At 72.6% G+C, this 56864-nt stretch carries 53 protein-coding genes; 35 read left to right on the top strand and 18 right to left on the bottom strand.

The window, feature by feature from the left end; genetic code table 11:
* Positions 1 to 106: 106 nt before the first annotated feature.
* Complete coding sequence (locus ACNAVT_RS22990) at positions 107 to 784, bottom strand: hypothetical protein (protein WP_416299219.1); 678 nt, start codon at positions 782 to 784, stop codon at positions 107 to 109.
* A 70-nt stretch (positions 785 to 854) separates the two neighbouring features.
* Between ACNAVT_RS22990 and ACNAVT_RS22995 the strand changes: the two genes are divergently transcribed.
* The 3 genes from ACNAVT_RS22995 to ACNAVT_RS23005 are packed head-to-tail and all read left to right on the top strand — an operon-like array spanning position 855 to position 5265.
* Positions 855 to 3473 carry a valine--tRNA ligase gene (locus ACNAVT_RS22995; RefSeq protein WP_416299220.1) on the top strand — a complete coding sequence of 873 codons (2619 nt, stop codon included), beginning with the start codon at positions 855 to 857 and terminating at the stop codon, positions 3471 to 3473.
* Positions 3470 to 4804 (top strand): bifunctional folylpolyglutamate synthase/dihydrofolate synthase, encoded by a 1335-nt coding sequence (locus tag ACNAVT_RS23000; RefSeq protein ID WP_416299221.1) that lies wholly within the window; start codon positions 3470 to 3472, stop codon positions 4802 to 4804. Before ACNAVT_RS22995 ends, ACNAVT_RS23000 begins: the two co-directional genes overlap by 4 nt.
* Complete coding sequence (locus tag ACNAVT_RS23005; protein ID WP_416299222.1) at positions 4801 to 5265, top strand: DUF4233 domain-containing protein; 465 nt, start codon at positions 4801 to 4803, stop codon at positions 5263 to 5265. Before ACNAVT_RS23000 ends, ACNAVT_RS23005 begins: the two co-directional genes overlap by 4 nt.
* A 24-nt stretch (positions 5266 to 5289) precedes the next feature.
* Here ACNAVT_RS23005 and ACNAVT_RS23010 read toward each other — a convergent pair whose 3' ends face one another.
* On the bottom strand, positions 5290 to 6531 hold the full coding sequence (locus tag ACNAVT_RS23010) for a VOC family protein (RefSeq protein ID WP_416299223.1): 1242 nt from the start codon (positions 6529 to 6531) through the stop codon (positions 5290 to 5292).
* Positions 6532 to 6674: 143 nt separating this feature from the next.
* Between ACNAVT_RS23010 and ndk the strand changes: the two genes are divergently transcribed.
* Positions 6675 to 7100 carry a nucleoside-diphosphate kinase gene (gene ndk / locus ACNAVT_RS23015; protein WP_416299224.1) on the top strand — a complete coding sequence of 142 codons (426 nt, stop codon included), beginning with the start codon at positions 6675 to 6677 and terminating at the stop codon, positions 7098 to 7100.
* 67 nt (positions 7101 to 7167) lie between these two features.
* Here the strand turns inward: ndk and ACNAVT_RS23020 are convergent, their stop codons facing one another.
* The 6 genes from ACNAVT_RS23020 to ACNAVT_RS23045 form a co-directional block, all read right to left on the bottom strand.
* A complete protein-coding gene (locus ACNAVT_RS23020; protein ID WP_416299225.1) occupies positions 7168 to 7608 on the bottom strand; it encodes a carboxymuconolactone decarboxylase family protein in 441 nt (146 codons plus the stop codon).
* A gap of 138 nt (positions 7609 to 7746) precedes the next feature.
* Complete coding sequence (locus ACNAVT_RS23025) at positions 7747 to 8535, bottom strand: ABC transporter permease (protein WP_416299226.1); 789 nt, start codon at positions 8533 to 8535, stop codon at positions 7747 to 7749.
* Between the two features lie 10 nt (positions 8536 to 8545).
* Positions 8546 to 9316: an ABC transporter permease gene (locus ACNAVT_RS23030; RefSeq protein ID WP_416299227.1), complete on the bottom strand. Its 771-nt coding sequence runs from the start codon at positions 9314 to 9316 to the stop codon at positions 8546 to 8548.
* Complete coding sequence (locus ACNAVT_RS23035; protein ID WP_416299228.1) at positions 9313 to 10323, bottom strand: ABC transporter ATP-binding protein; 1011 nt, start codon at positions 10321 to 10323, stop codon at positions 9313 to 9315. The genes ACNAVT_RS23030 and ACNAVT_RS23035 overlap by 4 nt, the downstream gene beginning before the upstream one ends.
* 60 nt (positions 10324 to 10383) lie before the next feature.
* Positions 10384 to 10599 carry a helix-turn-helix domain-containing protein gene (locus tag ACNAVT_RS23040; RefSeq protein ID WP_416299229.1) on the bottom strand — a complete coding sequence of 72 codons (216 nt, stop codon included), beginning with the start codon at positions 10597 to 10599 and terminating at the stop codon, positions 10384 to 10386.
* Positions 10600 to 10769: 170 nt separating this feature from the next.
* Positions 10770 to 10913 carry a hypothetical protein gene (locus tag ACNAVT_RS23045; protein WP_416299230.1) on the bottom strand — a complete coding sequence of 48 codons (144 nt, stop codon included), beginning with the start codon at positions 10911 to 10913 and terminating at the stop codon, positions 10770 to 10772.
* A 333-nt stretch (positions 10914 to 11246) separates the two neighbouring features.
* Here ACNAVT_RS23045 and ileS point away from each other — a divergent pair, with 333 nt between their 5' ends.
* Complete coding sequence (ileS, locus tag ACNAVT_RS23050; RefSeq protein WP_416299231.1) at positions 11247 to 14393, top strand: isoleucine--tRNA ligase; 3147 nt, start codon at positions 11247 to 11249, stop codon at positions 14391 to 14393.
* Between the two features lie 161 nt (positions 14394 to 14554).
* Positions 14555 to 15244 (top strand): lysophospholipid acyltransferase family protein, encoded by a 690-nt coding sequence (locus ACNAVT_RS23055; RefSeq protein ID WP_416299232.1) that lies wholly within the window; start codon positions 14555 to 14557, stop codon positions 15242 to 15244.
* A gap of 4 nt (positions 15245 to 15248) precedes the next feature.
* Here the strand turns inward: ACNAVT_RS23055 and ACNAVT_RS23060 are convergent, their stop codons facing one another.
* Together ACNAVT_RS23060 and ACNAVT_RS23065 are read right to left on the bottom strand one after the other, a co-directional pair.
* Positions 15249 to 16718: a cryptochrome/photolyase family protein gene (locus ACNAVT_RS23060; RefSeq protein ID WP_416299233.1), complete on the bottom strand. Its 1470-nt coding sequence runs from the start codon at positions 16716 to 16718 to the stop codon at positions 15249 to 15251.
* Between the two features lie 113 nt (positions 16719 to 16831).
* Positions 16832 to 18448 (bottom strand): hypothetical protein, encoded by a 1617-nt coding sequence (locus ACNAVT_RS23065; RefSeq protein ID WP_416299234.1) that lies wholly within the window; start codon positions 18446 to 18448, stop codon positions 16832 to 16834.
* A gap of 201 nt (positions 18449 to 18649) precedes the next feature.
* Between ACNAVT_RS23065 and ACNAVT_RS23070 the strand changes: the two genes are divergently transcribed.
* From ACNAVT_RS23070 to ACNAVT_RS23115, 10 genes are all read left to right on the top strand, one after another.
* Positions 18650 to 20635 (top strand): TIGR03960 family B12-binding radical SAM protein, encoded by a 1986-nt coding sequence (locus ACNAVT_RS23070; protein ID WP_416299235.1) that lies wholly within the window; start codon positions 18650 to 18652, stop codon positions 20633 to 20635.
* Between the two features lie 181 nt (positions 20636 to 20816).
* Positions 20817 to 21257 carry a hypothetical protein gene (locus tag ACNAVT_RS23075; RefSeq protein ID WP_416299236.1) on the top strand — a complete coding sequence of 147 codons (441 nt, stop codon included), beginning with the start codon at positions 20817 to 20819 and terminating at the stop codon, positions 21255 to 21257.
* A 13-nt stretch (positions 21258 to 21270) separates the two neighbouring features.
* Positions 21271 to 22695, top strand: a complete 1425-nt coding sequence (locus ACNAVT_RS23080) for a hypothetical protein (RefSeq protein ID WP_416299237.1) — start codon at positions 21271 to 21273, stop codon at positions 22693 to 22695.
* Positions 22696 to 22705: 10 nt separating this feature from the next.
* Complete coding sequence (mycP, locus tag ACNAVT_RS23085) at positions 22706 to 24094, top strand: type VII secretion-associated serine protease mycosin (protein ID WP_416299238.1); 1389 nt, start codon at positions 22706 to 22708, stop codon at positions 24092 to 24094.
* 136 nt (positions 24095 to 24230) lie between these two features.
* Entirely contained in the window at positions 24231 to 25058 is an 828-nt protein-coding gene (locus ACNAVT_RS23090; RefSeq protein WP_416299239.1) for a TIGR03936 family radical SAM-associated protein, read from the top strand.
* Between the two features lie 131 nt (positions 25059 to 25189).
* The gene (locus ACNAVT_RS23095; RefSeq protein WP_416299240.1) at positions 25190 to 28258 is read left to right on the top strand and encodes an Rne/Rng family ribonuclease; all 3069 of its coding nucleotides are present in this window, start codon (positions 25190 to 25192) and stop codon (positions 28256 to 28258) included.
* Between the two features lie 307 nt (positions 28259 to 28565).
* Positions 28566 to 28880 carry a 50S ribosomal protein L21 gene (gene rplU / locus ACNAVT_RS23100; protein WP_402862385.1) on the top strand — a complete coding sequence of 105 codons (315 nt, stop codon included), beginning with the start codon at positions 28566 to 28568 and terminating at the stop codon, positions 28878 to 28880.
* 11 nt (positions 28881 to 28891) lie between these two features.
* On the top strand, positions 28892 to 29146 hold the full coding sequence (gene rpmA / locus ACNAVT_RS23105) for a 50S ribosomal protein L27 (RefSeq protein ID WP_073838295.1): 255 nt from the start codon (positions 28892 to 28894) through the stop codon (positions 29144 to 29146).
* Positions 29147 to 29235: 89 nt separating this feature from the next.
* A complete protein-coding gene (gene obgE, locus ACNAVT_RS23110) occupies positions 29236 to 30696 on the top strand; it encodes a GTPase ObgE (protein ID WP_416299241.1) in 1461 nt (486 codons plus the stop codon).
* Positions 30697 to 30766: 70 nt separating this feature from the next.
* Positions 30767 to 31216, top strand: a complete 450-nt coding sequence (locus ACNAVT_RS23115) for a GNAT family N-acetyltransferase (protein ID WP_416299242.1) — start codon at positions 30767 to 30769, stop codon at positions 31214 to 31216.
* Between the two features lie 31 nt (positions 31217 to 31247).
* Here the strand turns inward: ACNAVT_RS23115 and ACNAVT_RS23120 are convergent, their stop codons facing one another.
* Positions 31248 to 31676: a DUF4383 domain-containing protein gene (locus ACNAVT_RS23120; protein WP_416299307.1), complete on the bottom strand. Its 429-nt coding sequence runs from the start codon at positions 31674 to 31676 to the stop codon at positions 31248 to 31250.
* 403 nt (positions 31677 to 32079) lie between these two features.
* Here ACNAVT_RS23120 and ACNAVT_RS23125 point away from each other — a divergent pair, with 403 nt between their 5' ends.
* The 3 genes from ACNAVT_RS23125 (at position 32080) to ACNAVT_RS23135 (ending at position 34494) form a co-directional block, all read left to right on the top strand.
* Positions 32080 to 32718, top strand: a complete 639-nt coding sequence (locus ACNAVT_RS23125; protein WP_416299243.1) for a cyclase — start codon at positions 32080 to 32082, stop codon at positions 32716 to 32718.
* Positions 32715 to 33893, top strand: coding sequence for a zinc-dependent alcohol dehydrogenase (locus ACNAVT_RS23130; RefSeq protein WP_416299244.1), 1179 nt, complete (start codon positions 32715 to 32717; stop codon positions 33891 to 33893). Before ACNAVT_RS23125 ends, ACNAVT_RS23130 begins: the two co-directional genes overlap by 4 nt.
* 208 nt (positions 33894 to 34101) lie before the next feature.
* Positions 34102 to 34494 (top strand): hypothetical protein, encoded by a 393-nt coding sequence (locus ACNAVT_RS23135; RefSeq protein ID WP_416299245.1) that lies wholly within the window; start codon positions 34102 to 34104, stop codon positions 34492 to 34494.
* 10 nt (positions 34495 to 34504) lie between these two features.
* On the opposite strand, the gene ACNAVT_RS23140 is transcribed toward ACNAVT_RS23135, so the two are convergent.
* The gene (locus tag ACNAVT_RS23140; RefSeq protein ID WP_416299246.1) at positions 34505 to 34723 is read right to left on the bottom strand and encodes a DUF397 domain-containing protein; all 219 of its coding nucleotides are present in this window, start codon (positions 34721 to 34723) and stop codon (positions 34505 to 34507) included.
* Positions 34724 to 34788: 65 nt separating this feature from the next.
* Here ACNAVT_RS23140 and pepN point away from each other — a divergent pair, with 65 nt between their 5' ends.
* Entirely contained in the window at positions 34789 to 37305 is a 2517-nt protein-coding gene (gene pepN / locus ACNAVT_RS23145) for an aminopeptidase N (protein WP_416299247.1), read from the top strand.
* An 81-nt stretch (positions 37306 to 37386) separates the two neighbouring features.
* Here the strand turns inward: pepN and ACNAVT_RS23150 are convergent, their stop codons facing one another.
* Positions 37387 to 38592 carry an FAD-dependent oxidoreductase gene (locus ACNAVT_RS23150; RefSeq protein ID WP_416299248.1) on the bottom strand — a complete coding sequence of 402 codons (1206 nt, stop codon included), beginning with the start codon at positions 38590 to 38592 and terminating at the stop codon, positions 37387 to 37389.
* A 157-nt stretch (positions 38593 to 38749) separates the two neighbouring features.
* The gene (locus ACNAVT_RS23155; protein ID WP_416299249.1) at positions 38750 to 39397 is read right to left on the bottom strand and encodes a PadR family transcriptional regulator; all 648 of its coding nucleotides are present in this window, start codon (positions 39395 to 39397) and stop codon (positions 38750 to 38752) included.
* Between the two features lie 154 nt (positions 39398 to 39551).
* Between ACNAVT_RS23155 and nadD the strand changes: the two genes are divergently transcribed.
* The 8 genes from nadD to ACNAVT_RS23195 all read left to right on the top strand — a co-directional run bounded on the left by nadD (position 39552) and on the right by ACNAVT_RS23195 (position 47261).
* Entirely contained in the window at positions 39552 to 40148 is a 597-nt protein-coding gene (gene nadD, locus ACNAVT_RS23160) for a nicotinate-nucleotide adenylyltransferase (RefSeq protein ID WP_416299250.1), read from the top strand.
* Positions 40149 to 40259: 111 nt separating this feature from the next.
* Positions 40260 to 40664, top strand: a complete 405-nt coding sequence (gene rsfS, locus ACNAVT_RS23165) for a ribosome silencing factor (RefSeq protein WP_416299251.1) — start codon at positions 40260 to 40262, stop codon at positions 40662 to 40664.
* A complete protein-coding gene (locus tag ACNAVT_RS23170) occupies positions 40661 to 41290 on the top strand; it encodes a histidine phosphatase family protein (RefSeq protein WP_416299252.1) in 630 nt (209 codons plus the stop codon). The genes rsfS and ACNAVT_RS23170 overlap by 4 nt, the downstream gene beginning before the upstream one ends.
* Positions 41291 to 41339: 49 nt before the next feature.
* Positions 41340 to 42200, top strand: a complete 861-nt coding sequence (locus tag ACNAVT_RS23175) for a DegV family protein (protein ID WP_416299253.1) — start codon at positions 41340 to 41342, stop codon at positions 42198 to 42200.
* Positions 42201 to 42304: 104 nt separating this feature from the next.
* The gene (locus ACNAVT_RS23180) at positions 42305 to 43207 is read left to right on the top strand and encodes a helix-hairpin-helix domain-containing protein (protein WP_416299254.1); all 903 of its coding nucleotides are present in this window, start codon (positions 42305 to 42307) and stop codon (positions 43205 to 43207) included.
* A gap of 32 nt (positions 43208 to 43239) precedes the next feature.
* Positions 43240 to 45612, top strand: a complete 2373-nt coding sequence (locus tag ACNAVT_RS23185; protein WP_416299308.1) for a ComEC/Rec2 family competence protein — start codon at positions 43240 to 43242, stop codon at positions 45610 to 45612.
* A 198-nt stretch (positions 45613 to 45810) separates the two neighbouring features.
* Positions 45811 to 46788, top strand: a complete 978-nt coding sequence (holA, locus tag ACNAVT_RS23190; RefSeq protein ID WP_416299255.1) for a DNA polymerase III subunit delta — start codon at positions 45811 to 45813, stop codon at positions 46786 to 46788.
* Positions 46785 to 47261: a hypothetical protein gene (locus ACNAVT_RS23195; protein ID WP_416299256.1), complete on the top strand. Its 477-nt coding sequence runs from the start codon at positions 46785 to 46787 to the stop codon at positions 47259 to 47261. Before holA ends, ACNAVT_RS23195 begins: the two co-directional genes overlap by 4 nt.
* Before the next feature lie 95 nt (positions 47262 to 47356).
* Here the strand turns inward: ACNAVT_RS23195 and rpsT are convergent, their stop codons facing one another.
* Together rpsT and ACNAVT_RS23205 are read right to left on the bottom strand one after the other, a co-directional pair.
* A complete protein-coding gene (gene rpsT, locus ACNAVT_RS23200; RefSeq protein WP_416299257.1) occupies positions 47357 to 47623 on the bottom strand; it encodes a 30S ribosomal protein S20 in 267 nt (88 codons plus the stop codon).
* A 113-nt stretch (positions 47624 to 47736) separates the two neighbouring features.
* A complete protein-coding gene (locus ACNAVT_RS23205) occupies positions 47737 to 48741 on the bottom strand; it encodes a phosphotransferase family protein (protein WP_416299258.1) in 1005 nt (334 codons plus the stop codon).
* A gap of 51 nt (positions 48742 to 48792) precedes the next feature.
* On the opposite strand from ACNAVT_RS23205, the gene ACNAVT_RS23210 reads away from it, so the two are divergent.
* From ACNAVT_RS23210 to ACNAVT_RS23235, 6 genes are all read left to right on the top strand, one after another.
* Positions 48793 to 49326: a DUF4240 domain-containing protein gene (locus tag ACNAVT_RS23210; protein ID WP_416299259.1), complete on the top strand. Its 534-nt coding sequence runs from the start codon at positions 48793 to 48795 to the stop codon at positions 49324 to 49326.
* 93 nt (positions 49327 to 49419) lie between these two features.
* Positions 49420 to 51297, top strand: coding sequence for a translation elongation factor 4 (lepA, locus tag ACNAVT_RS23215; RefSeq protein WP_416299260.1), 1878 nt, complete (start codon positions 49420 to 49422; stop codon positions 51295 to 51297).
* Between the two features lie 304 nt (positions 51298 to 51601).
* On the top strand, positions 51602 to 51883 hold the full coding sequence (locus ACNAVT_RS23220) for a GlsB/YeaQ/YmgE family stress response membrane protein (RefSeq protein ID WP_416299261.1): 282 nt from the start codon (positions 51602 to 51604) through the stop codon (positions 51881 to 51883).
* Positions 51884 to 52116: 233 nt separating this feature from the next.
* Positions 52117 to 53409, top strand: coding sequence for a sugar ABC transporter substrate-binding protein (locus tag ACNAVT_RS23225; RefSeq protein ID WP_416299262.1), 1293 nt, complete (start codon positions 52117 to 52119; stop codon positions 53407 to 53409).
* Positions 53406 to 54392: a carbohydrate ABC transporter permease gene (locus tag ACNAVT_RS23230; protein WP_416299263.1), complete on the top strand. Its 987-nt coding sequence runs from the start codon at positions 53406 to 53408 to the stop codon at positions 54390 to 54392. The genes ACNAVT_RS23225 and ACNAVT_RS23230 overlap by 4 nt, the downstream gene beginning before the upstream one ends.
* 17 nt (positions 54393 to 54409) lie before the next feature.
* Positions 54410 to 55240: a carbohydrate ABC transporter permease gene (locus tag ACNAVT_RS23235; protein ID WP_416299309.1), complete on the top strand. Its 831-nt coding sequence runs from the start codon at positions 54410 to 54412 to the stop codon at positions 55238 to 55240.
* 57 nt (positions 55241 to 55297) lie between these two features.
* Here ACNAVT_RS23235 and ACNAVT_RS23240 read toward each other — a convergent pair whose 3' ends face one another.
* Both ACNAVT_RS23240 and ACNAVT_RS23245 read right to left on the bottom strand, forming a co-directional pair.
* A complete protein-coding gene (locus tag ACNAVT_RS23240) occupies positions 55298 to 55612 on the bottom strand; it encodes a winged helix-turn-helix domain-containing protein (RefSeq protein WP_416299264.1) in 315 nt (104 codons plus the stop codon).
* Entirely contained in the window at positions 55609 to 56088 is a 480-nt protein-coding gene (locus ACNAVT_RS23245) for a hypothetical protein (RefSeq protein ID WP_416299265.1), read from the bottom strand. Before ACNAVT_RS23245 ends, ACNAVT_RS23240 begins: the two co-directional genes overlap by 4 nt.
* Positions 56089 to 56209: 121 nt before the next feature.
* On the opposite strand from ACNAVT_RS23245, the gene ACNAVT_RS23250 reads away from it, so the two are divergent.
* Positions 56210 to 56854 carry an MOSC domain-containing protein gene (locus tag ACNAVT_RS23250; protein WP_416299266.1) on the top strand — a complete coding sequence of 215 codons (645 nt, stop codon included), beginning with the start codon at positions 56210 to 56212 and terminating at the stop codon, positions 56852 to 56854.
* The last annotated feature ends 10 nt before the right edge of the window (positions 56855 to 56864 follow it).

The following is a 56864-nucleotide window of genomic DNA, read 5'->3' on the forward strand; positions in this document are numbered from 1 at the left end:
GGGTCACCCTTCGGGGTGACCCTGACTGCGTTTCAGGACCCCTTTCCGCGGGTCGTCCTGCGGCCTGCGGGCACCGCCAACAAGGGTGCCCGCGAACCGGAACAGGTCAGCGACTCTGGATGCCCTCGCGGAGCTGACGGAACAGCGCGGCGGAGTCGTCCACCGAGCGCCCCGCGAACATTGCCATCACCACGCTGCCGTGGTCTGCCCAGCCACAGACCGCGAAGTCACCGCCGTCGCCGCTGGTCGTACCGCACTTCATCACGCCGCCCAGGCTGCCGGCGTTCACCTTGTGCAGGCCGGCCACCTTGCCGGTCTCGTCGGCCATCAGGCCGAAGAGAGTGTCCAGGTCCCGCTCGGGCTGCCAGAGCAGGGTGGTGCCGCCGAACATCAGAACGGACCGCCTCGCGTCCGCCGGGTCGCTGTAGACGGCGCCGAAGCTTCCGTCCAGGTCGATGTCGGCCGCGAAGCCGTCGCGAAGGTAGTCGGCGGTGTTCCGGGCCCGGTCGCTGTCGTCGCGGGTCAGCCCGGCGATCTGCACCGGCGGGTTCAGGTGCGCGTCCTTCTGCGCCCACACCCGCCAGCCGGCGGCGCCGAGCGCCCCCAGCCCGGCCAACCCGACGACCAGCGTGGCGGCCAGGGCGATCCGTCGCCGGCGCGAGACCGGGCGCCGCTCGGGCTCCAGTGCCGGGTCACGGCGGCTCAGCTGGATCGGCTCGTCGGTCAGGTCGACCGGCTCGGGCTCGTCGTCGAGCGGGCGCTCGGTGAGGTGCGCGTCGGACATGTCCGCCACCGTACGCGAACAGGAGGTGGCGCACGTGAGGTCTCCGGAAGCCCTCCGTAGACTTTCTCAGGTGACCGAGAGACTGGATGCCCGACGCCCCGACGCCCCGACCCTCGCCGGCCAGTACCAGCCGGGCGAGGTAGAGCAGCGACGGTACGAGCAGTGGGTAGCCGCCGGCCACTTCCGGGCGTCGGCGGGGAGCGACAAGCCCCCCTTCACGATCGTCATCCCGCCGCCGAACGTCACCGGCTCGCTGCACATGGGGCACGCCTTCGAGCACACCCTGATGGACGCGTTGAACCGGCGCAAGCGGATGCAGGGCTATGAGGCGCTCTGGCTGCCCGGCATGGACCACGCCGGCATCGCCACCCAGAACCTGGTCGAGCGGCAGCTCGCCGGCGAGGGGCTGTCCCGCCACGACCTGGGTCGGGAGAAGTTCGTCGAGCGGGTCTGGCAGTGGAAGGCGGAGTCCGGCGGCGCGATCCTCGGCCAGATGCGGCGCCTCGGCGACGCCGTCGACTGGGACCGCGAGCGCTTCACCATGGACGAGGGGCTGTCCCGGGCCGTCCAGACCATGTTCAAGAAGCTCTTCGACGACGGGCTGATCTACCGGGCGAACCGGATCATCAACTGGTGCCCGCGTTGCCTCACCGCGCTGTCGGACATCGAGGTGGAGCACACCGACGACGAGGGTGAGCTGGTCTCGATCCGCTACGGCGACGAGGTCGTGGTGGCCACCACCCGGGCGGAGACGATGCTCGGCGACACCGCGGTCGCGGTGCACCCGGACGACGAGCGCTACCAGCACCTGATCGGCACCGAGGTGGCCGTCCCGCTCACCGACCGGCGGATCCCGATCGTCGCCGACGAGCACGTCGACCCGAGCTTCGGCACGGGCATGGTCAAGGTGACGCCGGCGCACGACCCGAACGACTTCGAGATCGGCCAGCGGCACGACCTGCCGTCCCTGACGATCATGGACGAGCGGGGCATCATCACCGCGCCCGGCCCGTTCGAGGGCCTGGACCGGTACGAGGCCCGCCCGGCCATCGTCGCCGCGCTGCGCGAGCAGGGGCTGATCGTCGCCGAGAAGCGGCCGTACGTGCACGCCGTGGGGCACTGCTCGCGGTGCAAGACCACAGTCGAGCCGCGGCTGTCGCTGCAGTGGTTCGTCAACACCGCCCCGCTGGCCAAGGCCGCCGGCGACGCGGTCCGCGACGGTCGGGTGAAGATCGAGCCGGCCGAGCTGGCCAAGCGCTACTTCGCCTGGGTCGACAACATGCACGACTGGTGCATCTCCCGGCAGCTCTGGTGGGGCCACCGCATCCCCGTCTGGTACGGCCCGGACGGCGAGATCGTCTGTGTCGGCCCCGACGAGGAGCCACCGACCGGCGAGGGCTGGCGGCAGGACGAGGACGTGCTGGACACCTGGTTCTCCAGCGGCCTGTGGCCGTTCTCCACGCTCGGCTGGCCGGAGCAGACCCCGGACCTGGCGAAGTTCTATCCGACCAGCGTGCTGGTCACCGGGTACGACATCCTCTTCTTCTGGGTCGCCCGGATGATGATGTTCGGCCTGTACGCGATGGACGGCCGGCAGCCGTTCGACGTGGTCGCCCTGCACGGCATGGTCCGCGACGAGCACGGCAAGAAGATGTCGAAGTCGTTCGGCAACGTGGTCGACCCGCTGGACTGGATCGACCGGTTCGGCGCCGACGCCACGCGGTTCACCCTGGCCCGCGGCGCCAACCCCGGCCAGGACGTGCCGGTCAGCGAGGAGTGGTGCCAGGGCTCCCGGAACTTCTGCAACAAGCTCTGGAACGCCACCCGGTTCGCCCTGATGAACGGCGCGCACACCGACGGGCCGCTGCCCGAGGCCGGCACGCTGTCGACCGTCGACCGGTGGATCCTGTCCCGGCTGGCGCAGGTCACCGCCGAGGTGGACGAGCAGTTCGAGGCGTACGAGTTCGCCAAGGTCTGCGACCTGCTGTACCACTTCGCCTGGGACGACGTCTGCGACTGGTACGTGGAGCTGAGCAAGCCGGTGCTCGCCGAGGGCGGGCCGGCGGCCGAGGCCACCCGCCAGGTGCTCGGGCACGTGCTGGACCAGCTGCTGCGGCTGCTGCACCCGGTCATCCCGTTCGTCACCGACGAACTGTGGACCGCGCTGACCGGCGGGGAGAGTGTGATGACCGCCGCCTGGCCGGCGTCCGACCGTACCCTCGTCGACGACGCCGCGGAGGGCGAGGTCGGCACCCTGCAGCGGGTGGTGACCGAGATCCGGCGGTTCCGCTCGGACCAGGGGCTGCGGCCGACGCAGCGGGTCACGGCCCGGCTCGACGGCCTCGGGCCCGCGGGCATCGGCGCGCACGAGCCGCTGATCCGGTCGCTCGTCCGTCTCGACGCGCCCGGCGACGACTTCCAGGCCAGTGCCACCCTCGCCATGCCGGGCGAGGTCAGCGTGGCGCTGGACACCCGGGGCTCGATCGACGTGGCCGCCGAACGGGCCCGGCTCAGCAAGGACCGGGCGGCCGCCGAGAAGGAGGCCGCGCAGGCGCGGGCGAAGCTGGACAACCCGGCGTTCGTCGGCAAGGCGCCCGAGCACGTGGTCGCCAAGATCCGGGAGCGGCTCGCGGTGGCCGAGACGGACCTGGTCCGGATCGACGCCGCACTGGAGGCGCTGCCCTCGTGACCGACCGCACCGAATTCGCCGCGGTGGACGCCGCGCTCGCCGAGCGCGGCTTCACCCGCATGCACTTCGAGCTGGACCGGATCGAGACCCTGCTCGACCTGCTCGGCAGCCCGCAGCGCGCGTACCCGTCGATCCATCTGACGGGCACGAACGGCAAGACCTCGACGGCCCGGATGATCGACTCGCTGCTGCGGGCCTTCGGGCTGCACACCGGCCGCTACACCAGCCCGCACCTGGAGACCGTCCGGGAGCGGATCAGCCTGGACGGGGAGCCGGTCAGCGAGGAGCGCTTCGTCGCCATGTACCAGGAGGTGGCGCCGCTGGCCGAGCTGGTCGACCAGCGCTCCGCCGAGCCGCTGACGTACTTCGACATGACCACCGCGCTGGCGTTCGCCACGTTCGCCGACGCGCCGGTCGACGTCGCGGTGGTGGAGGTGGGGCTCGGCGGCGCCGAGGACGCGACCAACGTGATCCAGGCCGGGGTCGCGGTGATCACCCCGATCGGGCTGGACCACACCGAGTGGCTCGGCGACACCATCGAGGACATCGCGCTGCACAAGGCGGGCATCATCCACAAGGGCGCCACGGTGATCGCGGCGGCGCAGGAGGAGGAGGCCGCCCGGCCGATCCTGGAGCGGTGCGCCGAGGTCGGCGCGACCGTCGCCCGGGAGGGCTCCGAGTTCGGCGTGCTGCGCCGGGCGGTCGCCGTCGGCGGCCAGGTGCTCACCATCCAGGGCCTCGGCGGGGTGTACGAGGAGATCTTCATCCCGCTGCACGGCGCCCACCAGGCGCAGAACGCGGCCGTGGCGCTCGCCGCGGTCGAGGCGTTCCTCGGTGCGGGGGCGCGCCGGCAGCTCGACGTCGAGGCGGTCCGGGAGGGCTTCGCCGCGGCCACCTCGCCGGGGCGGCTGGAGAAGGTGCGCAACGCCCCGACGATCCTGCTCGACGGCGCGCACAACCCGCACGGGATGACCGCCACGGTCACCGCGTTGCAGGAGGAGTTCGCGTTCAGCAAGCTGGTCGGGGTGCTGGCCGTGCTCGGCGACAAGGACGCGGCCAGCCTGCTGGAGCTGTTGGAGCCGGTGCTCGACTCGATCGTGGTCACCGGGAACAGCTCGCCCCGGGCGATGCCCGCTGACGAGCTGGCCGCGCTGGCCAGGGAGATCTTCGGGTCGGACCGGGTGCAGGTCGCCGAGGAGATGCCGGACGCCATCGAGGCGGCCGTCGCCGAGGCCGAGTCCGACGTACCGGGCGAGCTGGCCGGGGTCGGTGTGCTGATCACAGGATCGGTGGTGACCGTGGCCGACGCCCGACGGCTGCTCAAGCGATGAGCGGGCCGGTGGAGGAGCGCCCCGGCGCCGAGAACCGGCCGGACGGGGGTGCCGCGCCGTCGTCGGGTGCTCCGGCGCCCGTCGACGGGGTCCGGACCGAGGCTGGTGGGCCGGCGGAGCAGCGGCGGTCGGGGCTGCGTAACCCGGAGAAGGCCGTCCGCGGGCTCGGCGCCGGGACGCTGGCGCTCGAGGCGTTGGTGCTGCTGCTGGCCATCCAGCCGATCCGGTTGGTCGGCGGGCACCTCGGCGGCGTCGCCATCGCGGCGATCGTGACGCTGGCGGTGGCCTGCGTGGTGCTCGCCGGCCGGATGGGACGGCCGTGGGCCTGGCACGCCGGGACCGTGGTCCAGGGGCTCCTGCTGCTCTCCGGGCTGCTGCACTGGTCCCTGTTCGCGCTGGGCGTCATGTTCGCCCTGGTCTGGGCGTACGCCCTGCACGTCCGGCGGGTCATCCTCGGCTGAGCGGTGCCCGCCGACGCGAGGCTGTCAGGCGTCGGCGAGGGTGCGCCACTGAGTGAGGGCGACACCGTGCCCGTCCGGGTCCCGGAAGGCCGCCGCCCACACCTCCAGCTTGCTGCCCCGGTTCACCACCCGGGGGGCGTACGTGAAGCGAACGCCGGACCCGCGCAGCCGCTCGTACGCCGCGTGGATGTCGTCGACCTCAAGGTTGACGTGGACCAGCCGGCGGCTGATCGGGGCGGCCCCGGTCACCTGGCGCAGCACCAGCCGGGTCGCCCCGGAGCCGAGGACGGCGTTGCCGGCGCCCCGGTCGAGCTCCGCGAAGCCGAGCTCCCGGTAGAAGTCGAGGGACCTGCCCAGGTCGGCGACGAGCAGGGTGAACCCGACGCCGCTGATCGGGTTGGCCATCTCGGCCGGCTCGTCTCCGGCCGGCCCGAAGATCGCCTCGTCCAGCTCCTCCGGGGTGGGCGGTGCCTCGGCGGCCGGCTCGTCCAGCGGGAGGTCGATGGGGTCGAGCGGATCGAACTGCTCGTCGGCGGGCGGGCGCGGTGCCGGGGTGGCTCGGCGGGGGAGCGGGCCGGCGCTCGCCGGCTCGACGACCTGGCCCTCCAGCACCACCGGGCCGCCAGGACGCTGGTGCATCACCACCGGCTTGCGCTCGTCCGGCAGCACGGTGAGGTCGTCGAGGAGCGGGTCCGGCACGGGCGGGAAGTCGTCGCGGAAGTCGTCCTCCGGGGCGCGGTCCGCCCACGGCGGCGCCTCCTGCGCGATCAGCACCTCGTCGACGGGATCAGGATCGGCGTACTCGGGCGGGAGGTCGGCGAGCGCGGCGGCGGTCTCGGCGTGGGTGGGCACCTCGTCCCAGAGGACCCGGACGTGCCGCTGGTCGTCGAGGGCGACCCGGACGGGCAGGGCCTGGCCGAGGGACGGCCACTTGGCGACCGGGACCCGCGGCTCGATGATCTTCTTGGATCGGGGCGGCAGCCCGGGCGCGTCGATCACGAGCTGGAGTTCACAGCGGCCGAAGGCGTACTGGGTGGGTGGCTCGGAGGCGCTGTGCACGTGGCCCAGCCCGACGACCCAGGTACGCCCGCCGCCGCGGACCGTGGCCAGGGCGATAGCCAACACGAGCAGCGCGCCGCCGAGCGCCACGATCGCCCAGCTCGTCATGCCCAGCCCGAACAGCACGATGAACGTCGCCACGGTGCCCAGCACCGCGGCGATCAGCTTGCGGACCGGCGCGATGGGTCGGTTCCCGCCATTCGCCACAGTGGACCTCCCGGGGGTCTAAGGGCCAGGCTAGGCCGGACCGGCGACCGGGGGAAGGCGCAGCCGCCGCGTCGGCGCCGGGGCCGGGTCGCTACGCTGACCGTACCCAGCCCGATCCCCTTGCGCGCACAGGAGGAACCAGCGTGTCCAGCAGCAGCCCGGACGAGCGCACGCTCGTACTGATCAAGCCCGACGCGGTCCGCCGTGGTCTGGTGGGTGAGATCCTTGGCCGGTTCGAGCGCAAGGGCCTGCGGATCGACGCGCTGGTGTCCCGGACCATGGACGGCGACTTCGCCGACCAGCACTACGCCGAACACGTGGACAAGCCGTTCTACCCGCCGCTGAAGGTGTTCATGACCGGCGGCCCGCTGGTGGCCCTGGTGCTCGGCGGCGACCAGGTGATCGAGGTGGTGCGCGGGATGATCGGCAGCACCGACGGCCGCAAGGCCGCCGCCGGCACCATCCGGGGCGACTTGTCCCTGTCCAACCGGGAGAACCTGGTGCACGCCTCCGACTCGGTGGACAGCGCCAAGCGGGAGATCGCCCTCTGGTTCCCCGAGCTGGGCTGACGTCCTCGCCGCCGGCCCCGGTCCGCGTGTAGGGCCGGGGCCGGCGCCTGCGTCGCCGCGGCAGAGGTCACGCCTGCGCCGGCGGCTCGGTCCGGGTGGTCACCGCGATCCGGTTCCACACGTTGATCGTGGCGATCGCGACGAGCAGGTCGGCCAGTTCCCGCTCCGACCAGACCTTCGCCGCCGCGTCCCACACCTCGTCCGGCACGCCGTGCTCGCCGAGCCGGGTGACCGCGTCGGTCAGCGCCAGCGCGGTCCGCTCCCGCTCGTCGAAGAAGGGCGCCTCCCGCCAGGCGGCCACCGCGAACAGCCGCCGGCTGGACTCGCCGGCCGCGAGCGCCTCCCGGCTGTGCATGTCGACGCAGAACGCGCAGCCGTTGAGCATCGACGCCCGCAGCTTCACCAGCTCCAGCACCGTGTGGTCCAGGTTCTGCCGGACGTACTTCTCCAGCCCGAGCACCGCCTGGTACGCCTCCGGCGCCACCGCCGCCAAGTTGATCCGGCTCATCGCCGCCTCCCTCGTGTTGTCGGTACGCGGACCTGACGGACCGGTGGGCACCTGACGTGACAGGTGACGCCTGTGACGGTGGTCATGTCCGGCGTCGTCGACGAGTGGTCACCCACCCACCCGCCCGAAGGGAGGGCGTCACAGGGTGTCGAGGGAGGCGCGGCGGCGGGATTCGGCCTCGAAGAGCTTGAGCAGGAGCGCGGCCAGCAGCGCGTACCCGAATCCGACGGCGGCCTCGGCGGCGAGCGCCGGTGCGGCCGCGCCGAAGCCCTCGCCGGCCACCAGTTGGCGGGCGGCCCGGGCTGCGTGGGTGATCGGCAGCGCCTCGCCGACCGCCCGCATCCAGCCGGGCAGCCCGGCGGCGGGGACGTTGACCCCGGTGAGCAGGAGCAGCAGCGCCACCGAGACGTTGGAGACCACCCAGACGTCGCGGAACCGCAGCCCCAGCGCGCCCAGGGTGAGGCCGAAGAAACCACAGGCCAGCGAGGCCACCGCCAGGGTCACCAGCAGGGCCGGCAGGGCACCGAGGGGCATCCGCAGGCCGAGCAGGAGCGAGCCGACGGTCAGCGTGGTCACCGCGATGAGCAGGCCGTTCCCGGCGTACGGGAGGACCCGGCCGAGGAAGACCGCGGTGCGGCTGCGTGGCGAGAGCAGCACGTGCCCGAGGGTGCCGAAGCGCCGCTCGTTGGCGACGGCCATGGTGCCGCCGAAGACGCAGGAGAGCGAGGCGGCGAGCACCGCGTTGCCGACGATGTAGAAGCGGTCGTCGGCGACCCCGAGCTGGCGCCCCAGGTAGGCGAAGAAGAGCAGCTGGAAGATCGGCCCGACGAGTAGCGAGCCGATGAACATCGATGGGGTGGTCCAGTTGAACAGGGCCCGGTAGGCGATCACGCCGCCGGTGCCGATCAGCCGGAAAAGTCCCGTCATCGTCGCCCCCTCAAACCAGTGCGAGGGTCGCCGCGGCGCGGGCCCGTCGCTCGACATAGGTCATCATCAGCGCGCCGACGGCCAGGCAGCCGAGGCTGATCGCCAGGCAGACGCCGAGCGAAGGCCAGACCGGGCCGCCGCTGGCCGCCTCCTGCACCGCCCGGGCGCCCCAGGTGGTGGGCAGCACGGCGGCGATCGGGCCGGTCCAGCCGGGCAGCACGGTGAGCGGCACCAGCATCCCGGAGACCAGCCAGATCGGGTACTCCAGCGTGTTGGTCAGCGCGTTGGCGTTGCGGAGCAGGACGAAGGTGGAGGCGAGCAGCAGACCGAACATGCCCAGCCCGAGGATGCAGCCGGGGACCGCGACCAGGAAGAGCAGCGGGTGGGCGAACTCCAGCGGGATGCCGTAGAGCAGCCGGCCCCAGAGCAGGGTGGCGAGCATGGCGTACGTGCCGGTGACCGCGGTGGCCAGGGTGATCGGCAGGATCATCAGCGCGGGCGGGCGCGGCGCCAGCATGATCATCTCCAGCGTGCCCTGCCAACGTTGCCGCTGGATCGCGCCGCCGGAGCCGAACAGCACCGACGACCAGACGCCCATCAGCCCGGCGCCGACGGCGGCCTCCAGCAGCCGGCCCGGCTCGCCCCCGGCGCGGAACAGGTAGACGGCGAGGGTCGCCTGCACCACCGGCACGATCAACGCGGTGGCGATCTCGAACGAGGAGCGGCTGAGCTGCTTGGTGTGCAGCAGCAGGCCCACCCCGATCATGCGCAGCAGGTTCACGCCGGCACCGCCTCGACCAGTCGGGACGGCGTGGCGACCCGGTTGACGATCGCCACGTAGGCGTCCTCCAGGGTGGGCTGCCGGGCGTTGACCCGGCCCAGCCGGACCCCGTCCAGCTCGCGCAGCACGTCCGCCTGGACGTCCACCCCCGCGTCGGACTGCACGGTCAGCACCTGCGCCGCCCCGGCGACGGTCACGCTCGACTCCCGCACCCCGGGCAGGGCGTGGATCGCGGCGAGCTGGGCGTCGGCCACCCCGTACGCCTCGACCTCCAGCACCTGCCGGCCGTCGGCGTGGTGCCGCAGCTCGGCCGGGGTGCCGAGGGCCTGGATGGCGCCGTTGGCGATCACCGCGATCCGGTCGCAGAGCTCGTCCGCCTCGGCCATGTAGTGGGTGGTGAGCAGCACCGTGGTGCCGGTGGCCGCCAGGTCGGCGACGGTCTGCCGCAGCTCCCGGGCGGCCACCGGGTCGACCCCGATCGACGGCTCGTCGAGGAAGAGCACCTGCGGCCGGTGCAGCAGGCCACGAGCGATGTGCAGCCGCTGCCGCATGCCCCGGGAGTAGCCCTCCACCCGCTCGTTCTCCCGGCCGTCGAGGCGGACCAGCTCCAGCAGCTCGGCGATCCGCCGCTTCTGCTCCCGCCCCGGTACGCCGTACAGCTCGGCGAAGTAGCGCAGGTTGTCCAGGGCGGAGAGCCGGTCGTACAGGCCCCGGTCGCCGCCGAAGACGTACCCGATCCGCCGGCGTACCTCCCGGGTCTCGGCGACCACGTCGTGGCCGCAGATCCGCGCGGTGCCGGCGGTCGGGATGAGCAGCGTGTTCAGCAGCTTGATGGTGGTGGTCTTACCCGCGCCGTTCGGTCCGAGCAGGCCGAACAGCTCCCCGTTGCCGACCGTCAGGTCGACGCCGCGGACCGCTTCGACCTCCCGGCGCTGGGGTCGTAACCATCCCGTTCGGCTGCGGTAGGTGCGGCGTAGCCCGGTCGCCTCGATCGCGTACTCGCTCATGGCGGGCAATCTATTGAGCCGGTCGGGGGCGGGGAAACGAATTCGGTGTCCGCCGAATCCTCAGGCCGACGCGGCGCCCGGGGTCTCGCCGATCAGGGTGACCAGGGCCGAGCCGGCTGGTTCCAGGCCGTACAGCACCCGCCGGCCGACCCGACGGCGGTGCACCACCCCGGCGGTGAGCAACGCGCCGAGGTGCTCGGAGACCGTGCTCGGAGCGAGCCCGAGGGTGGCGGCGAGGCCGGCGGTGGTCGCCGGGCGGGCCAGCGCCCGCAGCACCTGGGCCCGGCCGCGCCCGACGAGGACCGCGAGCCGGTCGGCGCCCGGGCTCGCCGGCGCGGCGTCGCCGGTGGGCCGGTCCGCCAGCAGGACCGCGCCCCGGGGCTGGTAGGAGACCGCGATGACCTCGGGATGGTCGGTGGAATGGGTCAGCGCGCCTCGGGAGAAGATCAGCGGGCCCAGCTGGTGTACGGCCAGGGTGCCTCGTCCCGGTATCGCTCAAGCAGGTAGAGGCTGCACTTGGCCTCCCAGAGCGGGCTGGTGGCGATCCGGGTACGGGTCAGGGTGGGCTCGTCCAACTCGATCCGGATCACCACGGCAGCGTAGCCGGGGGGCGACGGCGGTGACCGGGTCGAGCCGGGCCGATACTCGGGGGCGGAGCGCCCGGCCGGTCGAGTACGCTTGACGGCACACAGGCGACGACCCGGCCATCACCGGTGAGCCTCCGGAAGAACAGCCGGGCGACCGGCCCAGTAGAACCGGACGGGACCGGCCCGTCACAGCCGGCCAACGAGCGGGCGGTCGCACCTTGACCGCCAAGCGGGGTGGTACCGCGGGCCTTGCCCGGGCACGCCGGACGGCGTACCGGAAAGGGTTCGTCCTCGCAGACCCACACGACAGTGAGCTGCTGAGGAGAGCGACCCCCGATGGCCTATCCGTTGCACGACCCGACCGCCGCCGGTGTCCCGGCGAGCCCGGACCTGCCCGCGGTGGAGCGCCGGGTCCTGGAGCACTGGACGGCCGACAAGACCTTCGAGGCCTCCGTCGAGGCTCGCCCCGCCGGGGAGGACGGCAAGAACGAGTACGTCTTCTACGACGGCCCGCCGTTCGCCAACGGCCTGCCGCACTACGGCCACCTCTTCACCGGATACGTCAAGGACGTGGTGCCGCGCTACCAGACCATGCGCGGCCGCCGGGTGGAGCGGCGCTTCGGCTGGGACTGCCACGGCCTGCCGGCCGAGGTGGTGGCCGAGAAGCAGCTCGGCATCACCAGCAAGGCGGAGATCCTCGACCTGGGCGTGGCCCGGTTCAACGAGGCGTGCCGCGCCTCGGTGCTGGAGTTCACCCAGGACTGGGAGCGGTACGTCACCCGGCAGGCCCGCTGGGTCGACTTCGCCAACGACTACAAGACCCTCGACCTGGACTACATGGAAAGCGTCATGTGGGCCTTCAAGAGCCTGCACGACAAGGGTCTGGTCTACGAGGGCTTCCGGGTGCTGGCGTACTGCTGGCGGTGCGAGACGCCGCTGTCGAACACCGAGACCCGGATGGACGACGTCTACAAGGACCGGCACGACCCGACCCTGACGGTCTGGTTCGGGCTGGCCCCCGACGAGAACGCGCCCGAGCTCGTGCGCGGTCCCGTCAAGCTGGGCGTCTGGACCACCACGCCGTGGACCCTGCCGTCCAACCTGGCGCTCGCCGTCGGCCCCGACATCGAATACGCGGTGCTGGAGCGCGAGGGTGACCGCTACGTGGTGGGTGCCGCACGGCTCGGCGCGTACGCCAAGGAGCTGGAGGGGTACGAGCAGGTCGGCACGGTGCGCGGCGGCGACCTGGTCGGGCGCCGCTACACGCCGCTCTACGACTTCCTGGTCGAGCAGGCCGGCGAGAACGCCTACCAGGTGCTCGGCGCGGACTTCGTCACCACCGAGGACGGCACCGGGATCGTCCACCTGGCCCCGGCCTTCGGTGAGGACGACCAGAACGTCTGCCTCGCGGCCGGCATCCCGACCGTGGTGACCGTGGACGACCACACCCGGTTCACCGCGCTGGTCCCGCCCTACCAGGGCGAGCAGGTCTTCGACGTGAACAAGCCGGTGATCCGGGAGCTGAAGGAGCGGGGGGTGGTGCTCCGGCAGGACACCTACACCCACTCGTACCCGCACTGCTGGCGCTGCGACACCCCGCTGGTCTACAAGGCGGTGTCGTCCTGGTTCGTGGCGGTGACCCAGTTCAAGGACCGGATGGTCGAGCTGAACCAGCAGATCAACTGGACCCCGGGACACATCAAGGACGGCTCGTTCGGCAAGTGGCTGGCCAACGCCCGCGACTGGTCGATCAGCCGGAACCGGTTCTGGGGCTCGCCGATCCCGGTGTGGAAGTCGGACGACCCGAACTACCCGCGCGTCGACGTGTACGGCTCGCTGGCCGACCTCGAGCGGGACTTCGGCGTACGCCTGACCGACCTGCACCGGCCGGCGGTGGACGAGCTGGTGCGGCCCAACCCGGACGACCCGACGGGGAAGTCGATGATGCGCCGGGTGCCGGAGGTGCTGGACTGCTGGTTCGAGTCCGGCTCGATGCCGTTCGCCCAGGTGCACTATCCGTTCGAGAACCGTGAGTGGTTCGAGCACCACTACCCGGGCGACTTCATCGTCGAGTACATCGGACAGACCCGCGGCTGGTTCTACACCATGCACGTGCTGGCCACCGCGCTGTTCGACCGGCCGGCGTTCCGCAACTGCCTCAGTCACGGCATCCTGCTCGGCTCGGACGGACGCAAGATGTCCAAGAGCCTGAGCAACTACCCGGACGTGTACCACGTCTTCGACTCGTACGGGTCGGACGCGATGCGCTGGATGCTGATGTCCTCGCCGGTGCTGCGCGGCGGCGACATGTCGGTCTCCGAGGCGGGCATCCGGGACGCGGTGCGCCAGGTGCTGCTGCCGCTGTGGAACGTCTGGTACTTCTTCTCGCTCTACGCCAACGCCGACGGGTACACCGCCCGTCGCCGGACCGATTCGACGGATCTCCTCGACCGGTACGTGCTGGCGAAGACGAACGAGCTGGTGTCGACGGTCCAGGGCCAGATGGAGACGTACGACATCTCCGGCGCCTGCGCCACCGTCCGGGCCTACCTGGACGCGCTGACCAACTGGTACGTGCGCCGCTCGCGGGACCGGTTCTGGTCCGGGGACGCCGACGCGTTCGACACCCTCTGGACGGTGCTGGAGACGCTCTGCCGGGTGGTGGCGCCGCTGGCGCCGCTGACCGCGGAGGAGATCTGGCGCGGCCTCACCGGCGAGCGGTCGGTGCACCTGACGGACTGGCCGTCGGCGGACGAGTTCCCGGCCGACCACGACCTGGTGGCCGCGATGGACGCCGTCCGGGGGGTCGCCTCGGCGGCACTGTCGCTGCGCAAGGCCAAGGGGCTGCGGGTGCGGCTGCCGCTGCCGAAGCTGACCGTGGCCTCGCCGGTGGCGGCCCAGCTCCGTCCCTTCGCCGATCTGGTCGCCGACGAGGTCAACGTGAAGGCGGTGGAGGTCACCGACGAGGTGTCCGCATACTGCCAGCAGGTGTTGACCGTGGTCCCGCGGGCGCTCGGGCCCCGGGTCGGCAAGGCGGTCCAGCAGGTGATCAAGGCGGTCAAGGCGGGGGAGTGGGAGCTGGTCGGCGGCGCCCCGGTCGCCGCCGGGGTCACCCTCGCCGAGGGCGAGTACGAGTTGCGCCTGGTCGCCGCCGACGCCGAGCACTCCGCGCCGCTGCCCGGTGGTGAGGGCGTGGTCGTGCTGGACACCCGGGTCACCCCGGAGTTGGCCGCCGAGGGGCTGGCCCGCGACGTGGTCCGGGTCGTGCAGCAGGCCCGCCGGGACGCCGACCTGGACGTCTCGGACCGGATCGTGGTGTCGGTCTCGGCCTCGGAGGAGGTGCGTGCGGCGGTGGCCGCGCACCTCGACTTCGTGGCCCGGGAGGTGCTCGCCGAGAGCATCGACTTCGTCGAGGGCGTCGAGGGCTTCCCCGGCGAGGTCGGCGATGGCGAACGCGTGACGGTGACGGTCCGCCGGGTATGAGGTGAAAGGAAGGGTCCCCTCTAAGTTATGGGGATACAGGAGGGGACCCTCCCTGACCGTCCATGGCTCACGGAGCGGGTGCCGTAGCCACCCGTTCGGGCCGGCGTGACGGCGTCGGCTAACGTGACACCGCCCGTACCTGCACGACCGCCGGAGGACCCGTGCCCCTGCTCTACACCATCGGCAAGCTCGCCGTGGCGCCCACGATCCGGTTGGCCTTCCGTCCAACCGTGGAGGGGCTGGAGCACATCCCGGCGACCGGTGGGGCGATCTTCGCGGGCAACCACCTCTCCGTCGCCGACGAGCTGCTCCTCGGCACGGTGGTGCCGCGGCACCTGGCCTTCTGGGCCAAGTCGGAGTACTTCACGGGCACCGGCCTGAAGGGCGCGTTCTCCAAATTCGTACTCACCGGGCTGGGTGCCATCCCGGTGGAGCGGGCCGGCGGCCGGGCGGCGCTGACGGCGTTCGACGCCGCCATCCCGGTGCTCAAGGGTGGCGACCTGGTCGCCGTCTACCCGGAGGGCACCCGCTCCCCGGACGGGCGGCTCTACCGCGGTCGCACCGGAGCCGCCCGGCTGGCGGTGGCGGCCGGCGTGCCGATCATCCCGGTCGGGGTGACCGGCACCGACAAGGCGCAGCCCATCGGGACGCGGGTGCCCCGGCCCGGCCGGGCCGAGATCGGCATCCGGTTCGGCAAGCCACTGGACTTCACCGGCCGGTCCGACGACCGCACGTCGCTGCGCGAGATGACCGACGAGCTGATGGCCGAGATCCAGAAGCTGACCGGCCAGGAGTACGTGCCGCGCTACGCCCCCAAGCGCAGCGAGCCCACCACCGACCCGGCCGCCTGAGCCGTCACGGCGGGTCGCTGCCGCGCAGCTTCTCCTGGGCGACCACGGCGTCCAGGTCGTCGAGGCGTTCCAGCTGCTTCATGGCTCGGGCCATCCGGCCGTTGGCCGGGATCCGGGGGCGGTTGGTGCACAGGAACGCCCAGTAGCCGGCGGTGAACGGGCAGGCGTCGTCGCCGAGCCGCGTGCGCGGGTCGTACCGGCAGCCGCCGCAGTAGTCGCTCATCCGGTGGAGGTACGCGCCCCCGCAGACGTACGGCCTGGTGGTCGTCCGGCCCAGGTCGGCGTACTGGCTCATGCCGATCACGTTGCCGGTCGTCGCCCACTCGTGGCCGTCCACGAAGCGGGTGTGGAACCACTCGACCAGCTCCGACGGGCGCCAGCCGCGCTGCAGGGCGTAGTTGCCGAGCACCGCCAACCGGGGGACGTGGTGCACCCAGCCCCGGTCGCGGACGCCGGCGAGCACGTCGGCGAGGCAGTGCGCGTCGACCGCGTCCGCGTCCAGGTCCTGCCACCAGTCCGGCAACGACCGCCGTGCGCCCAACTCGTTGCTGTCGCGCCGGCCGGGCTGGAAGTACCAGTAGGTGTGCCAGCTGTAGTCCCGCCAGCCCATGATCTGCCGGACGAAGCTCTCCACGCCGGTCAGCGGGGCACCCTCCTTCCGGTAGGCCCGCTCGGCGCCCCGGACCGCCTCGATCGGGTCCAGCAGACCCAGGTTGAACGAGGACGACAGCATGCTGTGCGCCAGCCACGGGTCGGTGGAGAGCATCACGTCCTCGTACGGGCCGTACGCGGCGAGCCGGTGCCGGAGGAAGTGCCGCAGCCGGGCCCGGGCCTCCTTGGCGGTGGCCGGAAAGCGACGCGGCCCGTCCCGCCCGACGAACCGGATCCCCTCCCGCTCCCAGCGGTCGAGGTCGGCCCGGACCTCCGCGTCGATGTCGTCCTCAGTGGGCATCGGCGCGGCCGGCACGTCCAGCCTGCCGCCCTTCGGCGGCGGCTCCCGATTTTCGGTGTCGAAGCTCCACCGGCCGCCCACCGGGCCGTCGCCCTGCATGAGCACCCCGTGGTGCTCCCGGGCGAACCGGTAGAACGCCTCCATCCGCAGCGCCCCCCGGCGGCCGTCGGCCCAGTCGGCGAAGTCGGCCAGGCTGGTGACAAAACCCCGAGCCGGCAGCACGATCACCCGGTCGAGGCCGCGGACGAACTCCAGCGCCCGGCGCGAGGTCGGGTGGCAGACCTCCAGCGGTTCGTGGACTTTCCGCAACGCCTGCCCGTACGTCTCGGCACGCAGGTAGATCGCCTGGTCGCCCAGCTCGGCGGCCCGGTGTCGTAGCGCGGAGAGGACCAGGTGGGCCTTCTGCCGGTGATACACCCGCCGCCGGAAGACCGCCTTCGACTCGATCAGCAGGACCGGCTGCTTCCGGTCGTCGAGGAAGTGCGGCCCCAGCTGATCGGCGAAAAGCCAACGCCGCCACATGCCGTGATTGTCGCCCCGATTTTCGCCGGATTGTCCGACCTAGGGCGAGTGGAGCGCAAATCGCTACCTATTCGATATCTTGCGGCGGATGGGACGTTACGGCTGGTCCGCGGTCACCACCTGCTGGCGCAGGTCTTCAGTAGGCGGGCGCTGTCGTCCACGGAGAGCCGGGTGAAGACGCCGGTGGCCAGGCTGCCGTGGTCGACCGAGGTGCACACCACCACCGCTTCGCCGCCCGCCCGGCCGACCGCGCAGCGCTCGTACCGGCCCCGGACCCCGGTCTCCACCGGTTCGGCGGCGTCCAGCCCGTACTGGTCCCTGAGGCGGGCGATCTCGGCGTCGGCGTCCGACTCCGGGCTCAGCCGGAATCCGGTGCTGCCGAAGAGGGTCACCCGCTTGCCGTCGTTCGTGGTGTAGATCCCCGCGAAAGTGTCCTCGGCGAGCAGATAGCGCGCCTCGTTCTTCAGCTCCTCGGCCTCGGCCTGGCTGCGCTCGTCCTGCTGCAGTCGCAGTCCGTAGACCTGATCCGGCAGGGCCGCGCTGGCCGGGTACTGGGTGCGGAGCGGTTGCGCCCACCAGAGCGGTACGCCGCAGCAACAGGCGACGGTGAGCAGCAGCATCCAGGGCCAGCGGCGCCGCCGGCGGACCGGCACCGCCACGTACCCCTTGGGCGGCCGCCACCCGGGCGGCGCGGCGACCGGCGGTGTGGGCGGGCGGCGGCGCTGCTTCGGCGGGCGAACCGGCCGGGGCAGCGGTGCCGGGGCGGGCAGGGCCGGCCGGCGTGGCGACACCGGCGCGGGCGACGGCGACACCGGCCGGCCGGCGACCGGCGGCGCCGCGGCGGCCGGCGTTGACGGGGCGACCGGTGCTCGCGGGGTGACCGGCGGCGCCGGGTAGGGCGGCGTGTGCGGCGGCGTGGGATAGGAGAGCGTCGGCGGCAGCGCCGAGAAGTCGGCAGAGTGCAGGTCCCAGCCGGTGGTGTCCACGCCCTCCCACGGGTCGACCGGAACCAGGTGCTCCGGTGAGTCCACCGGCGGCACCGGGGTCGGGTCGGCGGACGCGCCCCAGGAGCGCTTGCGCGGTGGCGGGGGTGGGACCGGCGCGGACCCGCTCCACCGGGGCGCGGGCGGCTCGCCAACCGGCTCCACCCGGGTCGGGTCGGGGCGGCTCGTGGGCGACCCGGTCGGGCGGTCCGGTACGGCGGACGACCCGGTCGGTCGGACGGGGGCGGAGCCGCGCGCCGGGGCTACCGGCAGTTCGGCGGGTGACCGGTCCGCGGGCGCCGCTGCGGCGGCATCCGTCTCGGCGTCCGCGTGCTCCTCGGCCCGGTCGTCACGTCGGGCGGTGGCGGAGTCGCTCTCGGGGGCCGCCTGCTCCTCGGCCCGGTCGTCGTTCCCGGCGGCGTCGCCCTCTGCGGCATCGCCCTCGGCCCTCGCGTTGTGCTCGGTGACGGTTTCGCCCTCCGCGTCCGCGTCGTGCTCGGCGGCCCTCGTCGAGGGGGGCGGCACCTGCGCGGTGGTGATGCCCGCGGTGTCCGCGGGCCGGTCGGCAGGCGCCGGCCCGCCGGTGGCCGGCGGCCCATCCGGCTGGTCCGGGGCGTCCCTGCCGGTGGGCGGTGCGGTCGGCGGAGGTACGGGGGCGCGGGTCGGCTCGTCGGTGCCCGGATCCCGGTCCGTGACCGGGGTGCTCCCGTCGGCCGGCCGGTCCGTGCCCGGCTGCGGCTCCGGCATCGCGGCTTTCTCCTCTCGCGCCGGTTGCGAGGTTAGTACCGGCGGGCCAGCACCGACGAATCCGCTCGCCGGGCCGTCGATTCCGCGATCTCGGGCAGCGGTCGGCCGAACCCGCAGGACGGTGTCCAAGATCCAGGTGAGCCGGTGCGCTGCTGCGGTGCGGCGTGGTGGGCGGCGGAGCACCGCGTACCCTTGGGCATCATGAGTGCCCCGTCCACGACGCCGCGCCCCGTCGCGGCCAATTCCGTCTGGCCCCGGCTGGAGCCGCTGCTGCCCCAGGTGACCAAGCCCATCCAGTACGTCGGTGGTGAGCTGGGCGCGGTGGTCAAGGACTGGGACACCGCGACCGTCCGGTGGGCGCTGATGTATCCCGACGCGTACGAGGTGGGCCTGCCCAACCAGGGCGTGCAGATCCTCTACGAGGTGCTCAACGAGCTGCCCGACGTGCTCGCCGAGCGGACGTACGCGGTCTGGCCGGACCTGGAGAAGCTGATGCGCGCCCACGGCGTGCCACAGTTCACCGTCGACGCGCACCGCTCGGTGCGCGACTTCGACGTGTTCGGCGTCTCCTTCTCCACCGAGCTGGGCTACACCAACCTGCTCACCGCGATCGACCTGGCCGGCATCCCGCTGCTCGCGGCCGATCGCACCGACGCAGACCCGGTGGTCGTGGCCGGCGGGCACGCCGCGTTCAACCCGGAGCCGATCGCCGACTTCGTCGACGCCGCCGTGCTCGGTGACGGCGAGGAGGCGGTGCTGGAGATCACCGCGATCGTCCGGGACTGGAAGGCCGAGGGCTGCCCGGGCGGGCGGGACGAGCTGCTGCTGCGGCTGGCCCGCACCGAGAGCGTCTACGTGCCGCGCTTCTACGACGTGGACTACCTGCCTGACGGCCGGATCCAGCGGGTGGTGCCCAACCGCCCCGACGTGCCGTTCCGGGTGCACAAGCGCACCACCATGGACCTGGACGCCTGGCCGTACCCGAAGAAGCCCCTGGTCCCGCTCGCCGAGACGGTCCACGAGCGGTACGCGGTGGAGATCTTCCGGGGTTGCACCCGCGGCTGCCGGTTCTGCCAGGCCGGCATGATCACCCGCCCGGTGCGGGAGCGTTCGATCACCACCGTCGGGCAGATGGTGCAGCAGGGGCTCGAGTTCTCCGGCTTCCACGAGGTGGGCCTGCTGTCGCTGTCGTCGGCGGACCACTCCGAGATCGGCGACATGTGCTCCGGCCTGGCCCAGCAGTACGAGGGCACCAACGTCTCGCTCTCGCTGCCGTCGACCCGGGTGGACGCGTTCAACATCGACCTGGCGCAGGAGCTGTCCCGCAACGGTCGGCGTACCGGCCTGACCTTCGCCCCCGAGGGCGGGTCGGAGCGGATCCGCAAGGTGATCAACAAGATGGTGTCGGAGGAGGACCTCATCCGCACCGTGGTCACCGCGTACACGAACGGCTGGCGGCAGGTGAAGCTCTACTTCATGTGCGGCCTGCCCACGGAGACCGACGAGGACGTGCTGCAGATCGCCCGGATGGCCCACGAGGTCATCAAGGCCGGCCGGGAGGCGACCGGCTCCCGGGACATCCGCTGCACGGTCTCCATCGGTGGGTTCGTGCCGAAGCCGCACACCCCGTTCCAGTGGGCGGCGATGGAGCGGCCGGAGGTCATCGACGGTCGGCTCAAGCTGCTCAAGCAGGCGATCAACGCCGACCGCTCGCTCGGTCGGGCGATCGGCTTCCGCTACCACGACGGCGAGCCGTCGCTGATCGAGGGCCTGCTGTCCCGGGGTGACCGCCGGGTCGGCGCGGTGATCCGCAAGGTCTGGGAGAACGGCGGCCGGTTCGACGGCTGGAGCGAGCACTTCTCGTACCAGCGCTGGGTGGACGCCGCCGCCGAGGCGCTGCCGGCCTTCGGGGTGGACCTCGACTGGTACACCACCCGGGAGCGCGACGAGCTGGAGGTCCTGCCCTGGGACCACCTCGACTCCGGCCTGGACAAGGACTGGCTCTGGCAGGACTGGCAGGACGCCATGTCCGAGTACGAGCAGGACGACTGCCGCTGGACCCCGTGCTTCGACTGCGGCGTCTGCCCGGCCATGGACACCGAGATCCAGATCGGGCCGACCGGCAGGAAGCTGTTGCCGTTGACCCCGGTCAACGGCCTGAAGCTGCCCACCGGCGCCCAGCAGTAGCGCCATCGACGACCGCCGAGCGCGGGAGCCCCAGCGGGCTCCCGCGCTCAGTCGTTTCCGGGTCCGGTGGTCCCGTCGGCGTTCCCGTGACGTGGGGTGGGGGTGCCTCGACTGGCCGTTACTCGATACGCTTCGTCCCACATGGACCGATCGGCGGGTCGGCAACGGGGAGGGCAACGACATGGGTGGAATCCAGCCGCCGGACACGGGCGACCTCAGCGTCAGTGTCGAGGACCTGGATGCCGCGGCGGAGTATGTCGAGCGGCTGAAGCAGTACGTCGACGACACCATCAGCTACGAGATGGAGCGCGTCAAGGAGCGGATGAAGGGCGACAGCAACAACGCACAGGCCGTCCCGAACGGCACCCCCTTCGGCGCGTACGAGGACGCCCGCATGCAGTGGCAGGCGCTGACCAAGTCGACGGCCAACATGGAGGCGCACCTGAAGTTGCTCTCCGCCAAGCTGGCGGCGTTGAAGAAGGGCACCGAGGACATCGCCCAGGCGTTCCGCGACGCCGAGGCGCGCAATGCCGCCACCGGCAAGCAGATCGAGCGGCTGCTGGAGTCCGCCACCCCGCCGCCAGCCGCAGGCGATCCGTCCACCTACCCGTACACGGCCTGAGGGGGAGACGGTCATGGCAGGAGGAACCTGGGAGCGCTGCGTCCGCGAGGTGACGCTGTCGGCGGACCCGGAGACGGTGGGCTCGGTCGGCGTGGGGTGGAGCAGCCTCTCCACCGGGCTCGGCTACCTGCGGGACGCGCTGGTCGGGCGGTCCTTCGTCGGCCCGATCGCGCCGGGCCAGGAACGCCCGCACGCCGGGGGTCTCCCCGGGCTGCTCGTCGGCTGGAAGGGCAGCGGCGGCGACGCGTACCGGGAGCACCTCGGCGACATCGGCAAGGACATCGAGGAGCTGATCACCCACGCGAGCAACGTCAGCGGGGCGCTGTCGCGGATCGAGGGCGACATCCGTAAATCGGTGGCGAGCATCCCGATCCCGCTGATGGACGACTTCGGCTGGAACGAGTGGAGCCTGCCCAACGGCACCGAACTCGATGACGCCCGGGACGGCGAGAGCGCGTCGGGCTTCCTGGCCGCGCTGCGCAAGGACTACCAGAGCAACCCCGCGTCATACGCCGACGGCGCGTTCCGCGACAAGGCCGACGACCTCGAAGCCACCATGAAGATCGACGGCAACGCCGAGGACCACAAGCGGGGCGGTTGGTGGGACACGAAATCCCACCTGGACAACTGGTACCGCGACAACCAGCAGGCGGCCAACAGTGCCATGTCGCCGCTGCCCGTCGCAGTGGAGACCGAGCGGCCGAAGCTGGTCGTACCCCCGGCCCGGGGCGGCCATGACGGCTACACGCCGGACGACCGCAAGCCGCCGTCCGGGTACCCCGGCGGTGGTGGCGGCCTCGGTGGTGGCGGCGGCTTCGGTGGTGGTGGCGGCGGTGTCCCCAACATCGGCAGCACCGGCATCGGTGGTGGCGGTGGCGGCGGTTCGTTCGGCGGTGGTCACTCGTCCATCGCGCCGCCCTCCACCGGTGGCATCGGCAGCGGCAACCCCGCCGGCTCTCACCCCGGCGCCGGTTACCCGGGCAGCGGCGCGCCCGACTACAGCAGCGGCCTCGCCGGCGCTGGCACCCCGACGATCAGCGGTACCACCGGCCTGGGTAGCGGCCCCGGCGGTGCCTCCGGCCTCGGCGGCGGTGGCCTGGGCGGCGGGATCGGCGGCGGCGTCGGCTCGGCCGGGGGCATCGGCGGTGGCGCCGGCGCGGTCGGCGGCATCGGGATGGGCGGCATCCCCGGCCTGGTCGGCGGCGGCAACGGCAAGGTGCCACCGATGACCAGCGCGGCCAGCGCGCTACGCAACGCCGCCGGCGCGGGCGCTAACGGCCCGCGGGGCGCCGGGATGATGGGCGGCGGCATGATGGGCGGCGCCGGCGGGGCCGGGCACGGCGGCACCGGCAGCGGCACTGAGCATTCGTCGTGGTTGACTGAGGACGACGATCCGTGGGGCACCGGTGACGCAGCGTCCCCGGGCATCCTGCGATGAGGACGGACGGATGAGGGTAAAGGTCGGGGCGTTCCGGCCGGTCGCGGCCGGCCTGGTGGCCGGGCTCATGGTGCTGGGGGCCGCCCAACCGGCGGCCGCCGCGCCGCGGCGGGCCGAGCAGTGGTATCTGGACGAGCTCCGGATCGACCAGGTGCACAAGTTGTCCACCGGTCGGGGTGTGATCGTCGCGGTGGTGGACAGCGGCGTCGACGCGACGCATCCCGACCTCCGCGGCCAGGTGCTGGCCGGAGGCCGCAGCTACGGTGCCTCCGGTGACGGGCGGGCCGACGAGGAGGGCCACGGCACCCACATGGCCGGCATCATCGCGGCCACGAACGCCAGCAGCGACGGCGTGGACGGCATCGCCCCGGGCGCGAAGATCCTGCCCATCAAGATCAAGAAGGGTAAGGGGTTGGCCCGCGACGGCGCGGTCGCCCAGGGCATCCGGATGGCGGTCGACGGCGGCGCCAAGGTGATCAACCTGTCCGTCGGCGGGGCGGGTGCCGCCTCCCTCGACGAGGAACAGGCCATCAAGTACGCCCTCGACCGGGACGTCGTGCTGGTCTCCTCCGCCGGTAACACCGCGAAGGGGGAGGACGCCGTCATCGCCCCGGCCAACGTCCCGGGCGTGATCGCGGTGACCGGCACGACCAAGGGCGGCGCCTTCTGGTCGGGCTCGGTCCAGGGCCCGGAGGCGGCGATCGCCGCGCCCGGCGACGGCATCTACAACATTGGTCCCGACCACGGCTATGGCTGGGGTGACGGCACCTCCGACTCCAGCGCGATCGTCTCGGGCATCGCGGCGCTGATCCGGTCGAAATACCCGGACCTCGACGCGCCTAACGTGATCAACCGGATCATCAAGACGGCTCAGGATGCCGGCCCGCCCGGTCGGGACCCGCAGTACGGCTTCGGCCGGATCGACCCGGTCGCCGCGTTGGCCGCGGACGTCCCGGCGGTTTCCGCGAACCCGCTCCTCGACGCGAAGGCGGCCAGCCCGGCCCCGCCCCAGGCGGCCGGGGACGACAACTTCGACGTGACCAAGTACGGCGACCGGGGCGGCCCCACTGACCAGCAGGTCATGGTCATCGGCATCGGTATCGCCGTGGTGCTGGTGATCCTGCTGGGGCTGGCGTTCCTCCTGATCTGGAACCGGCGCCGGTACCGCCGCGAGTCGGCCCGGGCGGCCGACATCCCGGACGAGGTGCTTGACCGGATGGTCGCCGATGGCACCCCACCGGTCCCGGCCGGCTACGGCCCGCCGGGCGGTCACGTTCCGCCACCGGGCCATGCCCCCGGCCAGGGGTACGCCCCGCCGGGCGGTTACGCCCCGCCCCCTGGCTACGCCCCGCCACCCGGTGGCCCACCCGCGCCACCGCCGGGCGGGAACCGGTCCTGATCGTCGTGGCCGACCGGATGACCTGGGCGTCACCGGCCGGCCACCGGCGTCTCCGGGCGGGCAGGAAAACGCTCCCTGACCGGTTTCGACCGGCTTTCCGGGCCGCCGCGGCGGCCCCGGCTGCACGCCGGCAGGGATGCTGCGCCAGGATGGGGTGGACACACAGGTAGCACCCGAGGAGTTCACGATCGCCAGAAAGCCTCAACCCGAGGGCGGCCAGGCACCGGTCGTTCAGCGGGTCCGGATCCGGTATGCCAAGCGTGGGCCGTTGCGGTTCACCTCGCACCGGGACTTCGCCCGGGCCTTCGAGCGCGCGCTGCGCCGGGCCGGCGTACCGATCGCCTTCTCCCAGGGCTTCACCCCACACCCGAAGATCTCGTACGCCTCCGCCGCGCCGACCGGTGTCGCGAGTGAGGCCGAATACCTGGAGATCGGCCTGCGCGAGCCGGTCGACCCGGAGCAGCTGCGGGCCGCCCTGGACGCGGCGCTCTCGCCCGGACTCGACGTGCTCGAGGCGGTGGAGGCCGCCGGCGGCAGCCTGGCCGACCGGATCGAGGCGTCGCACTGGCGGATCGAGCTGCCCGAGGTCGACCCGGCCGTGCTGGAGCGGGCGGTGGTCGCCTTCACCGCCGCCGAGGAGATCCAGGTCGAGCGGATGACCAAGCAGGGGCGGCGTACCTTCGACGCGCGGGCCGCCGTTATCAGCATCGATATGCCGGCCTCGCCGGAGACGCCTTCCGGGGCGACGGCCGTACCGTGTGCGATACTCGAAGTGGTCGTGCGGCAGGTCACCCCGTCCGTACGGCCCGATGACGTCCTTTCCGGCCTCCGCGTGGTGGCTGACCTGGAGCCGCCGGTCTCCCCGAGGGTGATCCGGCTGGCGCAGGGCACGCTGACCGCGCAGGGCGAGATCGTTGATCCGTTGGATGCGGATCGCGACGGGGCAGCCATCGGAGAGCGCTGACCGACGGTCAACGCTCTGGCAGGCAGACTTCGGCGGTCGCGCACCTGCGTGCCCGGCGGAAACACCTTTTGCGGCGACCCTGCGTGGCAGCGCTCACCCGCGCCCGGGGCAGCCAGAACTGGAGAACGTCCATGCTCGAGAACGAGCCCGAGGGCGGCGAACGGACCGGTTCAGAGCCGGCCGAGGCAACCGCCAGCAACACCGACAGCACTCCCGAGACCAAGCCACCGGCCCGCAAGCGGACCAGCCGCCGTAAGGCCGCCCCGCTCAACCAGCCGGAGCAGACCGACGCGCCGGCCGAGGCGTCCAGCGGCGCCGGCACCGGCAGCGGTGAGGCACCGCAGGCCGAGGTCTTCGCCCCGGTCGCCGGTGAGCTGGAGGCACCGAAGACCACCCGACGGCGGCGCAAGGCGACCACCGCGAAGGCGGTCGAGGAGCCGGTGGCCGCCACCGGCGTGGAAGCGACCTCCGACGAGGTCGTGCCGCCGGTCAAGGTGACCCGTACCCGCCGCCGGAAGGCGACGCCGCCGCCCGCCGAGACGCCCATCGAGGAGTCCGTGACCGAGGCGCCGACGGAGGCCGCCGCAGCGGCCACCGAGCCGCAGGGGGAGGACGGCGGCGGCGAGGCCGGTGCGGGCACCGAGCCGTCGGCCGTCGCCGTGCCGGTCGAGGAGGCCGGCGAGGAGGAACCCGAGGGCGAGGAGACCGAAGCCGAGCCGACGCCGGCCCGGGAGCTGGCCGGTGCACCGACGCCGACCGCCGAGGGAGTGGCCGAGGTGCCACCGGCCGCCGAGGCCACTCTGGCCAGCGCCGGTGGGCCGGCGGACCGGACCGGCGATGTCGCGCCGGGCTCCGCCGTCCCGGCGGTCACCGAGCAGCCGGCCGAGGAGCCGGAGCGGTCCACTCGTCGCCGCCGGGCTGCGCTTTCCGCGCCGACCGTCCTGTTCATGGCGCCGCAGCCCGAGGAGATGCCGATCGTCCGGGTCACCGGGCCGGTCCTCGAGGAGCCGGCCGAGGAGCCGGTGGAGACCGGCCGGCGCCGCCGGCGTGGCCGCCGCGAGGCGGAGCCGGTCGAGGCCGAGGTCGAGGCCGAGGCCGAGGTGGAGCCGACCGCCGAGGCCGAGGAAGCCGTCGAGGCGGAGGAGGACGAGGACGAGGAGGCGGCTGCCGGCCGCCGTCGCCGTCGTCGGGGCCGCCGGGGCCGGGGCCGGGGCAAGGGCGGCGTGGAGGACGTCGAGGAGGACGAGGCCGAGGAGGCGATCCAGGCCGAGAGCGCCGAGGCCGAGGCGGACGAGGCCGAGGAGGAGGAGGCCGAAGGCGACGGGATGACCCGCCGCCGGCGTCGCCGCCGCCGCCGGGGGGCGGGCGACGTCGAGGCCGCCGCCGAGGACGGCGTGCCCACGGTCGTCAAGATCCGCGAACCGCGCCGGCCCGTCGACGAGGTGCAGGGCGTCTCCGGCTCGACCCGGCTGGAGGCCAAGCGGCAGCGCCGCCGGGACGGCCGGGAGCAGCGGCGTACCCGGCCGCCGATCCTGAGCGAGTCGGAGTTCCTGGCCCGCCGGGAGGCGGTCGACCGGGTGATGGCCGTCCGCCAGCGCGGCGACCGGACCCAGATCGCGGTCCTCGAGGACGGCGTGCTGGTCGAGCACTACGTCACCCGCAACTCGTCCGGCACGATGGCCGGCAACGTCTACCTCGGCAAGGTGCAGAACGTCCTGCCCAGCATGGAGGCGGCCTTCGTCGACGTCGGGCGCGGCCGTAACGCCGTCCTCTACGCGGGCGAGGTCAACTGGGACACCACCGGCCTGGAGGGCCGGGCCCGCTCGATCGAGCAGGCGCTCAAGTCCGGCGACTCGGTGCTGGTGCAGGTCACCAAGGACCCGATCGGGCACAAGGGCGCGCGGCTGACCAGCCACATCGCGCTCTCCGGCCGACACCTGGTGTACGTGCCCAACGGCAACGCGTCCGGCATCAGCCGGAAGCTGCCGGACACCGAGCGCAAGCGGCTGCGGGACATCCTCAAGAAGCTGGTGCCGGACGGCGCCGGGGTGATCGTCCGCACCGCGGCCGAAGGCGCCAGCGAGGACGAGCTGGCCCGGGACGTCAAGCGGCTCCAGGCGCAGTGGGAGGACATCCAGGCCAAGGCCGCCGAGGGTGGCGCCCCGGTGCTGCTCTACGAGGAGCCGGACCTGGTCATCCGGGTGGTCCGGGACCTGTTCAACGAGGACTTCCGCGAGCTGGTGATCGAGGGCGAGCAGTCGTACGACATCGTCGAGTCGTACCTGTCGCACGTATCACCGGACCTGGTCGCCCGGCTGCGCCGGCACGTCGGCACCACCGACGTCTTCGCCGAGTACCGGATCGACGAGCAGATCCTCAAGGGGCTGGACCGCAAGGTCTTCCTCCCCTCCGGCGGCTCGCTGGTGATCGACCGGACCGAGGCGATGACCGTCATCGACGTCAACACCGGCAAGTACACCGGCTCCGGGGGCAACCTGGAGGAGACGGTCACCCGGAACAACCTCGAGGCGGCCGAGGAGATCGTGCGCCAGCTGCGGCTGCGCGACCTCGGTGGCATCGTGGTGATCGACTTCATCGACATGGTGCTGGAGTCGAATCGGGAGCTGGTGCTGCGCCGGCTCACCGAGTGCCTCGGCCGGGACCGCACCAAGCACCAGGTCACCGAGATCACCTCGCTGGGCCTGGTGCAGATGACCCGGAAGCGGATCGGCGCGGGCCTGCTGGAGGCCTTCAGCGAGACCTGCGAGTGCTGCAAGGGCCGGGGCGTCATCATCCACACCGAGCCGGTGCCGGAGAAGCCGCGGGCCGGCGGGACCGCGGGGGAGAAGGTCAAGGCGGTCGCCTCGGCCGTCACCGCCCCGGCCACCGAGGAGAAGGGCGGGCCGTCCCGGCGCCGGGGCCGCAAGGCCGCGCCGGAGAAGACCGTCGCCGAGGTGACCGACGCCCAGGCGGAGGCGGACTACCACGACACGATGGGCTACGACCTGTCCCGGTACGAGACCGAGACGCCGGCCGCCCCGGCGGTCGCCGACAGCCAGACGGGCGATTCGGCCCGGTTGGCCGCGGCCGACGACCCGGACGCGATCGGCGACGGCGAGCCCGAGGAGGAAGGCGTCGAGAGCGGCCTCGGTCGGCGGCGTTCCCGCCGTGGCGGCGCGCGGCGGCGTACCCGGCCGTGAGCCGCTGACCAGCACGGCGTTCGACAGGGCCCCTCCCCGGTGACAGTGGCCGGGGAGGGGCCCTGTCGTTCCCGTGGCGGCCGTACCGTCAGAAGCGCGTGACGGGCTTCGGCAGCGCCTCGACGGGCTCTGCCCGCGCTGACGGGTGGCCCGGTTTGGGTGGCGGGCCGGGTATGGCGTACGCTTGCCTGCGGCGCACTTTGGTGTGCCGAGTTCCCGCGTGCCCGCGCTGCCGGTGTCACGGCTACCCGGCGAGACGCCGTGGGAACGATTGTCAGCAGCCTCAACGACAGGGAGTCCGCCTCCGATGTACGCGATCGTCAAGACCGGCGGCAAGCAGTACAAGGTCGCCGAGGGCGACGTGATCGAGGTCGAGAAGCTCGTCGGTGCCCCCGGCGACGCGGTGAAGCTCACCGCGGTGCTCCTCGTCGACGGTGACGACCTGGTGACCGACGCGGCGAAGCTTGCCCAGGTCTCGGTGTCCGGCGAGATCGCCGCGCACACCAAGGGCCCGAAGATCCGGATCCACAAGTTCAAGAACAAGACCGGCTACCACAAGCGCCAGGGTCACCGCCAGCCGCTGACCCAGGTCAAGGTGACCGGCATCTCCAGCGGGAAGTAGGTCGTCCTCCAATGGCTCACAAAAAGGGTGCGTCCAGCTCGCGTAACGGTCGCGACTCCGCGGCCCAGCGGCTCGGCGTGAAGCGCTTCGGTGGTCAGGTCGTCAACGCCGGCGAGATCATCATCCGCCAGCGTGGCACCAAGTTCCACCCCGGTGACCTGGTTGGCCGCGGCGGCGACGACACGCTCTTCGCGCTGGCCGCCGGTGCGGTCCAGTTCGGCACCAAGCGCGGCCGCAAGACCGTCAGCATCGTGCCGCAGCAGTAGTTCGCAGGCGTTGCGGGCCGTGGACCTCGTGTCCCGGCCCGCTTCGCTTTTTCACGTGCGGGATGGGTCCCGCTGGAAGGATTGACCGCGTGACGACGTTCGTTGACCGGGTCGTCCTGCACATGCAGGCCGGCGACGGCGGGCACGGCTGTGTCTCGATCCACCGGGAGAAGTTCAAGCCCTTCGGTGGCCCGGACGGCGGCAACGGCGGGCACGGCGGCAGCGTCTCGCTGGTCGTCGACCCGCAGGTGACCACGCTGCTCGACTTCCACTTCCGCCCGCACCTGAAGGCCGAGAACGGCAAGGGTGGCGCGGGCTCGAACCGGGACGGCGCCAACGGCCGGGACCTGGTGATCAAGGTGCCGAACGGCACCGTGGTGCAGAGCCTCGACGGCGAGGTGCTGGCGGACCTGGTCGGCACGGGGACGACCTTCGAGGCGGCTCGGGGCGGCCGGGGCGGCCGGGGCAACGCCTCGTTGGCCAACGCCCGGCGCAAGGCCCCCGGCTTCGCCGAACTGGGCGAGCCGGGCGACCGGCTGGACGTGGTGCTGGAACTGAAGAGCGTCGCCGACGTCGGCCTGGTCGGCTTCCCGTCGGCCGGCAAGTCGTCGCTGATCTCGGTGATCTCCGCCGCCAAGCCGAAGATCGCCGACTACCCGTTCACCACCCTGGTGCCGAACCTGGGCGTGGTCCGGGTGGACAACCACACCTTCACCGTGGCCGACGTACCGGGGCTGATCCCGGGCGCCGCCACCGGCAAGGGCCTGGGTCTGGAGTTCCTCCGCCACATCGAGCGCTGCGCCGTGCTGGTGCACGTGGTGGACACCGCCTCGCTGGAGCCGGGCCGGGACCCGCTGGCCGACATCGACACCCTCGAGGCCGAGCTGGCCGAGTACGGCGGCCTCGCCGACCGGCCCCGCCTGGTCGCGCTCAACAAGATCGACGTACCGGACGGCCGGGACCTCGCCGAGATCGTCCGGCCCGACCTGGCGGAGCGTGGCCTGCGGGTCTTCGAGATCTCCACGGCCACCCGCGAGGGGCTCAAGGAGCTGACGTACGCGATGGCGGAGGTGGTCGAGCAGGCCCGTAGCGCGGCGCCGCCGGCCGAACCGACCCGGATCGTGATCCGCCCGAAGGCGGTCGACGACGTCGGCTTCACCATCGAGGCGGCGGAGGACGGCTCGTTCACCGTCCGGGGCGCCCGTCCCGAGCGCTGGGTCCGGCAGACCAACTTCGACAACGACGAGGCGGTGGGCTACCTGGCCGACCGGCTGGCCCGGCTGGGCGTCGAGGAGAAGCTGGCCAAGGCCGGCGCCAACCCCGGCGACCTGGTTCGCATCGGCGAGCGGGAGTTCGACTGGCAGCCCACCCTCTACGCCGGCGTCGACTTCATTCCGGGCAACCGGGGCACCGACATCCGGCTGGAGGAGAAGTCGACCCGCGTCTCCGCCGCCGAGCGGCTGGCCGCCCGCAAGGCGCGCCGGCAGCGCCCCGCCGACGAGATCGAGGCGGCTGCCCAGGACTCGGACGACGACGAGGACTGGGAGTAGTTCCCGTCCGTCCGTGATTGGGTTGTTGGCCGGAAACCTCCGCGAAATCCAGCCCACCTACCGTTGCGCAATGCTGATCGAATCCCGTTGCGCCACTGACCCCGAGCTGGCCGCCCTGGTCGTCGCCCAGCAGCGTGAGCTGCGCGAGGCCGACGGGGGGCTGGACGGGCAGGTGACGGTCGCCCACGACGACATCCGCTACCTGGTCGTGGTGGCGGCCGGGCGGGCCGTCGCCTGTGGCGGGATCCAGGCGCTGGACGCCGACACCGGCGAGCTGAAGCGGATGTACGTCCGGCCGGCGTACCGGGGGCGGGGGATCGCCCGGCAGCTGCTGGCCGCCCTGGAGGAGCTGGCCTTCCGGCAGGGGCACACCACGGTGTGCCTGGAGACCGGTACGTACCTGCCGGCCGCCATCGGCCTCTACCGGTCCTGCGGCTACCAGCCCGTCCCGGTGTACGGCGAGTACGTCGACAACCCGTACAGCGTCTGCTTCGCCAAGCGGCTGCTCGTCGCGGCCTGACGCGCCCGCCCCGATCGGGTGACGCCGGAGGTCAGGGCCGGTCGAACGGGGTGTCCAGCCGCCCGCCGTTGCCGGCCCGGGGGGAGAGCAGCAGGCCGAACACGAGCATGCCGAAGCCGAGGAACAGGTGCAGCCAGTTGTCGGCGTCGTTGAACGGCCAGAAGTTCGCGTAGCTTGCCCGGTCGACGCCGAAGCCGTACATCCAGATCACGAGGTAGACGGCGCCACCGCCGGCCAGGAAGAGCCGCGCCCCGCCCACCTGGCGGGCCAGCCCCAGCCCGACCAGGCCGAAGACCAGGTGCAGCAGGTTGTGCAGGATCGACACCTGGAACAGGCCGAACAGTTTCGCCTTCGAGTGGTGGCCGGCGAACATCAGCTCGCCGAGGTGCGTGGTGACGCCGGGGAGGAAGCCGAGCACGCCGATCACCACGAAGCCGACGGCCACCGCGAGGGCGAACATCTGGATCGCCGCCGGGGCCGAAGCACGTCCGCGCACGTCACGTGCCATCGCTGTCACCTCCGTGGATCAGCCGCCGCCCGGGCGGGGCAGACCCTCCATTCTGTGTCCGGGCCGGGGCGCTTCCGCAGAGGAATGACGAATCGGGAGCAGGTCCAGCGCTGAACCCGGGCTACGTGGCCGGGGTGCGGCCGAGCTGGTGACCGGGGCGCGGCCCCGGGTCCCGGGCCGGTGCGTCCCGTGGCCAGGGCGCGGAGTGTCCGTCTCTCGGGCGGAACACCGGGGCGGGGTCCGGTGATGCCCATATTCTCAGTGAATTGGACCAGTTTGTCGTTTCGGTCGATGTGTGCCGGGTAGCGCTGCGGATGCGGGCGGTCCAACCCCGGACGCCGGTGGAGGAGACGTGATGACCAGCAACGCAACGAGGTGGGCGCTGGCCGGCGCCGCGACGGTGACCGCACTCGGGATCGGCCGCGCGGTGGCACGGCGGCGCCGCCGCCACGAACCCGGGCGGGAGGACGGTTGGTACGTCGTCCACCGGGGGATCACGGTGGCCCGACCGGTGGACGCGGTGATCGGCTTCTGGACCGACCGGGAACGGCTGGACCGGGGGCTCGCCGAGTGGGCGACCCTGGAACAGCTGGACGACAACCGGTGGCGCTGCGTGGCCAGCGACCCGGCCGGCGGCGGCGCCGAGTGGCGTGCGGAACTCACCGTCGACGGCCCGGGCCGGCTGAGCTGGCGAGTCACCGACGGGCCGGTGGCCCAGCGGGGCCGGGTCGAGCTGGTCCCCGCCCCGCAGGACCGGGGCACCGAGATCCGCGCCGAGCTGCGCTGGCGGGCCGGGCCGGTACGCCGGGCGCTGGGGCTGACCAGCGGGCACGATCCCGATCTGGCACTGCGCAGCACGCTGCGACGGATCAAGTCGCTGATCGAGACCGGCCAGGTGCTGAACACCCGCCACGACCCGTCGGGGCGCAGCCCGAAGCAGGAACAGGCGACGGACAGGGTCCGCGAGCGGCTGACGGTGGGCGGCCGGCCGTGAGGGCCCTGTGCTGGGAGGGTATCGGCAAGCTGGCCGTACGTGACGTGCCGGAGCCGGCCATCCGCTCCGCCGGCGACCTCATCGTCAAGGTCCGGGCGAGCAGCGTCTGCGGCTCCGACCTGCACCTGATCAACGGGTACCTGCCGGCGATGCGCGAGGGGGACATCCTCGGTCACGAGTTCGTGGGTGAGGTGGTCGAGACCGGCCGCGACGTACGCCGGATCAAGGTCGGCGACCGGGTGGTCGTCGGCCCGGTGGTGGCCTGCGGTGCCTGCTGGTACTGCCGCACCGAGCAGTTCTCGCTCTGCGACAACTCCAACCCGCAGCCGGTCTTCACCGAGAAACTGTGGGGGCACTCGCCGGCCGGCATCCTCGGCTACTCGCACGCTGCCGGCGGCTACGCCGGCAGCCATGCCGAGTACATCCGGGTGCCGTTCGGCGACGTCGGGGCGTTCGCCGTCCCCGACGGGGTGCCCGACGACTCGGTTGTCTTCGCCTCCGACGCCATGCCCACCGGCTGGATGGCGGCCGACTTCTGCGGGCTCAAGGGCGGCGAGGTGGTCGCCGTCTGGGGCGCCGGCGGGGTGGGGCAGATGGCCGCCCGGTCCGCCCAGATCCTCGGCGCCGAGCGGGTCATCGTCATCGACCGGCTGCCGGAGCGGCTTGCCGCCGCCGCCGACCGGCTCGGCGTCGAGACGGTCAACTACGCCGAGACCGACGTGCTGGAGGCACTGCGCGAGCTGACCGCCGGCCGCGGGCCGGACGCCTGCATCGAGGCGGTCGGCATGGAGTCGCACGACATCGGGCCGGTCTACGCGTACGACAAGGCGAAGCAGACGGTCCGGCTCACCACCGACCGGCCGACCGCGGTGCGTCAGGCGATCATGGCGTGCCGCAAGGGCGGCACGGTGAGCATCATGGGGGTGTACGCGGGCCTGGTCGACAAGTTCCCGCTCGGTGCCGCCATGAACAAGGCGCTGGTGCTGCGGATGGGGCAGATGCACGCCCAGCGATACATCCCGATGCTGCTGGATCGGATCGCGGTCGGCGAGATCGATCCCGGTTACCTGGCGACCCACCCGATGCCGCTGGCCGACGGCGCCCGCGGCTACGAGATCTTCCAGAAGAAGGAGGACGGCTGCCTGCGTGCCGTCCTGCACCCGCAGCCGGCGTGAGCGGCGCGGTCGCCGATGCCCGGGAGACCGTCGGCCTAGCACATCCGGACGGTGGGGGGAGGGGCCAGCGGAGCGCACCCGAGCTGGCCCCTCCCAACGCACCGGAAAGCTGGTTGGCTCAGTCGGGGCCGGCAGCGGGCCGGTCGTGGGCCCGCCGGCGCGATCGGCGACGGTCACCAGGCGAGCAGCTGGTAGGGAAGCAGGACTGATGCGTAACGACAAGGCGGCACGCTGGCGGGGCCGGGCGATGAGCGGGCTCGGCCTGCGCCGCGGCCCTCGCGAGGAGGCGCTGATCGCCCCACCGCGGCGGGCCGGGGCCCGGCCGCCCCGGTTCTTCACCGTGCACCTCGGCTTCGAGGCGGCCGACCCGTCCGTCGCCCGCGAGCTGGCCGTCGCGTACGCCGAGGCGCTGGACCTGCTTCGTCCGGAGCTGGCGCTCGGCGCGGCGGCCCTCTCCCCGGCCGAGGCCTGGCACCGCGCGGAACGGCTGTTCTGCGGGGCGCTCGGGCCCGACGGCGAGCGCTGCGTCGACGTGGCCGGCCACCCGGGCTTCCACCACGCGCCCGGTCCCGGCGGTCTCGGCTGGGGCGACGGTGACTGAGCGCCCGGGCTCACTCCAGGTCGAACTCGCCGTCCTGGGCACCCGAGACGAACGCGTCCCACTCGGCCTGGGTGAAGACCAGCACCGGCCCGTCCGGCTCGGCCGAGTTGCGCATTCCGATCAGGTCGTCGACGAAGGCGACCTCGACCGCGCTCTCGGAGGTGTCGCCCTCGGCTCGCTGCCAGACCGCCCGGGAGAGGTCGAAGTCGCCCTTGGGGTGCTGACCCATCGCTGTTCCTCCATCGCCAGGCCACACGGGGAGCCGTCCGGATCCCCATCGGGCAGGATAAGCGGATGCCAAGCCTGACCCGTGTAGAGGCGACCGCGCGTGGCGCGTCGATTACCGTCGAGTCCTACGAGGTGGACCTCGACCTGACCGGTGACGGCGAGCGGTTCCGCTCCATCGCCACGATCCGGTTCCGGGCGACTCCCGGCACCGAGACCTTCGCCGAGGTCAAACCCGGGAAACTCCTCGGCGTACGTCTCAACGACCGGGATCTCGACCCGGCTGCCCTCGACGACAACCGGCTGCCGCTGACCGGGTTGGTGGCGGCCAACACGTTGACGGTCAGCGCCGAGATGGCGTACTCGAACACCGGCGAGGGCCTGCACCGGTTCGTCGACCCGGCCGACGGCGAGACGTACCTCTACGCGATGTCCTTCCTGGACGACGTGCAGCGGATCTTCGCCGCGTTCGACCAGCCCGACCTCAAGGCACCGGTGACCCTCTCGGTCACCGCTCCGCCGGAGTGGACCGTGGCCGCCAACGGGCAGCTCGCCGACCGGCCGGCGCCCGGGCGCTGGGTGTTCGCGCCCACCGCACCCCTGGCGACGTACTTCTTCACGCTGATCGCCGGGCCATGGCACGTACGGCACGACGAGCACGACGGCATCCCGCTCGGCCTCTACTGTCGGCGTTCGCTGGCCGAGCACCTGGACGCCGACGCCGAGGAGATCTTCACCGTCACGAGGCAGTGCTTCGACCGGTTCCACCAGCTCTTCGCCGAGCGCTACCCGTTCGGCAAGTACGACCAGGCGTTCGTGCCCGAGTTCAACGCCGGGGCGATGGAGAATCCGGGCCTGGTCACCTTGCGTGACGACTACGTCTTCCGCTCCGCCGTCACCGACACCCAGCGGGAGCTGCGGGCCACCACCATCGCCCACGAGATGGCGCACATGTGGTTCGGCGACCTGGTGACCATGCGCTGGTGGGACGACCTCTGGCTCAACGAGTCCTTCGCCGAGTACCTGGGCACCCGGGTCACCGCCGAGGCCACCCGCTTCGACCGGGCGTGGACCACCTTCGCGATGCGCCGCAAGGCCTGGGGATACGCCGCCGACCAGCGCCCCTCCACCCACCCGGTGGCCCCCGAGGAGGTGGCCGACGCCGCCCAGGCCCTGCTCAACTTCGACGGCATCTCGTATGCCAAGGGCGCCAGCGTGCTGCGCCAGCTCGTCGCCTGGGCGGGCGACGAGGCGTTCCTCGCCGGCCTTAACGCGCACTTCGCCAAGCACCGGTTCGGCAACGCCACCCTCGCCGACCTCCTCGACAGCCTCAGCACCGCGAGCGGGCGGGACCTGGCCGACTGGGCCGAGCGCTGGCTACGCCGCCCCCAGGTCAACACGCTGCGGGTGGAGACCGCTGTGGACGCCGACGGCCGGTGGACCGAGGCGGCGGTGGTGCAGACCGCGCCGGAGGCGTACCCGGTGCTGCGCCCGCACCGCATCGGGGTGGCCCGGTACGTCGCCGACGCCCCGGTGCACCGCTTCGAGGTCGACCTGGACCCGGGCGCCGAGCAGGGCCGCACCGAGCTGACCGAGCTGGTCGGGCAGCCGGCCACCGGCCTGCTGCTGCCCAACGCCGGTGACCTCACCTTCGCCAAGATCCGGCTCGATCACGCCTCCGCCGACGCGGTGCCGATGCTGCTCGCCGGGCTGGACGACTCGCTGGCCCGGGCGTTGCTCTGGGGCGAGGCCCTGGACGCCGCCACCGATGGCGAGCGGCCGGTGGCCTCGGTGGTCGCGCTCATCGCGGCGGCGCTGCCGGCCGAGACCGAGGTGATCATCGCCGAGGACGTGCTCACCCTCAGTCGTAGCCTGGTCGACCGCTATCTGGACCCGCTGACCCGCGACGCCGCCCTGCTCCGGATCGCCGGGGCCTGCGCCGCGCTGCTGGCCGGCGCCCCGGCCGGCGGCTCGCTGCAACTCGCCGCGGCCCGGGGGTTGATCGGCGCCACCACCGACACCGGGCTGCTCGCCGGCTGGCTGGTCGGCGAGGGTGTGCCGGAGGGGCTGGCCGTGGACGCCGACCTGCGCTGGTCGCTGCTGTACCGGCTGGTGGTGCTCGGGGCGGCCGGCGAACCGGAGATCGCCGCCGAGGCGGCCGCCGACCGCAGCGCCATCGGCGCCGAGCGGGCCGCGAGCTGCCGGGCCGCGTTGCCCGAAGCCGACGCCAAGCGGGCCGCATGGGAGATCATCACCAGTAACACGGAGCTGTCCAACCGCCTGGTGGAGGCGACCGCCGAGGGCTTCTGGCAGCCGGAGCAGGCCGAGCTGACCAGCGGTTACGTCGAGCGCTACTTCGCCGACATGCCGGCGGCGTCGCGCCTGCGTACCCCCTGGACGGCCGACCGGGTCGCCAGCCTGGCCTTCCCCCGCTACGCCGTCGCGCAGCCCATCCGGGAGTTGGCCGCGGCGCTGCTGGCCCGCGACGACCTCACGCCGGGCCTGCGCCGGCGGGTGGTCGACCTCGACGACGACCTGCGTCGCGCGCTGGTGGCAAGGACGGCGATGGCCGCCACGGGCGCCTGAACCGCCACGGCCGACCCGGGCATCGGGCCGGCCGAGTGTGGGTGGCGCCACCCGACCGGGCGCGCCACCCACGGTGCAGGCTCAGCGGAGGGCCGGACCTGACGTCACCGGGGCGTCCCAGTCGATGACGTACCGCTGCTCGGGGCCGATCGTCTTCTCCGGTTTCATCGCGATCCGCGTCAGCAGCGGCATCACCAGTGGCATCAGCGCCCGCGCCACCGCGCCCGGGGCCTTCACGTGATTGATCTTCGCCGCCCGCGCGGCGACCGCCTCCACCCGAGCGCGCCGCAGTTGCTCGTAGGTGGCGAACGCGGACGCGACGTCGGGCAGGTCGCGCAGGCAGCGGGCCAGCTGCACCGCGCTCTCGATCGCCAGCGAGGCCCCCTGGCCGGAACTGTTGGAGGGTGCGTGCGCCGCATCGCCGACCAGCACCATGCGCCCGCGGTGCCAGTGCCGGATCGGCGGCATGATGTGCAGCGACCCCACCACCTGCAGCTCGTCTTCGCGGCTGGTCAGCATCAGGTCGCGCCCGGGGTCGTCGTCGGCGTACCTGGCCCGCAGCGTCCGCATCCAGTCGGCCTGCGGCACCGCCTGGGCCTCGGTGAGGCTCATCGGCCGTTCCTGCGGCAGGTTGACGCCCCACCGGGTGCCGCCCCCCGGCTCAGGCCAGTAGAGGTAGTAGCCACCCCGGCCGAAGGCGAAGGTCATGGTGTCCGCATCCGCCTCGACCTCGTGCCGGGCCACCGCCTCGAAGCCGAGCAGCCCGGTGTACCTCGGACCGGCGGCGTCCGGGTCGATCAGGGTGCGCACGGTCGACCGGATGCCGTCGGCGCCGACGAGGACGTCCGCCGTGGCCGTGCTGCCGTCGGCGAACCTCGCGGTGATGCCGCTGCCCGTCTCCCGTACGTCGACCAGCCGCTTGCCGTGCTCGATGACCACCCCCTCGGCGCGGGCGCGGTCGTGCAGCGCGCGGTGCAGTTCGTTGCGATGCACCACCTGCAGCGGTGGCACGCCCGCCAGGCCGGGCAGGTCGATGCGCTTGCCGCCGACGGCCATCACCATTCGGGCCAGCGGGTTGGCGATCGCGGTCACGGCCTGATCTGCGTCGATGGCGCGCAGTGCCGCGACGCCGTTGGGCGCGAGCGCGAGGGTGCCACCGATGCCGTCGGTGGTGCTCGGGTACGCCTCGTACACGGTGGCGGCGATGCCCGCGCGGTGCAGCGCCAACCCGGTCACCGGGCCGGCGATGCCGCCGCCGATCACGATCGCTGTCCTCACTGCGGTCACGGTTCCCTCCCAGGGATCGTCGGTTGTCGTGTGCACGAACCGACCTGGAGGGAGCCCAGCTATCCTCGTGGTTGCCGCTTCGGGCCGGGCACCTTCCGGTGTCGGTTCGAGGTAAGGGCCCCGGCCTGGTGTTGGCGCACCGTGCCGGGGCCGTCCATCACTGTGTGGAGCCACTCCTCTGCTGGGGATCGGTCGACCCCGCCGGCGGTCTGCCGGCCTCGTGGTAGGCCCGCCACTCGTCCAGCCCCGGGTAGCTGCCCGAGATGAGCTCGGCCAGCAGGGACCGGATCCAGGCCGCCTCCGCGTCGCGGATGGTCAGGTAGTACTCCGACTCGACCAGGAACAGGCGCGGCACCGTACGCAGGTGCTCGGCGAGTGTTTCGCGCCCGGACCGGATCTCGTCCTCCAGCAGCTCCAGCCGCTGATGCAGGAGAACTGCCGCCTCGTCGGGGTGCAGCACGGCGAGCACCGACAGCCCGGCGCGGAACTGGGGGCGCTCCGCGGCCGGGGTCGAGACCAGCTCGCGGGCCCAGTCGACGAGCTCCGCCCAGCCGGCGTCGGTGATGCGGTAGACGGTGCGCTCCGGGCGACGGCCCTCCCGGACGCTCTCCACGGCCTCGATCAGGCCGTGCCGTTCCATGTTGCGGACGACCGTGTAGAAGGACCCCCACTTGATCTCCATGTCCTGGTCCTTGCCCCAGGCCCGGAGGTTGCTGGCGATCTCGTACGGGTGCATCGGCCGCTGGGCGAGGGCGGACAGCACGGCCAGTGCCAACAGGTTGCCGACTTTCCGCCGTGCTGGCATGTCACGCTCCCCGCCGATGCTCGCATCCGATTACTCGTAAGCGAGTATATGGGTAGTCCATCGATCGGGGAAGGCCGCACCTGAATCGTCCCGGTTTGAGGAGGGCGATCAGGGTCACAACGGCCGATACGCGGCGCGGGCCTAGGATCGCGGGGTGGAGGAAGACATCCGGCGGATCGGGATCATGGGCGGCACCTTCGACCCGATCCACCACGGGCACCTGGTGGCGGCCAGCGAGGTGGCGGACCGGTTCGGCCTGGACGAGGTGGTCTTCGTCCCCACCGGTCAGCCCTGGCAGAAGGCGGACGAGCCGGTCAGCTCGGCGGAGGACCGCTACCTCATGACGGTGATCGCCACCGCCTCCAACCCGCGCTTCCAGGTGAGCCGGGTCGACATCGACCGGGGTGGTCCGACCTACACCGTCGACACGCTGCGAGATCTGCACGACGAGTACGGCCCGAAGGTCCAGCTCTTCTTCATCACCGGCGCGGACGCGCTGGAGCGCATCCTGTCCTGGAAGGAAGTGGACCGGATGTTCGAGCTGGCCCACTTCATCGGGGTGACCCGTCCCGGCTTCGAGCTCACCGACAAGCACCTCCCCGCGGACACGGTCAGCCTGGTGCAGGTCCCCGCGATGGCGATCTCCTCGACCGACTGCCGGGCGCGCGTCGCCCGGGGCGAGCCGGTCTGGTACCTGGTCCCGGACGGTGTGGTGCAGTACATCGCCAAACGTCGCCTCTACCAGCATTGAAATGTGCCGGAAACACGGGCTTTTGTCCGCGTAATCGACCAGAACTGACAAGTCGTCGCCCCGGCGGGTGTGAGAGGCTTGGAGGGTCGCACGGTTGATCGAAGGAGAACGGTGACAGTTTCCGAACGCGCACACGAGCTGGCGATGGCCGCCGCCCAGGCCGCGGCCGACAAGAAGGCGCAGGACATCGTCATCATCGACGTGGGCGACCAGCTCGCCATCACCGACGCGTTCGTGCTGGCCGCCGCTCCGAACGAGCGCCAGGTGCTCGCCATCGTCGACGCCATCGAGGAGCGCCTGCTGGAGCTGCCGGAGAAGGCCAAGCCGGTCCGGCGCGAGGGCGAGCGGGGCGGCCGCTGGGTGCTGCTCGACTACGTCGACATCGTGGTGCACGTGCAGCACACCGAGGAGCGCGAGTTCTACGCCCTCGACCGGCTCTGGAAGGACTGCCCGCAGATCCCGTTCGTGGACCGGGACCTGGCCGACTCGGCCGCCGGCGCCGCCAGCGCGGAATGACCCGCCTGATCATCTGGCGGCACGGCAACACCGACTGGAACGCCGCCGGCCGGGTCCAGGGACAGACCGACGTACCGCTCAACGACCTCGGTCGCGAGCAGGCCCGCGCCGCCGCGCCCGTACTGGCCGCGCTGCGCCCGGACGCCATCGTCGCCAGCGACCTGCGCCGGGCCGCCGACACGGCCGCGGCGCTCGCCGCGCTGACCGGGCTGCCGGTACGCACCGACCCCCGGCTGCGCGAGCGTCACTTCGGCCAGTGGCAGGGCCTCGCCCTCAGCGAGGTCGCCGAGCGCTTCCCCGACGAGTACGCGCGCTGGCGCGCCGGCGACCCCGACCCGGGCGCCGGCATCGAGAACCTCGACGACCTCGGCAAGCGGCTCGGCGCCGCCTTCCAGGACGCGGCCGACCTGGCCACCGGCGGCACCGTCGTGGTGACCACCCACGGCGGCGGCGCCCGGCAGGGGGTGGGCCACCTGCTCGGCTGGGACCACGCCGTGCTGCGCAGCGTCGGTTCGCTGGCCAACTGCCACTGGACCGAGCTGCGCAACAACGACATCCGGGGCTGGCACCTCCGCGCCCACAACGTCGGGCTCATCACACAGCCGGCGCTGACCGACGCGGTCTGAGCCCTTCGGGCCTGGGCACGTCGCTCCGGCATCGACTAGCGTGCCGAACATGCCCGTCGCGGTCGTCACCGACTCCACCGCCTACCTCCCGCCCGAGCTGGTGCGCGCACACCAGCTCACCGTCGTCCCGCTCACCGTGGTGCTCAACGGCGTGGAGGGGCTGGAAGGGGTCGAGACCTTCCCCGACGACGCCACCCGGGCGCTGAGCGGCCGGCGGGTCTCGGTGAGCACCTCCCGGCCGGCCCCGGAGCAGTTCGCGCAGGTCTACCGTGCGCTGCTCACCGGGGGCGCCGACGCGGTGGTGTCGCTGCACCTGTCGGCCGAGCTCTCCGGCACGGTGGAGGCGGCCCACCTGGCCGCCGCCGAGGTCGGCGACCGGATCGCCGTGGTCGACAGCCGCTCGACCGGGATGGGCCTGGGCTTCTCGGTGCTCGCCGCCGCAGCGGCCGCCGAGCGCGGCGCCGACCTGTCGGGGGTGCGTCAGGCGGCGGTCGACGCGATCGAGCGGACCACCATCTTCTTCTACGTCGACACCTTGGAGTTCCTCCGCCGGGGCGGCCGGATCAACGCGGCCGAGGCGCTGCTCGGCACCGCCCTGTCGGTGAAGCCGATCCTGCACATGCCGGACGGCACGATCGTGGTACGGGACAAGGTGCGGACCGCCAGCCGGGGCGTGGCGCGCCTGGTCGACCTGGCGGTCGAGGCGGCCGGCGACGTCGAGGTGGACCTGGCGGTGCACCACCTCGCCGCTCCGCAACGCGCCGAGCAGTTGGTCGCGGCGCTGACCGAGCGGCTCGGTGACCGCCTGCACGACACGTACGTCACCGAGGCCGGCGCCGTTGTGGCGGCGCACGCCGGGCCGGGGCTGGCCTGCGTGGTCATCCACCGTCGCTCAGCCGTCGCCGGATAGCACATCGCGGCCATGATCGGGTGGTCGTCCACAGAGGAGCTCTCCATCCACAGAGGTGGCGTCCGTACCTGAGCACGGCCTGCTGTCGGGCCTAGCCTCGCGGCGTGTCAGACGACGACGAGAGCGCGGTGCGACGGAGGCTGTCCCGGCTGTTCGACCCGGCCGCCCGCCGGGAGCCGGACTGGCCGACCTTCGACCTGCCCCCGGCGGGACCCACCACGTCCCGGCGCGCCACGCGCCCGCGTTCCGTGCCGGCGGAATCCGGCCCGCGGTCCGTTGCGATCGAGCCGCCCGCCGCCGGGACCACCCCGGCGGGCGAGCCGGAGCAGGAGTCGACCAGCGGTCCCTCGACCCGGCTCTCCCGGTTGCCGGGGCCGGGAGCCTTCGATCCTGGCCGGCGTGGCGTCCGGGCGCTGGGTGTCGTCGCCGCCGTCGTGGTCCTGGTCGCCGGGGTCTGGGCGTGGCGGTCCCGGCCGCAGGCCGAGCCGGTCCGGCCGGTGTCGACGGCCGGTACCCCGGACGAGGAGTCAGCGTCCCCGGTCGCCTCGGCCTCGGCGAGCGGCGAGGTGGTGGTCGCGGTCGCCGGCAAGGTACGCCGTCCCGGCCTGGTCCGGCTGCCGGCCGGCTCGCGGGTCGCCGACGCCGTCGAGGCGGCCGGCGGCGCGTTGCCCGGTGTGGACGTGGCCCTGCTCAACCCGGCCCGCAAGGTCACCGACGGCGAGCTGATCCTGGTCGGCGTGGCCGCCCCGCCCGGCCAGCCCGCGCAGCCCGGCCAACCGGCTGCGGGCCCGGCGGCCGGCGGTGCCGCACCCGCCGGGCCGGTCAACCTGAACACGGCCACCCTGGCCCAGCTCGACGCGTTGCCCGGGGTCGGCCCGGTGCTCGCCCAGCGGATCCTCGACCATCGCGAGCGGCGCGGCGGGTTCCGGTCGGTCTCCGACCTGCGCCAGGTCGAGGGCATCGGCGACGCCCGCTACGAGCAGCTCAAGGACCTGGTGACGGTGTGAGCGCCCGGCACCCGACCCGGTCCGGCCCGAGCATGGACGCCGACCCCCGTGACATCCCCGACCTGCGGCTGGCCGGGCTGGCCATGGCGGCCTGGCTCGCCGCCCTGGCCGGCCTGCACCAGACCGCGACCGCGGCGGCCGCGCTCGCCGCCGTCGCCGCCGGCCTGGCCGCCGTTGTCGGCCTCCACCTGTGCGGCCTGCTGGGCCGGCCGGCCGCCCCCCTCCGCCGGGTCGGCTGGATCGCGGTCGCGGTCCTGCTCGGGATCGTCTGCGGGTCGGCCGCCACCGCGGCCCGGCTCGCGGTCCGCGACGCCGCCCCGGTGCGGGCGCTCGTGGCCGAGCGGGCCCTGGTCACCGCCGAGCTGGTGGTCCGCGACGATCCGCGCCCGGTCCGGGGTGCCCCCGGCCGGCCGGCCACCCTGCTCCTACGGGCCGACCTGGTACGCCTCACCGATTCCGCCGGCCGGCAGGTGACCGGGTCGGTACGCGGCCTCGTGCTCGCGACCGATCCGGCCTGGCGGGCGCTGCTGCCGGGGCAACGGGCCAGCGCCCGGGGGCGGTTGTCGGCCCCGCGTGGCGGGGACCTGACCGCTGCGGTGCTCTCGGTGACCGCGCCGCCCACCCTGCGCGGCCGACCGCCGTGGGTGCAGCGGGCCGCCGGCACGCTGCGTGCCGGGTTGCAGCGGGCGTGCGAGCCGCTCCCCGACGAGCAGGGTGGCCTGCTGCCCGGCCTGGTCGTCGGGGACACCAGCCGCCTGCCGCCCGCGGTGGAGGAGGACTTCCGGACCACCGGGATGACCCATCTCAACGCGGTGTCCGGCTCGAACGTGGCCATCGTCGTCGGCGCGGTGCTGCTGCTCGCCCGCTGGGCCCGGGCCGGTCCCCGGACGGCCGCCGTCCTCTGCGTGCTCGCCCTGGTCGGGTTCGTCATTCTCGTCCGGCCATCGCCGAGCGTGGTGCGCGCTGCGGCGATGGGTGCGATCGGCCTGGCCGCGCTCGCCGCCGGGCGACCCCGCGCCGCGCTGCCCGCCCTCGCCGCCGCGGTCACCGTGCTGGTGCTGCTCGACCCCGAGCTGGCCGGGGACCCGGGGTTCACGCTGTCCGTCTGCGCCACCGGCGGGCTGCTGCTGCTCGCCCCCGGCTGGCGGGACGCGCTGCGCCGCCGGGGCGTACCGGTGGGGTTGGCCGAGGCGCTGGCGGTGCCGGCGGCCGCCCAACTCGCCTGCGGCCCGGTGATCGCTGGCCTCTCGGGGACGGTGAGCCTGGTCGCGGTGCCGGCGAACCTGCTGGTGGTGCCGGCGGTCGCGCCCGCCACCGTGCTGGGCGTGATCGCCGCTGTCGTGTCGCCGGTCTGGCCGTCGGGTGCGGAGTTCGCCGCCTGGCTGGCAAGCTGGCCGGCCTGGTGGCTGGTGATGGTCGCCCGGCAGGGGGCGCGACTGCCCGCCGGGACGCTGCCCTGGCCGGGCGGGGTGACCGGCGCGCTGCTGCTGGCCGCCCTCACCGTGGCGCTGCTGTTCGCCACCCGGCGGCCTCTGGCCCGGCGGCTCGTCGCGGTCTGCGCGGTCGCGGTGCTGCTCGGCACGCTCCCCGTCCGGCTACTGGCCTCCGGCTGGCCGCCGACGGGGTGGGTGATCGTGGCCTGCGCGGTGGGGCAGGGCGACGCGGTCGTGCTGCCGGTCGCTGCCGGGCGGGCGGTGGTGGTGGACGCCGGCCCGGACCCGGCCGGGGTCGACGCGTGCCTGCGCCGGCTCGGCGTACGCGAGGTGCCGCTGCTGGTGGTCAGCCACTTCCACGCCGACCACGTGGGCGGCATCGCCGGGGTGTTCCGAGGACGGCGGGTGGCGGACGTGGTGACCCCGCAGTGGTCCGAACCGCCCTTCGGTGTGTCCCAGGTGCGCGCCGCCGCGCATGATGGTGCCGCCGTTCTCCGTGCTGTGCCGGCGGGTTGGCGCTGGCGGGCCGGGGGAACGGAGCTGACCGTGCTCGGGCCGCCGTACCCGCTGCGGGGCAGCCGGTCGGACCCGAACAACAACTCGCTGGTTCTCGCGGCCACCGTGGCCGGGGTGCGGATCCTGCTGCCCGGTGACGCCGAGACGGAGGAGCAGCGAGCACTGCTGGAGACCCTGCCGCCCGGTGCGGTCCGGGCCGACGTGCTGAAGGTCGCCCACCACGGGTCCGCGTACCAGGATCCGGAGTTCCTGGACGAGGTCCGCCCGGCCGTCGCGTTGGTGTCGGTGGGGGTTGACAACGACTACGGGCACCCGAACCCGGGCCTGCTGGACCGGCTGACCCGGGCCGGCGCGCGGGTGCTGCGCACCGACACGGACGGCGACGTCGCCGCGGTCCGGGGTGGGCACGGCCTGGCGGTGGTCGCCGGTGGGGTCCGCCCGGGACGGCAGCGCTGAGACGGACCCGGGGAGGACCGGCCGCAGACCGACCGAACAGCCCGCGCAGCCGCGGGAGCAAGCGACCGGCGCGCCGGGGCCGAGGCGGCCTGGCGGTACCGCAGCGGGCGAATCAAATGTCTGGATTCGCGCTGAGTGCGGGCTGTGCCGTCACAGTCACCGATGAGCACACACGATCCGCCCGAAGCCCATGCGAGTATGGGCGACGTGACGGCCAGCCTGCCCCCTATTCTGCTCGTTCTCGGCGACGAGGAGCTGCTCGCCACGCGCGCGGTCACCGAAGCCGTCACCACGGCCCGCGGCGTCGACCCGGACGTGGACGTCCGCGAGTACCAGGCCGGCTCCCTGATGGTGGGGGAGATCGCCGAGATGCTCAGCCCGTCGCTGTTCGGCGGGCGGCGGGTCCTCGTGCTCCGGGCCGGCCAGGACGCCCGCAAGGACCTGGTCGCCGCGCTACTGGCGTACGCGAAGAACCCGGACCCCGACGTGCAACTGGTGGTGCTGCACCTCGGCGCCGCGAAGGGCAAGGCATTCGCCGACGGGCTTCGCGCGGCGGGCGCGACCGTGGTGCCGGCGGCGAAGCTCAAGGGGCATCGGGAGCGGGTCGCCTTCGTACGGGACGAGATTCGCCGCAGCGGCGGGAAGTGCACCGAGGACGCGGCCGAGGCGCTGATCGCCGCCGTCGGCACCGACCTGCGGGAGCTGGCCGCCGCCTGCTCGCAGCTCGTCGCCGACACCGACGGGCGGATCGGGGCGGACACGGTCGCCCGCTACTACCGGGGCCGGGTGGAGGTGAGCGGCTTCACCGTCGCCGACGCCACGATGGTTGGCGACGTCCCCGCCGCCCTGGAGGCGCTGCGCTGGGCGCTGCACGTCGGTGTCGACCCGGTGCCGATCGCCGACGCGCTCGCCGACGGCGTGCGTACGGTGGCCCGGGTCGCTTCCGCCGGGCGGGGCAGCCCTTACCAGCTGGCCAGCAGCCTGGGCATGCCGGCGTGGAAGATCGAGCGGGCCCAGCGACAGGGCCGAGGGTGGACCCCGGAGGGCCTGGTCGAGGCGATGCGGGCGGCCGCCGAGTGCAACGCGGCCGTCAAGGGAGGCGCCGACGACCGGGCGTACGCGCTGGAGCGGGCGGTGTTCTCCGTCGCCGCGGCCCGGCAGGGCGGCGCCCGGTGACCCGGTCACCCCATTTCTGGAGGACCGTTCCGACCGACGAGGAGCGGTACCGCCCGCTCTACGCCCGGGTGCTCGGGCTGCGCTTCGTCAACCCGGGCGGGGTGCTCTGCTTCCTCTTCTTCGAGGGGGCGGTGGCGCTCGCCGTGCTGCTCGCCCTCGCCGAGCTGGTCAGCTGGTGGGCGGTGCTGGTGCTGCCGGCCGCGGTGGCGGCGATGGTGAAGCTCAACGACATGGTCGCCGAGGTGGCGATCCGTACCGCGGCGCAGGTCCCGGAGCAGGAACGGGACCGCTTTCGCCGGCAGATCGAGCCGGCGGTCGGGCGGGCCAGCGTACCGCCGACGGCCCCTGCGCTGCCCGGCGTGGCCCTCGCCGGCGACCCGGCGTCGTGGGCGCCCCGCCCTGCCGACCCCGTGGTCCGGTACGACGAGGGCGGGCAACGGTCGGACGAGGTCCGGCACGACTCGTCCCGCTGACGTCCCCTCGACGCGGACAACCGGGCCGGAGAGACGGACAGCCGGAAGCCCCGGGGTATCGCCCCGGGGCTTCCGGCTCAGGTCTGAGGCGCTCGTCAGGCCGAGAACGAGGCGACGCGCTTGGCGATCGCCGACTTCCGGTTGGCCGCCTGGTTGGCGTGGATGACGCCCTTGCTGGCAGCCTTGTCCAGCTTGCGGGTGGCCTCACGCATGAGGACGGCGGCCTGCTCGGTGTCACCGGCCTCGGCAGCCTCGTGGAACTTTCGGATGGCGGTCTTCAGCGACGACTTGACCGACTTGTTACGCAGCCGGCGCTTCTCGTTCTGCCGGTTGCGCTTGATCTGGGACTTGATGTTCGCCACGCGACAGCCTCGTCTTGATAGCTCGGGTTGGTCTGCTTTCGCGCACGACGAGCATGCGTCATCGCCGCGCGAAAAGCCAGGCTACCAGGTCCGCCGGGACGAGCCAAAACGGCTCAGCTCCAGCCCCGCCGTGCGGCCAGCCAGCCGAGCGCCTGATCGCCGCTCCACCGCTGGTGAGAGCGGATGTGCGGGGAGGCGGTCGACGGCCCGGCGGCGGCGCTGGTGAGGAAGTATCCGGCCAGCGCCGCGAGGGTGACGTCCAGCGCGTCGGCCGGGGCACCGGCCGACGCCGGGTGGGTGGCGAAGGCCGCGTCCGCGTCCAGGCCGCTGGCGTATCCGGTGATCAGCAGGCTGGCGAGGTCGAACCAGGCCGGCCCGTGGCAGAGCCAGTTCCAGTCGCAGATCCACGCCCGACCTCCGGCGTCGAGCAGGAGGTTGTCCACCCGCAGGTCACCGTGGGCCAGCCCGCCGTGCTCGGCGTATCCGGGCAGGTGGGACTCCAGCTCGACCAGCTCGGACAGCGGGGCCCAGGCCGGCAGCTCCGGTGTCGGCTCGCGGCCGGCGGCCACCTCGCCCCACCAGAGGATGTCGTCGCGGGCCAGGTCGGCGAGGCGGGGCAGCCCCAGCGCCACCAGCTCCGCGGGCGGGTCGGCGAGCGCGGCGGCCACCTCGTCGTACGCGGCGAGGGCGGCGTCCAGCTCGGCCGGGTCCCACGGCAGCCCGGGGGTGCGCCCGTCGACGGCGTCGAGGCCGAGCGCGTACCAGCCGGCCTCGGTCAGCGCCCAGCGCGGCCGGGCGACCGGCAGGCCGGCGGGGAGCCGGGCCAGGATCGCCGCCTCGTGGGCGTACCAGTCGACCAGGTGCCGCTGCTCCGCCAGCGCCGCCGCCTTCACGAAGACCCGGCTGCCGTCGGGGCCGGTCAGCACCGCGGCGAAGCCCCGGGTGAAGCCGGCGCGGGCCACCCGGACGGCCACCGGGGGCCCGCCGAGTCGCGCGGCGAGCGCGTCCCGCAGCCCGGCCGGCAGCTCGGCCCAGTCGGGGCGGACGGCCGTCGCGTCGTACGGCACCGGGGGCAGGGAGGTCGCGCGCACCGGTCCATGCTGCCGCACCGGTGCCACGGATCCGGCGCGCGGCCGAGGTGTCGGCCCGCTCTGCCAGACTGGCGAGCCATGAGGACCGACGACTTCTGGCAGTTGATCGACCAGGCCCGCGCCGGCGCCGGGGGAGAGCCCGACGGGGTCGCCGCCCGCGCGGTCGCCCTGCTCGCGGAGCGGGATCCGGCGGAGATCGTCGGGTACGCCGGCCATCAGTGGCGGGTGATGGCCGCGTCGTACACGGTCGACCTCTGGGGCGCGGCGTACCTGATCAACGGAGGCGCCTCCGACGACGGCTTCGAGTACTTCCGGGGCTGGCTGATGACCCAGGGCCGGGCGGTCTTCGCCCGGGCCGTCGCCGACCCGGACTCGCTCGCCGAACTGCCGCAGGTCCGGGCCGCCGCGCTCAGCGGCGAGGAGTTCGAGTGCGAGGACATGCTGGGGGTGGCCTGGGAGGCGTACCGGAAGGCCACCGCGAGCGACCTGCCGGAGGTGCCGGGGGATCCCTACCCGAAGCTGGACGAGTTCTGGGACTTCGACGACGAGGAGGAGGTCACCCGCCGGCTGCCCCGGCTCGCCGCTCTCTTCGCCGAGCCGCCCGAGGAGTGACGGGGGAGGACCGGCCTCCCGGGCGGCGTGGGAGCATAGAGGGGGCCGGCGCCGCGCCGGCCCGCTCACGTCAGCCGACCAGAACGGACCGCTGTGCCACCGACGCTCGATCCCGGCGCGAACGCTCCTGGTGCCACCGACCCGGCGCGCATCCGGAACTTCTGCATCATCGCCCACATCGACCATGGGAAGTCGACCCTGGCCGACCGGATGCTGCAGCTCACCGGCGTGGTCGACCCCCGGCAGATGCGCGCCCAGTACCTCGACCGGATGGACATCGAGCGCGAGCGCGGCATCACGATCAAGAGCCAGGCCGTGCGCATGCCGTGGACCATCCGCGAGGGTGACCGGGCCGGCGAGGCCGCCGTGCTCAACATGATCGACACTCCGGGGCACGTCGACTTCACCTACGAGGTGTCCCGGTCGCTGGCCGCCTGCGAGGGCGCGATCCTGCTGGTGGACGCCGCACAGGGCATCGAGGCGCAGACCCTGGCCAACCTCTACCTGGCCCTCGAGAACGACCTGCACATCATCCCGGTGCTCAACAAGATCGACCTGCCGGCCGCCCAGCCGGAGAAGTACGCCGAGGAGCTCGCCCACCTGATCGGTGGCGACCCGGCGGACTGCATCAAGGTCTCCGGCAAGACCGGCGAGGGCGTGCCGTACCTGCTGGACGAGATCGTCCGGCAGTTCGTGCCGCCGGTGGGCGTTGCCGAGGCCCCGGCCCGCGCGATGATCTTCGACTCGGTCTATGACGTCTACCGCGGCGTGGTCACCTACGTCCGGGTGATCGACGGTCGGATCGGTGCCCGCGACCGGATCAAGATGATGTCCACCGGCGCCACCCACGAGCTGTTGGAGATCGGGGTCATCTCGCCGGAGATGCAGAAGGCCGACGCGCTCGGCGTCGGCGAGGTGGGCTACCTGATCACCGGCGTGAAGGACGTCCGGCAGTCCCGGGTCGGTGACACGGTCACCATCAACGCCAACCCGGCGAAGGAAGCGCTCGGCGGTTACAAGGACCCGAAGCCGATGGTCTACTCGGGCCTCTACCCGATCGACGGCTCGGACTACCCGAACCTGCGCGACGCGCTGGACAAGCTCAAGCTCAACGACGCCGCGCTGACGTACGAGCCGGAGACCTCGGGCGCGCTCGGGTTCGGCTTCCGCTGCGGCTTCCTCGGCCTGCTGCACCTGGAGATCATCCGGGAGCGGCTGGAGCGGGAGTTCAACCTCGACCTCATCTCCACCGCCCCGAACGTGGTCTACCGGGCGATCCAGGAGGACGGCGAGGAGGTCGTGGTCACCAACCCGAGCGAGTACCCGACCGGCAAGATCGCCGAGGTGTACGAGCCGACGGTCCGCGCCACCGTGCTGACCCCGAACGACTACGTCGGCGCGGTGATGGAGCTGTGCCAGGGGCGCCGGGGCAGCCTGCTGGGGATGGACTACCTCTCCGCCGACCGGGTGGAGCTGCGCTACACGCTGCCCCTCGCGGAGATCATCTTCGACTTCTTCGACCAGCTCAAGAGCCGTACCAAGGGATACGCCTCGCTGGACTACGAGCCCTCCGGCGAGCAGGCCTCCGACCTGGTCAAGGTGGACATCCTGCTGCACGGCGAGCCGGTGGACGCGTTCAGCGCCATCGTGCACAAGGACAAGGCGTACACCTACGGCACCACGATCGCGGCGAAGCTGCGCAGCCTGATCCCGCGCCAGCAGTTCGAGGTGCCCATCCAGGCCGCCATCGGCAGCCGGGTGATCGCCCGGGAGACGATCCGCGCCATCCGCAAGGACGTGCTCGCCAAGTGCTACGGCGGTGACATCAGCCGCAAGCGCAAGCTGCTGGAGAAGCAGAAGGAAGGCAAGAAGCGGATGAAGATGGTGGGCCGGGTGGAGGTTCCCCAGGAGGCCTTCATCGCCGCGCTCTCCTCCGACGCCGGGGACGGCAAGCCCGCCGGCAAGAAGTAGCACCCTCCCGTCCGCCGCCGCACGGCCGGCGCCCCGCCACGGCGACCCGTAAATGGGTCCCGCGCGGGGCGCCGGCCGTTCCGCGTACCCGAGGAGTTTCCGCCGCCGCGGATGCTGGCCGCCGCGGCCGGCGGCCGTCACCACCTGCGCGATCGTGCCGTCAGCCGGAACGACGCAGGCCCACGACATCGATCCACGGCGTTGGCCGTGCGATGCGTCGGTTTGGGTCTTCGGCGACTCGGGAACTTACCGGTCACGACAGGAACCACACACGACGTGTGAAACTTCTTGGGAGGAGACGACCATGACCGTCACGGGCATCATCACCGCCCTCATCGTTGGCCTGATCGTCGGCGCTCTGGGTCGCCTGGTCGTTCCGGGCCGGCAGAGCATGCCGATCTGGCTGCACATGCTGATCGGCGTGGGTGCCGCGCTGCTCGGCACCGTGCTCGCCAGGGCCCTGGGCATCGCGACCGAGACCCGCGGTGTCGACTGGATGGAACTGCTGGTCCAGGTCTTGCTGGCCGCCATCGCCGTGGCCCTGGTGTCCGGTGTGGGTCGCCGGCGCGGAGTCTCGCGCTACTGACGCAAACCCGAAGCACTGCCAGCGGGCGCCCGACCTGACGGTCGGGCGCCCGCTGGCGTCGGTGGCCACCGTTCCCGTCGCGATTCCGCCGGCCGGCACCCCTGCCTTGAGAGGGGAGGCTGCGATACGGTCGCCTCGCCCGGCCGTCCGCGACTCCCCCTGTTGTAAAGGAAATTTTCCTACTAAGGTGCGGCGGAGAAGGTTAATGCCAAGCGGCGCGAGGGAGATGTGGCGTGAACAGGTGGAAGCGGCTGGCTCCGGTCACCGCCATCGTGGCCTCGGCCGCGATGGTGCTGGCCGGATGCGGTGGCTCCGGGGATGACGAGAAGGCCGCGGACAAGAGCAAGCTGACGGTCTGGATGATGGGCGAGGGCGGCGACGCCCAGACCAAGTTCCTCGACGGTGTCGAGGCCGAGTTCAAGAAGAAGCACCCCGAGACCGACGTGGTGGTGCAGTACATCCCCTGGCTCGAGGCGCCGAAGAAGTTCCAGGCCGCGCTCGCCGGCGGTGAGGGACCGGACGTCACCGAACTGGGGAACACCGAGACCCAGGGCTGGGCGGACCAGGAGGCCCTCGCCGACGTCACGGACAAGTTCGGCAGCTGGGCCGAGGGCAAGGACATCCTCCCCGACCTGGTGAAGAACGCCCAGCTCGACGGCAAGCAGTACGGCGTCCCCTGGTACGCCGGCGTCCGCGCCGTCTTCTACCGCACCGACTGGTTCGCCGAGGCCGGCGTGAAGCCGCCGACGACCTGGGACGAGCTCGTCACCGTCGCCAAGACGGTCCAGGCCAAGAAGCCCAACACCTACGGCATCGCCCTGCCGGGCAACTCCGAGCTGCCGTTCTACTCCTTCCTCTGGGGCGCCGGCGGCGAGATCGCCACCAAGGAGGGCGACACCTGGAAGTCCGGCTACAACACGCCGGAGGCGCAGAAGGCGGTCAAGTTCTGGACCGAACTGGTGACCGTCCACAAGGTCGCCCCGCCGGCCGCCGCCGGTTGGAACGAGGTCGACGCCCGGACCCAGTTCGCGACCGGCAAGGCCGCCATGGCGTTCGCCGGTAGCTGGCAGGGCGGCGCCATGAAGAAGGACAACCCCGACATCGAGAAGGTGTGGGGCACCTTCCCCATCCCGGGCCCGGACGGCAAGCCGGCCCCGGCCTTCGCCGGCGGCTCCGACATCGCCCTGTGGAAGGACAGTAAGAAGCAGGATCTGGCCTGGGACTACCTGACCGTGCTGCTGAGCAAGCAGAAGGACCAGGAGTTCGCCAGCAGCCTCGGCTTCTTCCCGGTCTACCAGGACCTGGTCGGTGGCGGCGACTACGCCAATGACAAGGTGATGGCCGCGTTCGCCACCGCCATGCAGAACACCAAGCTGACCCCGCTCACCCCGAAGTGGGTCGAGGTCAGCCGGACCAAGACGGTGACCCAGGCGATGAACAGCTCGGTCATCAAGGGCCAGAAGACCGTGGAGAAGGCCACCGCCGACGCGGCCACCGAGATGGAAAGCATTCTCAACGCCAAGTGACCACGCTGACCGAGGCCACCGGCACGGCCGCCGCGCGGGAGACCCCCGCGCGGCGGCGCCGCCGGGTGGACCACCTGCCGTACCTGTTGCTCCTGCCCTGTCTGGCGATCATCGCCGTGCTGCTGCTCTGGCCGCTCGGCCAGGTCGTGATGATGTCCTTCTTCAAGCTGGACAGCGTCCGGCAGCTGCGGGGGGACCGCGAGTGGCCGTGGGTGGGCCTGGCCAACTACGCGCAGATCCTCGGCGACCCGTTCTTCCGCACGGTGCTGCGCAACACGGTGCTCTTCGCCATGGCGAACGTGGCGCTCACGATGATCCTCGGCACCCTGGTCGGGCTGCTGCTCAACCGGCTCGGCCGGAAGATGGCCACCTTCGTCGCCAGCTGCGTGATGCTGGCCTGGGCCACTCCGGCGCTGACCGGCACCATCGTCTGGAAGTGGATCTTTGACGACACCAGTGGCCTGGTCACGTGGCTGTTCAACAAGCTCCCGGACGGGCTCTCCACCACGCTCTTCGGGCGCAGCGACTGGACCGGCTACGGCTGGTTCAACGACCCGCTGCTGTTCTTCGCGATCCTGACCCTGGTGGTGGTCTGGCACTCCTTCCCGTTCATCGCGGTGAGCGTGCTGGCCGGGCTCAAGAGCGTGCCGAGCGAACTGCAGGAGGCAGCCCGGGTGGACGGGGCCGGACCGTGGCGGGTCTTCTGGTCGGTCACCTTCCCGATGCTGCGCCCGGTCTTCGGCATCCTGGTGGTGCTCTCCACGATCTGGGACTTCAAGGTGTTCACCCAGCAGTTCGTGCTGGCCGGGGGCACCCAGGACCGGTCGACGTTCATGCTCTCGATCTACTCGTACGCGGAGGCGTTCTCGCCGCCGCCCAAGTACGGCCTCGGGTCGGCGATCGCGGTCATCCTCACCCTGATCCTGCTCGCCGTGACCGCCCTGTACGTCCGGATGGTGCTGCGGCAGGAGAACGAGTCGTGAAGACAGGCGGACGGGTCGTGAAGAAGTTCGCCCTCAACGGCGCCGGCCTGCTGGTCGCGCTCTTCGCGGCGTTCCCGGTCTACTGGATGGTCGCCACCTCGCTCAAGCCCAACCGGGAGATCTTCTCGGCCACGCCACACCCGGTGCCGGCCGAGCCCACCCTGGAGCACTACCGGGAGATCCTCACCGGCAACCTGATCCCGGGCGTGACCTTCACCGACTTCTTCCTCAACAGCGCGCTGGTGGCAGTGGTGACGGTGCTGCTCAGCGGGCTGGTGGCGCTGCTCGCGGCGACCGCGGTGGCCCGGTTCCGGTTCCGGCTGCGGACCACGTTCCTGATCCTGCTGCTCGTGGTGCAGATGATCCCGCTGGAAGCGCTGGTCATCCCGCTCTTCCTGATGATCCAGCGGCTCGGGCTCTACAACACCCTGCCCAGCCTGATCCTGACGTACCTCGGCTTCTCGCTGCCGTTCGCGGTCTGGATGCTGCGCGGCTTCGTGGCCGCGGTGCCCAAGGAACTGGAGGAGGCGGCGGCGATCGACGGCGCCAGCCGCGCGCAGACCTTCCGCCGGATCCTCTTCCCGCTGGTGGCGCCCGGGCTCGTCGCGACCAGCATCTTCTCCTTCATCACCGCCTGGAACGAGCTGATCTTCGCGCTGACCTTCATCAACGATCAGCACCGATACACCCTGCCGGTCGCGATGACGTTCTTCTTCGGCCGGGACGACACCGCCTGGGGTTCGGTGATGGCCGCCTCGACGCTGTTCACCCTGCCGGTGATCGTCTTCTTCCTGCTGGTGCAGCGCCGAATGGTCTCCGGCCTGGTCGCGGGGGCCGTCAAGGGCTGAGCCCCCAGGGCCGCCGGACCCCGGGGGTCGGTTCACGCTGCCGGACCTGGGCCGGCGTCAGGCCTCGGGCAGCACGCTCGATCCGGCCTGCGCCACGATCTGTTGCAGCGCCGCGACGTGTCCGTCGAACGCGCCGCGTCCCTGCCGGCTCAGCTTGGCCGAGGTACGCGGGCGCTTGCCCACGAAGCTCTTGCGTATCTCGACGTAGCCGGCCTGCTCCAGGATGCTGAGCTGCTTGGACAGCGCCGAGTCGGAGAGCCCGAGCTGCTCGCGCAGGTAACGGAACTCGGCCCACTCGGTGGCGGCGAGCAGGCTCACCAGGGAGAGCCGGGTGGGTGCGTGGATCAGCTCGTCGAACCGAGGATCACTCATCGACTGCCGCCGATCGGTCGGGCCGTCATCACGGTCCGCAGGTACCGCATGAGCACCTGGCCCGTGGCGGTCATCGCGCCCGCCGCGGCCGCCGCGCCGAGCGTCGCCGGCCAGCCGAACCCCGCGGACTCCGCGGCGAACCCGGTGACCAGGCCGAGGGCGGTCACGCCGAGTGTGTAGCCGACGATGGCAACCACACCGGAGACGCCGAGCAGGGAGCTGCGGACCTGGGCGCGGTGCCGCAGCGCGACGCGGGCGACCAGGGCGCCGAGGCCCAGGGCGTACCCGATGGAGCCGAGCGCGACCACCCATGGGCGGCGCGTCTCGACGGCGGCGGTGAACGCGACCATCAGGCCGCCCAGGGTGGGCCAGTACCAGCCGGGGACGAGGACGGCGGCGACCGCCTGGTCGCGTCGGGCGTGGATCTCGGCCAGCGCGTCGGTGGCCGCCGCGGGAGTGATGGCCGGCTCGGACATGGCGTCCTCTTTGATAGTCAGACGAGTATTTGCCTACCTGGAAAGTAAAGCGCCAACTTTCCAAGTAGGCAAGTATTTGCCGAGGCGAAACTGAGTCGGCTCGGCGACTAGGCTGGCCGGCATGACGGGCAGGCTGACGGCGGTGAACCTCGGTGCGGTGACCGAGGCAGAGTGGGCGGGCGACGCGAGCGGCCGCAGCGGCATCGACAAGCGGCCCGTCGACGGCCCGGTACAGGTCCGGTTCGCGGGGCTGGTCGGCGACTTCATCGGCGAGCGGGCCCACCACGGCACCCCTGACCAGGCGGTGTACGCCTACGCCGAGGAGGACGCCGCCTGGTGGGCCGCCGAGCTGAGCCGGCTGCTGCGCCCGGGCAACTTCGGCGAGAACGTCACCACCTGCGCGGTGGACGTCACCGGCGCGGTCATCGGCGAGCGGTGGGCGATCGGCTCCGCCCTGCTGGAGGTGACCAAGCCACGCACTCCGTGCACCACCTTCGCCGGCTTCTGGGGCATACCGGACCTGATCAAGCGGTTCACCGTCCGGGCCGCGCCCGGGGCGTACCTGCGGGTGCTGCACGAGGGCGAGATCGGCGCGGGCGACCCGGTCGAGGTGGTGGAGCGCCCGGCACACGGGGTGACCGTCGGTGAGATGTTCCGGGCGACCACGCTGGAGCCCGACCTGCTGCCTCGGCTGGCCGACGTGCCGGAGCTGCCCGAGTCGATCCGGGCGAAGGTGCTCCGCCGCCTCGGCGCCGCCGGCCGCTGACCGCGCGCCG

Origin of the sequence: Micromonospora sp. SL4-19 (assembly GCF_047921475.1) — a bacterium.
Lineage (GTDB): Bacteria > Actinomycetota > Actinomycetes > Mycobacteriales > Micromonosporaceae > Micromonospora.

Coding starts and splice junctions, on each gene's coding strand:
- rplU (WP_402862385.1), top strand. CDS start 28,566: ATGTACGCGATCGTCAAGACCGGCGGCAAGCAGTACAAGGTCGCCGAG.
- ACNAVT_RS23025 (WP_416299226.1), bottom strand. CDS start 8,535: ATGACGGGACTTTTCCGGCTGATCGGCACCGGCGGCGTGATCGCCTAC.
- holA (WP_416299255.1), top strand. CDS start 45,811: ATGGGCGACGTGACGGCCAGCCTGCCCCCTATTCTGCTCGTTCTCGGC.
- ACNAVT_RS23135 (WP_416299245.1), top strand. CDS start 34,102: ATGCGTAACGACAAGGCGGCACGCTGGCGGGGCCGGGCGATGAGCGGG.
- ACNAVT_RS23210 (WP_416299259.1), top strand. CDS start 48,793: ATGAGGACCGACGACTTCTGGCAGTTGATCGACCAGGCCCGCGCCGGC.
- ACNAVT_RS23075 (WP_416299236.1), top strand. CDS start 20,817: ATGGGTGGAATCCAGCCGCCGGACACGGGCGACCTCAGCGTCAGTGTC.
- ACNAVT_RS23170 (WP_416299252.1), top strand. CDS start 40,661: ATGACCCGCCTGATCATCTGGCGGCACGGCAACACCGACTGGAACGCC.
- ACNAVT_RS23240 (WP_416299264.1), bottom strand. CDS start 55,612: ATGAGTGATCCTCGGTTCGACGAGCTGATCCACGCACCCACCCGGCTC.
- ACNAVT_RS23125 (WP_416299243.1), top strand. CDS start 32,080: ATGACCAGCAACGCAACGAGGTGGGCGCTGGCCGGCGCCGCGACGGTG.
- ACNAVT_RS23070 (WP_416299235.1), top strand. CDS start 18,650: ATGAGTGCCCCGTCCACGACGCCGCGCCCCGTCGCGGCCAATTCCGTC.
- ACNAVT_RS23060 (WP_416299233.1), bottom strand. CDS start 16,718: ATGTGGCGGCGTTGGCTTTTCGCCGATCAGCTGGGGCCGCACTTCCTC.
- mycP (WP_416299238.1), top strand. CDS start 22,706: ATGAGGGTAAAGGTCGGGGCGTTCCGGCCGGTCGCGGCCGGCCTGGTG.
- pepN (WP_416299247.1), top strand. CDS start 34,789: ATGCCAAGCCTGACCCGTGTAGAGGCGACCGCGCGTGGCGCGTCGATT.
- ACNAVT_RS22990 (WP_416299219.1), bottom strand. CDS start 784: ATGTCCGACGCGCACCTCACCGAGCGCCCGCTCGACGACGAGCCCGAG.
- ACNAVT_RS23020 (WP_416299225.1), bottom strand. CDS start 7,608: ATGAGCCGGATCAACTTGGCGGCGGTGGCGCCGGAGGCGTACCAGGCG.
- ACNAVT_RS23175 (WP_416299253.1), top strand. CDS start 41,340: ATGCCCGTCGCGGTCGTCACCGACTCCACCGCCTACCTCCCGCCCGAG.
- ACNAVT_RS23080 (WP_416299237.1), top strand. CDS start 21,271: ATGGCAGGAGGAACCTGGGAGCGCTGCGTCCGCGAGGTGACGCTGTCG.
- ACNAVT_RS23035 (WP_416299228.1), bottom strand. CDS start 10,323: ATGAGCGAGTACGCGATCGAGGCGACCGGGCTACGCCGCACCTACCGC.
- ACNAVT_RS23005 (WP_416299222.1), top strand. CDS start 4,801: ATGAGCGGGCCGGTGGAGGAGCGCCCCGGCGCCGAGAACCGGCCGGAC.
- ACNAVT_RS23185 (WP_416299308.1), top strand. CDS start 43,240: ATGGACGCCGACCCCCGTGACATCCCCGACCTGCGGCTGGCCGGGCTG.
- ileS (WP_416299231.1), top strand. CDS start 11,247: ATGGCCTATCCGTTGCACGACCCGACCGCCGCCGGTGTCCCGGCGAGC.
- ACNAVT_RS23250 (WP_416299266.1), top strand. CDS start 56,210: ATGACGGGCAGGCTGACGGCGGTGAACCTCGGTGCGGTGACCGAGGCA.
- ACNAVT_RS23090 (WP_416299239.1), top strand. CDS start 24,231: ATGCTGCGCCAGGATGGGGTGGACACACAGGTAGCACCCGAGGAGTTC.
- ACNAVT_RS23140 (WP_416299246.1), bottom strand. CDS start 34,723: ATGGGTCAGCACCCCAAGGGCGACTTCGACCTCTCCCGGGCGGTCTGG.
- ACNAVT_RS23245 (WP_416299265.1), bottom strand. CDS start 56,088: ATGTCCGAGCCGGCCATCACTCCCGCGGCGGCCACCGACGCGCTGGCC.
- ACNAVT_RS23115 (WP_416299242.1), top strand. CDS start 30,767: ATGCTGATCGAATCCCGTTGCGCCACTGACCCCGAGCTGGCCGCCCTG.
- ACNAVT_RS23155 (WP_416299249.1), bottom strand. CDS start 39,397: ATGCCAGCACGGCGGAAAGTCGGCAACCTGTTGGCACTGGCCGTGCTG.
- ACNAVT_RS23220 (WP_416299261.1), top strand. CDS start 51,602: ATGACCGTCACGGGCATCATCACCGCCCTCATCGTTGGCCTGATCGTC.
- ACNAVT_RS23065 (WP_416299234.1), bottom strand. CDS start 18,448: ATGCCGGAGCCGCAGCCGGGCACGGACCGGCCGGCCGACGGGAGCACC.
- rpmA (WP_073838295.1), top strand. CDS start 28,892: ATGGCTCACAAAAAGGGTGCGTCCAGCTCGCGTAACGGTCGCGACTCC.
- ACNAVT_RS23120 (WP_416299307.1), bottom strand. CDS start 31,676: ATGTTCGCCCTCGCGGTGGCCGTCGGCTTCGTGGTGATCGGCGTGCTC.
- ACNAVT_RS23095 (WP_416299240.1), top strand. CDS start 25,190: ATGCTCGAGAACGAGCCCGAGGGCGGCGAACGGACCGGTTCAGAGCCG.